The sequence below is a fragment of the Streptococcus infantis genome (assembly GCF_047463635.1).
Taxonomy (GTDB): domain Bacteria; phylum Bacillota; class Bacilli; order Lactobacillales; family Streptococcaceae; genus Streptococcus; species Streptococcus infantis_W.
Map to the genome: position 1 here is coordinate 1 of NZ_JASHDL010000017.1, position 41,214 is coordinate 41,214.

General features: G+C 39.8%; 46 protein-coding genes and 3 pseudogenes. 8 read left to right on the forward strand and 41 right to left on the reverse strand.

Features of this window, described 5'->3' with window-relative positions; all coding sequences use genetic code 11:
* A pseudogene (locus tag QM867_RS08690) lies at positions 1-111 on the forward strand (IS5/IS1182 family transposase); the annotation flags it as partial.
* A 21-nt stretch (positions 112-132) separates the two neighbouring features.
* Here the strand turns inward: QM867_RS08690 and parE are convergent.
* The 4 genes from parE to QM867_RS08710 all read right to left on the reverse strand — a co-directional run bounded on the left by parE (position 133) and on the right by QM867_RS08710 (position 4,337).
* On the reverse strand, positions 133-2,076 hold the full coding sequence (gene parE, locus QM867_RS08695; protein ID WP_371608012.1) for a DNA topoisomerase IV subunit B: 1,944 nt from the start codon (positions 2,074-2,076) through the stop codon (positions 133-135).
* Between the two features lie 127 nt (positions 2,077-2,203).
* Positions 2,204-3,046: an amino acid ABC transporter substrate-binding protein gene (locus tag QM867_RS08700; protein WP_371608011.1), complete on the reverse strand. Its 843-nt coding sequence runs from the start codon at positions 3,044-3,046 to the stop codon at positions 2,204-2,206.
* 9 nt (positions 3,047-3,055) lie between these two features.
* Complete coding sequence (locus QM867_RS08705; RefSeq protein ID WP_371608010.1) at positions 3,056-3,685, reverse strand: amino acid ABC transporter ATP-binding protein; 630 nt, start codon at positions 3,683-3,685, stop codon at positions 3,056-3,058.
* Positions 3,686-3,695: 10 nt separating this feature from the next.
* Positions 3,696-4,337, reverse strand: coding sequence for an amino acid ABC transporter permease (locus QM867_RS08710; RefSeq protein ID WP_414315582.1), 642 nt, complete (start codon positions 4,335-4,337; stop codon positions 3,696-3,698).
* Positions 4,338-4,552: 215 nt separating this feature from the next.
* Here QM867_RS08710 and plsY point away from each other — a divergent pair, with 215 nt between their 5' ends.
* Complete coding sequence (gene plsY / locus QM867_RS08715; protein WP_371608009.1) at positions 4,553-5,194, forward strand: glycerol-3-phosphate 1-O-acyltransferase PlsY; 642 nt, start codon at positions 4,553-4,555, stop codon at positions 5,192-5,194.
* A 94-nt stretch (positions 5,195-5,288) separates the two neighbouring features.
* Here plsY and QM867_RS08720 read toward each other — a convergent pair whose 3' ends face one another.
* The 10 genes from QM867_RS08720 to QM867_RS08765 all read right to left on the reverse strand — a co-directional run bounded on the left by QM867_RS08720 (position 5,289) and on the right by QM867_RS08765 (position 14,011).
* Positions 5,289-6,245, reverse strand: coding sequence for an ABC transporter permease (locus tag QM867_RS08720; protein WP_371608008.1), 957 nt, complete (start codon positions 6,243-6,245; stop codon positions 5,289-5,291).
* A 2-nt stretch (positions 6,246-6,247) separates the two neighbouring features.
* Entirely contained in the window at positions 6,248-7,306 is a 1,059-nt protein-coding gene (locus QM867_RS08725) for an ABC transporter permease (protein WP_371608007.1), read from the reverse strand.
* Entirely contained in the window at positions 7,299-8,834 is a 1,536-nt protein-coding gene (locus QM867_RS08730; RefSeq protein WP_371608006.1) for an ABC transporter ATP-binding protein, read from the reverse strand. Before QM867_RS08730 ends, QM867_RS08725 begins: the two co-directional genes overlap by 8 nt.
* Before the next feature lie 141 nt (positions 8,835-8,975).
* Complete coding sequence (locus tag QM867_RS08735; RefSeq protein WP_045763743.1) at positions 8,976-10,031, reverse strand: BMP family lipoprotein; 1,056 nt, start codon at positions 10,029-10,031, stop codon at positions 8,976-8,978.
* A 94-nt stretch (positions 10,032-10,125) separates the two neighbouring features.
* Positions 10,126-10,515: a cytidine deaminase gene (locus QM867_RS08740; protein ID WP_000246080.1), complete on the reverse strand. Its 390-nt coding sequence runs from the start codon at positions 10,513-10,515 to the stop codon at positions 10,126-10,128.
* The gene (deoC, locus tag QM867_RS08745; protein ID WP_371608005.1) at positions 10,502-11,164 is read right to left on the reverse strand and encodes a deoxyribose-phosphate aldolase; all 663 of its coding nucleotides are present in this window, start codon (positions 11,162-11,164) and stop codon (positions 10,502-10,504) included. The genes QM867_RS08740 and deoC overlap by 14 nt, the downstream gene beginning before the upstream one ends.
* A 17-nt stretch (positions 11,165-11,181) precedes the next feature.
* Positions 11,182-12,465, reverse strand: a complete 1,284-nt coding sequence (locus QM867_RS08750) for a pyrimidine-nucleoside phosphorylase (protein WP_371608004.1) — start codon at positions 12,463-12,465, stop codon at positions 11,182-11,184.
* On the reverse strand, positions 12,462-13,052 hold the full coding sequence (locus QM867_RS08755; protein ID WP_414315583.1) for a class I SAM-dependent methyltransferase: 591 nt from the start codon (positions 13,050-13,052) through the stop codon (positions 12,462-12,464). The genes QM867_RS08750 and QM867_RS08755 overlap by 4 nt, the downstream gene beginning before the upstream one ends.
* Positions 13,053-13,159: 107 nt before the next feature.
* Entirely contained in the window at positions 13,160-13,438 is a 279-nt protein-coding gene (locus QM867_RS08760; RefSeq protein ID WP_414315584.1) for a 1,4-dihydroxy-2-naphthoate prenyltransferase, read from the reverse strand.
* A 168-nt stretch (positions 13,439-13,606) separates the two neighbouring features.
* On the reverse strand, positions 13,607-14,011 hold the full coding sequence (locus tag QM867_RS08765; protein WP_414315585.1) for a hypothetical protein: 405 nt from the start codon (positions 14,009-14,011) through the stop codon (positions 13,607-13,609).
* A 202-nt stretch (positions 14,012-14,213) separates the two neighbouring features.
* Here QM867_RS08765 and coaA point away from each other — a divergent pair, with 202 nt between their 5' ends.
* The 3 genes from coaA (at position 14,214) to QM867_RS08780 (ending at position 16,013) form a co-directional block, all read left to right on the forward strand.
* Positions 14,214-15,134 (forward strand): type I pantothenate kinase, encoded by a 921-nt coding sequence (gene coaA / locus QM867_RS08770; RefSeq protein WP_414315586.1) that lies wholly within the window; start codon positions 14,214-14,216, stop codon positions 15,132-15,134.
* A 52-nt stretch (positions 15,135-15,186) separates the two neighbouring features.
* Positions 15,187-15,435 (forward strand): 30S ribosomal protein S20, encoded by a 249-nt coding sequence (rpsT, locus tag QM867_RS08775; RefSeq protein ID WP_029689628.1) that lies wholly within the window; start codon positions 15,187-15,189, stop codon positions 15,433-15,435.
* Between the two features lie 65 nt (positions 15,436-15,500).
* Complete coding sequence (locus QM867_RS08780; RefSeq protein WP_311523127.1) at positions 15,501-16,013, forward strand: DNA topology modulation protein; 513 nt, start codon at positions 15,501-15,503, stop codon at positions 16,011-16,013.
* 229 nt (positions 16,014-16,242) lie between these two features.
* On the opposite strand, the gene QM867_RS08785 is transcribed toward QM867_RS08780, so the two are convergent.
* The 11 genes from QM867_RS08785 to QM867_RS08835 all read right to left on the reverse strand — a co-directional run bounded on the left by QM867_RS08785 (position 16,243) and on the right by QM867_RS08835 (position 26,403).
* Positions 16,243-16,974 carry an NAD-dependent protein deacylase gene (locus tag QM867_RS08785; protein ID WP_414315587.1) on the reverse strand — a complete coding sequence of 244 codons (732 nt, stop codon included), beginning with the start codon at positions 16,972-16,974 and terminating at the stop codon, positions 16,243-16,245.
* A 231-nt stretch (positions 16,975-17,205) separates the two neighbouring features.
* Positions 17,206-17,916: a purine-nucleoside phosphorylase gene (deoD, locus tag QM867_RS08790; protein WP_153224822.1), complete on the reverse strand. Its 711-nt coding sequence runs from the start codon at positions 17,914-17,916 to the stop codon at positions 17,206-17,208.
* 352 nt (positions 17,917-18,268) lie between these two features.
* Positions 18,269-18,979: a type 1 glutamine amidotransferase gene (locus tag QM867_RS08795; RefSeq protein WP_414315588.1), complete on the reverse strand. Its 711-nt coding sequence runs from the start codon at positions 18,977-18,979 to the stop codon at positions 18,269-18,271.
* Complete coding sequence (locus QM867_RS08800; protein ID WP_371607997.1) at positions 18,976-20,211, reverse strand: chloride channel protein; 1,236 nt, start codon at positions 20,209-20,211, stop codon at positions 18,976-18,978. The genes QM867_RS08795 and QM867_RS08800 overlap by 4 nt, the downstream gene beginning before the upstream one ends.
* A 4-nt stretch (positions 20,212-20,215) precedes the next feature.
* Positions 20,216-21,025 carry a purine-nucleoside phosphorylase gene (locus QM867_RS08805; RefSeq protein ID WP_371607996.1) on the reverse strand — a complete coding sequence of 270 codons (810 nt, stop codon included), beginning with the start codon at positions 21,023-21,025 and terminating at the stop codon, positions 20,216-20,218.
* On the reverse strand, positions 21,022-21,582 hold the full coding sequence (locus QM867_RS08810; protein WP_315638913.1) for a DUF1697 domain-containing protein: 561 nt from the start codon (positions 21,580-21,582) through the stop codon (positions 21,022-21,024). Before QM867_RS08810 ends, QM867_RS08805 begins: the two co-directional genes overlap by 4 nt.
* A gap of 1 nt (position 21,583) precedes the next feature.
* The gene (locus QM867_RS08815) at positions 21,584-22,795 is read right to left on the reverse strand and encodes a phosphopentomutase (protein WP_371607995.1); all 1,212 of its coding nucleotides are present in this window, start codon (positions 22,793-22,795) and stop codon (positions 21,584-21,586) included.
* Between the two features lie 12 nt (positions 22,796-22,807).
* Positions 22,808-23,491: a ribose-5-phosphate isomerase RpiA gene (rpiA, locus tag QM867_RS08820; RefSeq protein ID WP_045763755.1), complete on the reverse strand. Its 684-nt coding sequence runs from the start codon at positions 23,489-23,491 to the stop codon at positions 22,808-22,810.
* A 105-nt stretch (positions 23,492-23,596) separates the two neighbouring features.
* Positions 23,597-24,526, reverse strand: coding sequence for a peptidase U32 family protein (locus tag QM867_RS08825; RefSeq protein ID WP_371607994.1), 930 nt, complete (start codon positions 24,524-24,526; stop codon positions 23,597-23,599).
* A 127-nt stretch (positions 24,527-24,653) separates the two neighbouring features.
* A complete protein-coding gene (locus tag QM867_RS08830; RefSeq protein ID WP_371607993.1) occupies positions 24,654-25,334 on the reverse strand; it encodes an ABC transporter ATP-binding protein in 681 nt (226 codons plus the stop codon).
* A 13-nt stretch (positions 25,335-25,347) separates the two neighbouring features.
* Positions 25,348-26,403, reverse strand: coding sequence for an ABC transporter permease (locus QM867_RS08835; protein WP_414315589.1), 1,056 nt, complete (start codon positions 26,401-26,403; stop codon positions 25,348-25,350).
* Between the two features lie 350 nt (positions 26,404-26,753).
* On the opposite strand from QM867_RS08835, the gene QM867_RS08840 reads away from it, so the two are divergent.
* Complete coding sequence (locus tag QM867_RS08840) at positions 26,754-27,029, forward strand: DUF3270 family protein (RefSeq protein WP_414273340.1); 276 nt, start codon at positions 26,754-26,756, stop codon at positions 27,027-27,029.
* A 110-nt stretch (positions 27,030-27,139) separates the two neighbouring features.
* On the opposite strand, the gene QM867_RS08845 is transcribed toward QM867_RS08840, so the two are convergent.
* The 16 genes and pseudogenes from QM867_RS08845 to QM867_RS08920 all read right to left on the reverse strand — a co-directional run bounded on the left by QM867_RS08845 (position 27,140) and on the right by QM867_RS08920 (position 40,287).
* Positions 27,140-28,474, reverse strand: a complete 1,335-nt coding sequence (locus QM867_RS08845) for a sensor histidine kinase (protein WP_414315590.1) — start codon at positions 28,472-28,474, stop codon at positions 27,140-27,142.
* Positions 28,467-29,138, reverse strand: a complete 672-nt coding sequence (locus QM867_RS08850) for a response regulator transcription factor (RefSeq protein WP_000590624.1) — start codon at positions 29,136-29,138, stop codon at positions 28,467-28,469. Before QM867_RS08850 ends, QM867_RS08845 begins: the two co-directional genes overlap by 8 nt.
* Positions 29,139-29,252: 114 nt before the next feature.
* Positions 29,253-31,799, reverse strand: a complete 2,547-nt coding sequence (locus QM867_RS08855; protein WP_414315600.1) for a M1 family metallopeptidase — start codon at positions 31,797-31,799, stop codon at positions 29,253-29,255.
* A gap of 122 nt (positions 31,800-31,921) precedes the next feature.
* Positions 31,922-32,361 (reverse strand): annotated as a pseudogene (locus QM867_RS08860) (ASCH domain-containing protein).
* A complete protein-coding gene (locus QM867_RS08865; protein WP_414315591.1) occupies positions 32,358-33,206 on the reverse strand; it encodes a putative PEP-binding protein in 849 nt (282 codons plus the stop codon). Before QM867_RS08865 ends, QM867_RS08860 begins: the two are co-directional and overlap by 4 nt.
* A gap of 41 nt (positions 33,207-33,247) precedes the next feature.
* Positions 33,248-33,975 (reverse strand): annotated as a pseudogene (locus QM867_RS08870) (GNAT family N-acetyltransferase).
* Positions 33,962-34,462 (reverse strand): NUDIX hydrolase, encoded by a 501-nt coding sequence (locus QM867_RS08875; protein ID WP_414315592.1) that lies wholly within the window; start codon positions 34,460-34,462, stop codon positions 33,962-33,964. The pseudogene QM867_RS08870 and the gene QM867_RS08875 overlap by 14 nt, the downstream one beginning before the upstream one ends.
* A gap of 40 nt (positions 34,463-34,502) precedes the next feature.
* Positions 34,503-35,108, reverse strand: a complete 606-nt coding sequence (locus QM867_RS08880; RefSeq protein ID WP_414315593.1) for a DUF6707 family protein — start codon at positions 35,106-35,108, stop codon at positions 34,503-34,505.
* 51 nt (positions 35,109-35,159) lie between these two features.
* On the reverse strand, positions 35,160-35,531 hold the full coding sequence (locus QM867_RS08885; protein WP_414315594.1) for an Imm51 family immunity protein: 372 nt from the start codon (positions 35,529-35,531) through the stop codon (positions 35,160-35,162).
* Positions 35,532-35,584: 53 nt separating this feature from the next.
* Positions 35,585-35,923, reverse strand: a complete 339-nt coding sequence (locus QM867_RS08890; protein WP_414315595.1) for a hypothetical protein — start codon at positions 35,921-35,923, stop codon at positions 35,585-35,587.
* Positions 35,924-35,941: 18 nt separating this feature from the next.
* The gene (locus tag QM867_RS08895; protein ID WP_414315596.1) at positions 35,942-36,361 is read right to left on the reverse strand and encodes an SMI1/KNR4 family protein; all 420 of its coding nucleotides are present in this window, start codon (positions 36,359-36,361) and stop codon (positions 35,942-35,944) included.
* 18 nt (positions 36,362-36,379) lie between these two features.
* Entirely contained in the window at positions 36,380-36,715 is a 336-nt protein-coding gene (locus tag QM867_RS08900) for a hypothetical protein (protein WP_414315597.1), read from the reverse strand.
* 36 nt (positions 36,716-36,751) lie between these two features.
* Positions 36,752-37,450, reverse strand: a complete 699-nt coding sequence (locus QM867_RS08905; RefSeq protein ID WP_414315598.1) for a 3-oxoacyl-ACP reductase — start codon at positions 37,448-37,450, stop codon at positions 36,752-36,754.
* Positions 37,443-37,679 (reverse strand): DUF2829 domain-containing protein, encoded by a 237-nt coding sequence (locus QM867_RS08910; RefSeq protein WP_033584053.1) that lies wholly within the window; start codon positions 37,677-37,679, stop codon positions 37,443-37,445. The genes QM867_RS08905 and QM867_RS08910 overlap by 8 nt, the downstream gene beginning before the upstream one ends.
* Before the next feature lie 96 nt (positions 37,680-37,775).
* Complete coding sequence (locus QM867_RS08915; RefSeq protein ID WP_315638898.1) at positions 37,776-38,921, reverse strand: site-specific integrase; 1,146 nt, start codon at positions 38,919-38,921, stop codon at positions 37,776-37,778.
* A gap of 652 nt (positions 38,922-39,573) precedes the next feature.
* Complete coding sequence (locus QM867_RS08920) at positions 39,574-40,287, reverse strand: helix-turn-helix domain-containing protein (RefSeq protein WP_315638896.1); 714 nt, start codon at positions 40,285-40,287, stop codon at positions 39,574-39,576.
* A gap of 152 nt (positions 40,288-40,439) precedes the next feature.
* On the opposite strand from QM867_RS08920, the gene QM867_RS08925 reads away from it, so the two are divergent.
* Together QM867_RS08925 and QM867_RS08930 are read left to right on the forward strand one after the other, a co-directional pair.
* The gene (locus tag QM867_RS08925) at positions 40,440-40,670 is read left to right on the forward strand and encodes a helix-turn-helix domain-containing protein (protein ID WP_000090006.1); all 231 of its coding nucleotides are present in this window, start codon (positions 40,440-40,442) and stop codon (positions 40,668-40,670) included.
* Positions 40,671-40,685: 15 nt separating this feature from the next.
* Positions 40,686-41,214: Rha family transcriptional regulator (locus tag QM867_RS08930; protein ID WP_414315599.1), on the forward strand; the 529-nt coding region annotated here is incomplete at its 3' end.

Here is a 41,214-nt window from a genome sequence, read left to right on the forward strand (position 1 = left end):
AAAGTAAAAACGTTTAAAATATTTTCAACAACCTATCGAAATCGACGCAAACGGTTTGGATTACGAATGAATTTGATTACTGGCATTATCAATCGTGAACTAGGATTCTAGTTTCGCAGGAAGTCTACTATATTAAAACACTGTTGCTTCTTCCAGCGTAAACTTGACATTGTCTTCAATCCACTTACGGCGTGGTTCGACCTTATCACCCATGAGGACATTGACGCGACGTTCTGCGCGTGCTAGGTCTTCAATCGTAACACGGATGAGGGTACGAGTTTCTGGATTCATGGTTGTTTCCCAGAGCTGGTCTGCATTCATCTCACCAAGACCTTTGTAGCGTTGGAGGGTAGCACCTTTACCAAACTGCTTACGTAGTTCTTCTAGCTCACCATCTGTCCAAGCGTAGGCCACTTCTTCTTTCTTACCTTTCCCTTTAGACATCTTGTAAAGAGGAGGAAGGGCGATATAGACATGTCCTGCCTCAACTAGTGGACGCATATAGCGGTAAAAGAAGGTTAAGAGAAGAGTTTGAATGTGGGCACCGTCAGTATCCGCATCGGTCATGATAATAATCTTGTCATAGTTAGCATCTTCAAGAGAGAAGTCTGCCCCCACACCAGCACCAATGGTATAAATCATGGTGTTGATTTCTTCATTTTTGAGGATATCCGCCATCTTGGCCTTGGCTGTATTGATAACCTTACCACGAAGAGGCAAGATAGCTTGGAACTTACGGTCACGACCTTGTTTAGCAGAACCTCCGGCAGAATCTCCCTCGACTAGATAGAGTTCATTCTTTGCAGGATTTTTAGATTGGGCTGGCGTCAATTTTCCAGAAAGCAAGCCCTTGTCCTTTTTATTTTTCTTACCATTTCGGCTCTCATCACGCGCTTTACGGGCCGCCTCACGAGCATCACGGGCCTTGATAGCTTTACGAATAAGATTTGAAGCTAATTCCCCATTTTCCATAAGGAAGAAAGTCAGTTTTTCAGCAACAATACTATCAACGATTGGACGAGCTAGTGGACTTCCTAGTTTATCCTTAGTCTGTCCTTCAAACTGAAGATGTTCTTCGGGAACTAGGATAGAAAGAACAGCCGCTAATCCTTCACGGTAATCCGAACCTTCTAGGTTTTTATCTTTTTCTTTGAGAAGGCCAGTTTTTCGCGCATAGTCATTCATGACTTTGGTAATAGCAGACTTAAGTCCTGTCTCATGCGTTCCACCATCTTTGGTACGGACGTTATTGACAAAGGACAAGATGTTATCTGAAAATCCATCATTGTACTGGAGGGCTACTTCCACTTGGAAACCGTTGTCTTCACCTTCAAAGTAAAGAACTGGCGTCAAGGTTTCCTTGTCTTCATTGAGGTAAGAAACAAAATCCTGCACACCATTCTCATAATGGAATTCAATTGCTTCGTCTGTTCGCTTATCCGTTAATGACAAGGTTACATTTTTCAGAAGAAAGGCTGACTCATTGAGACGCTCTGAAATGGTATTGTACTTGAAGTCTGTCGTAGAAAAAATACTGGCATCTGGCATGAAGGTAACTTTAGTACCTGTCTTAGACTTAGGTGCAGTCCCAACCTTTTCTAGAGTGGTAACTGGCTTGCCTCCATTTTCAAAGCGTTGTTTGTAAACAGCCCCATCACGAGTAATTTCTACCTCTAACCAACTAGAGAGGGCATTGACGACAGAAGATCCAACCCCGTGGAGACCTCCTGATGTCTTATAACCACCCTGACCGAATTTCCCTCCGGCGTGAAGGATGGTAAAGATAACCTCTACCGTTGGAATTCCCATAGCGTGCATTCCAGTCGGCATTCCACGTCCATGGTCTTGAACCGTTAAACTTCCGTCTTTATTAATGGTCACATCGATCCGGTCACCAAATCCAGACAAGGCCTCATCGACCGCATTATCGACGATTTCCCAGACTAGGTGGTGGAGACCAGCACCATCGGTCGATCCGATATACATCCCTGGACGTTTACGGACCGCATCCAACCCTTCTAGCACCTGAATGGCATCATCATTATAATTGTTAATATTGATTTCCTTTTTTGACACAAGGAACCTCCTATTCGTTCATCTTTACTATTTTACAGGTTTTCTAGGGATTTTGCAAAATTTTTCTAATTGAGCAGGTTTGAACTCAATTATTTATTCTTCAAAAAAAGAAACCAAGACGAGAGTCTCAGTTTTCTTTTCCTTTAACTTGACTTGTTGCAATATCTTCACCAAACCATTTTTGGCTAATTTCTTGGAATTTTCCATCTTGATACAATTCCACAAAAGCTTGATTCAAATTCGCTAACAAGGTCTTATCAGCTGGTCTCACTCCAACTGCAAAAGACTCGCTCTCAAAACCAGCTGAAAAAATCTCATACTGGTCTAAAATTCCTTCAGTTTCAAGATAATAATTGGCGTAAACACGGTCTATTAAGAGGGCATCAATCCGATCATTTTGCAGGTCAATCAAGGCTTCTGTAAAACTTTGATATTGGTTTGCCTTCTTATCTTTTACAATATTTTTTAAGAGTTCCGGTTGAGCTTCAAAATCTATATAACCAGAGGAACCTGCTTGGGCTCCCAAAACCTTGCCTGTCATATCAGACACTGATTGGATATTTTGCGATTTTTTAGAAACGAGAACCTGCTGATTCTCCATATAAGGAATTGTAAAAGCAACCTTTTCACGGCGTTCATCTGTTGCTGAATAGCCGTTCCAAATTGCATCAATAGTGCCGTTTTGAAGTTCTGTTTCCTTCATATCCCAATCAATGGGTTGAAACTGTACCTTGAACCCCAGTTTCTCAGAAACGGCTTGGGCTAAATCAATATCAAATCCAACATATTGCCCATTCTTTTCTTCAAAGCCCATAGGAACAAAAGTATTGTCAAATCCGATAGTAATTGTTCCTTGTTGTTGGTATTTTTCCCAATTATCTACTTTAGGATTGCTAGCTTTTTGTGTGCATCCTACAAGGAAAAAAGCCAGAAAGAATACCAAAACAAGGCTGATTTTCTTTCGATTCATAGACACCTCCTACTTAGGCTCTACTTTGAGAATCTGGTCAGCAATATTCTCTGCAAACTGGAGGTCGTGGGTCACGACAATCTGCGTCATGCCTAAGTCTCGATTTTGTAAAATCAGTTTTTCAACTTCGAGACGCAACTCTGGATCAAGGGCAGACGTTGGTTCATCATATCCAATCACTTCTGGATCTATCATCATTGCACGTGCTAAGGCAACCCGTTGCTTTTGACCACCAGATAATGAGTATGGATAAGCATCTGCGTGAGCTTCAAGCCCTAGACGAGCGAGTAAGTCAGCCGCCTTCTTCTTTGCGTCTACTTCAGACATTCCCATAGTCTTAATAGGTGACAAGATCAAGTTCTCCATAACGGATAAGTGAGGAAAAAGCTGAAAATCTTGAAAAACAAAACCTAACAAGTGACGCTTCTCAAGTTCATCCAATGGTAGGGATGCTCCATTATAAAAGATCTCTCCTGAATCAATAGTTTCAAGTCCAGCTAACATTCTGAGCAAGGTTGTCTTTCCACCACCAGAAGGACCAACGATAGCCAAAATCTGCTTTTCAGGAATTGTTAAACTGAAATTGGATAAAATTTCTTTTTTTCCAAATTTTTTGCTGATATTTCTTAACTCTAACATGGAAAACCTCCTATCTATAGTAGCTGAACTTCTTCTCAAGTTTCTTAGCTAGAATTGTAACGATACCAATCATAAGCAGATAAATAGCTCCTGCTAGAAACATTGGAATCAAGCTAGCGTCACGATTGGCCGCAGTTCGACTAGCTAGGATTAAATCTGAAATACCGAGTGCATAGACCAGAGAAGTATCCTTAACCAAACTCATAACCTCGTTAAATACACTTGGTAAGACAATCTTGGTCACCTGTGGCAAAATGATATAACGAACGGTATCAATAGGATTAAATTTCAAAACCTTAGCTGCTTCGTATTGCCCCTGAGGAATCGTTGCAATTCCTCCACGGAAAATTTCAGCAAAGTAGGCTGCATAATTAAGCGTGAAGGCAATAATCGCAGCAGGCACCCGGTCGAGTCGAATTCCGATACTTGGTAGGACATAATAAATAAAAATTAGTTGCAAGAGCAAGGGTGTCCCGCGCATCACCCAGATATAGATATCAATCATGTAATGGAGGGGTTTCCAATAGACCTGTAAGCAAAAGGCAACCAAAATGCCTAAAGGGATTGAAAAAAGTAAGACCAGTGCAAAAACTTGTAAGGTCATTGTCGCACCGCTCAATAAACTTGGTAATATCTCGAATAAGTAAGACATACTCCACCTCCTAAAAATAATTGTTCTCATTATAGCATAAATAAACACAAAATCAAGGAATTTCAGAAACTTTCATGAATTTTTAAAACTTTAGCCTTAATTTCCGAATAATAGTGCTCATGAGAAAAATTTTCTACTTACATAAAGAATCAGATGTCACAAAATGAGAAAAGATTCCTTTCCGTTTCTCTCCTATTTCATGGTATAATAGAAGCATGATGACAATAGTATTATTAATTTTAGCTTATTTATTGGGTTCTATCCCTTCAGGACTTTGGATTGGACTAGCCTTCTTTAAGATAAATATACGTGAACATGGTTCTGGCAATACTGGAACAACCAATACCTTCCGTATTTTAGGTAAGAAAGCGGGTATGGCAACCTTCGTGATTGACTTTTTCAAAGGAACCATCGCAACCCTACTTCCCCTTATCTTCCATGTACAAGGAATCTCTCCTCTAATTTTTGGTCTCTTAGCCGTAATCGGGCATACTTTCCCAATTTTTGCAGGATTTAAGGGAGGTAAAGCTGTCGCAACCAGTGCTGGAGTTATTTTCGGATTTGCTCCTCTATTTTGCCTCTATCTAGCAGTAGTCTTCTTCGGAACCCTTTATCTAGGCAGCATGATTTCTCTCTCTAGTGTTACTGCTGCTCTCGCTGCTGTACTTGGGGTGATTCTCTTTCCACTTATCGGTTTCCTACTTCCAAGTTACGATTTATTATTCGTAGCGATTATCCTAGCTCTCGCAGGTTTAATTATTATCCGCCACAAAGATAATATCAATCGTATTCGTAATAAAACAGAAAATCTTGTTCCTTGGGGACTAAATCTTACCCATCAAAACCCTAAAAAATAGAGCAGATGATGGAACAAAAAAATGAAGTTTTCGCCAGAGTTTCATTTCAAATACTAAAAAACGAGGTCGGGATTTTTCCCAACCTCGTTTGTGTTTATTTAGATTTGATATAGTTGATACCATCCGCCTTCGGTGCAACTGCTTTACCAAAGAAGGTTGCTAGAACGACAATGGTCAAGAGATATGGTGCAATTTGCAAGTAAACGGCTGGAACTCCTTGCAAGAAAGGAAGTTGAGAACCGATAACTGCTAAACTTTGTGATAGTCCAAAGAAGAGACTTGAAAGCATAGCACCAACAGGATTCCATTTACCGAAGATCATAGCAGCAAGTGCGATAAATCCAGGTCCAACGATGGTTGTAACTGAGAAGTTAACGGAAATTGACTGAGCGTAGATAGCTCCACCGATTCCTCCAAGGAAACCTGAAATCACAACTCCAAGATATCTCATCTTGTAGACATTAATCCCCAAAGTATCTGCTGCTTGTGGGTGTTCACCAACTGAACGAAGACGAAGTCCAAAGCGAGTCTTAAAGAGGATAAACCAAGCTAAGAATGAGAAGGCAATTGCTAGGTAACCAAGTAAACTTGTTGACTTGAAGAAGATATCTCCGATAACTGGGATATTAGCCAAAAGAGGGAAATCAAAACGTCCAAATGTTTGCGTTAAATTATCCGTTTGTCCCTTGTTATAAAGCACCTTCACCAAGAAAACCGCCAAGGCTGGAGCCATCAAGTTAAGTACGGTACCACTGACAACATGGTCAGCACGAAAATGAACTGTAGCTACTGCGTGAATCAGTGAAAAGATAGCTCCGACTAATCCACCAACTAGAAGAGCCAACCAAGGAGTTAATGCTCCCAAATCTTGTGCAAATTCAAGGTTAAAAACAACTCCAGAGAAGGCACCCATGACCATGATTCCTTCAAGTCCAACGTTAACAACTCCACCACGTTCAGAGAAAACGCCTCCGATACTTGTGAAAATAAGTGGTGCTGAGTAAATCAACATTGAAGAAACCATAAGGGTTAGCATTGTTGTAATCGACATCCTTATTTACCTCCTTTAAGTTGTTTTCTTGGTTTGACAAAGCGTTCGATGATGTAGTGAACGCTGACAAAGAAGATAATTGAGGCTGTAACGATACTTACAAGCTCAGATGGCACTTGTGCAGCATTCATACCAGGTGCTCCAACTTGAAGTACTCCGAACAAGAAGGCCGCAAAAAGAATTCCAATTGGTGAGTTTGCAGCGAGTAGACTAACCGCCATTCCGTTAAAGCCGATCGCTAATGATGAACCCTGAACATAAACGTTTTGGAAGGTTCCAAGTCCTTCTACTGCTCCACCTAGACCTGCAAGGGCACCTGAGATAATCATTGATAGGATGATGGTGCGTTTAGCTGAAATACCTGCATATTCAGACGCATTTGGGTTCAAACCAACTGCACGAATTTCAAAACCTAGAGTTGTCTTTTTAAGCAAGAACCAGATAACTCCGACTGCAATGATAGCAAAGAAAATACCGATGTTCATACGAGAATTTCCTGTTAGTTCAGCAAGCCATGGTGTCTGATAAGTTGCATTGGCACTAACACGAATGGATGAGTCAGTACTTTGCATAATTTCTTTAGGGAAGTGGTGGATAAAGGCATTTCCCACATAAAGAACAATGTAGTTCATCATGATGGTAACAATAACCTCAGATGTTCCAAGATAAGCTCTAAGAACACCTGGAATCGCACCAACAATTCCCCCTGCAACTAGCGCAATGATAATGGTTGCGAGAATCAGCAAAGGACGTGGCATATCAGGATGAGTCAGGGCAAACCAGCCACTAAGAACCCAACCCGCGAGGGCTTGCCCAGGAAGCCCAACGTTAAAGAAGCCAGCACGACTTGCAACTGCAAACCCTAGAGCGATCAAGACTAACGGACCCATAGCACGGAAAATTTCACCAATACCACGAACACTACCAAAGGCTGTATAGAACAATTCTTCATAGCCCCAGATGGCATCATAGCCAAAAATCCACATAACGATGGCTCCAAGCAAGATTCCAAGGAAAACAGAAATCAAGGGAACCGAAATTTGTTGTAATTTTTTAGACATCACTCTTCTCCTTTTCCAAGTTACCACCAGCCATCAAGACACCAAGCTCTTGCTTGTTGGTTGTTTCTGGTGTCACAATCCCTTGAATCTTACCATCGTGGATAACGGCAATTCTGTCAGAGACATTTAAAATCTCATCCAACTCAAAGCTGACTACAAGGACAGCCTTACCATTATCACGTGCTTCAATCAAGCGTTTGTGAATGTACTCAATGGCACCGACATCCAGACCACGAGTTGGTTGGCTGACGATAAGGAGATCAGGATTTCGATCAATCTCCCGAGCGATGATTGCTTTTTGTTGATTTCCTCCAGAAAGGGCAGAAGCTGGAACAATCTCACTAGCAGCACGAACATCAAACTCCTGCATCAATTTTTTTGCATAGTCAAGGATATTCGTATAATTTAAAATTCCCTTCTTGCTAAGAGGTTCTTTATAGTAGGTTTGAAGAGCGATATTTTCAGAAATCATCATTTCCAAGACCAAACCATCACGGTGACGGTCTTCCGGAACGTGACCAACGCTCAGTTCAGTAATTTGACGTGGATGCAATCCTACAATGGACTGGCCTTTCAATTCCACACTACCAGACTCAATCTTACGAAGTCCTGTGATAGCTTGGATCAATTCAGACTGACCATTTCCATCAATTCCGGCAATTCCGACAATCTCACCAGCTCGAACATCGAGTGAAAGATTTTTAACAGCAGGAACGCCACGGTTTTCATGAACAACCAAGTCTTTGATGGAAAGAACGACTTCTTTAGGTTGTGGTGCTTGCTTCTCAGTTTTGAAGGAAACAGAACGTCCCACCATCATCTCAGCCAAGTCAGCGTTAGTCGCACCCGCAATTTCAACTGTTTCGATTGATTTACCACGACGGATAACTGTAACGCGGTCAGAAACTGCACGAATTTCATCCAACTTGTGGGTAATCAAGATAATTGATTTGCCTTCTTTGACCAAGTTCTTCATGATAGCCATCAACTCATCGATTTCTGATGGTGTTAAAACGGCAGTCGGTTCGTCAAAGATAAGAATATCGGCACCACGATAAAGTGTCTTCAAAATTTCAACACGTTGTTGAGCCCCAACAGAGATATCTGCTACTTTGGCAGAAGGATCTACAGCTAGTCCATAACGCTCTGATAATTCAAGAATTTCTCGACTTGCTCGAGCAATATCTAGAACTCCATTTTTGGTTAATTCGCTTCCCAAAATGATATTTTCAGCAACAGTGAAAGCCTCTACCAACATAAAGTGCTGGTGAACCATCCCAATTCCTAGGCTAGCTGCTTTTGATGGCGAGTCTAGTTTTACAACTTGACCGTTAACCACAATTTCACCACTAGTTGGTTCTAGAAGCCCTGCAAGCATGTTCATAAGAGTGGACTTACCAGCTCCATTTTCTCCTAAAAGTGCATGAATTTCACCTTTACGAAGTTCAAGGTTAATCTTGTCGTTAGCGACAAATTCACCAAAAACTTTGGTAATTTCACGCATCTCAATGACATTTTCGTGTGCCATGTACTCTTCCTTTCAGAGTTTTATTTTATTTCAATAAAACCTGCTAAAGAAACTTAGCAAGCTCTATTGAGACAAAACAATTTGTCTCAATTCTTAAAGAAGCGGCCACAGGCCGCTCCCCTAAGAAATGACTTTCATCCATTATTTTTCAGGAACTTTTACACTTCCATCAAGGATTTTAGCTTTTGCATCTTCAACAGCTTTTTTACCTTCTTCAGAAAGGTTAGTTGTTACTAGATCAACCCCTTTATCCTTCAATGAGTAAACGATCACTTGACCGCCAGGGAATTCACCTTTTTCAGTTTTGTTTGCAATATCTTGAACTGTTGTTCCGACTTGTTTCAAAGTAGAAGCAAGCACGAAGTTTGATTCTTTACCATCTTTAGAAGTGTATTTACCTTCTTCAACTTGGTCACGGTCTACACCGATAACCCAAACTTTTTCGCCTTCGTTTTTGCTTTCATTCAAAGATTTAGCTTCTGAGAAGACACCTGCACCAGTACCACCAGCTGCTTGGTAGATTACGTCTGCACCTGCAGCGTATTGAGCTGCAGCGATTGTTTTACCTTTAGCGGCATCACCAAATGAACCAGCGTAGTCTACTTGTACTTTGATAGATGGGTCAACTGACTCAACACCAGCTTTGAAACCAGCTGCGAAACGAGAAATAACTTCAGATTCCATACCACCTACAAAACCAACTTGTTTTGTTTTAGTAGTTTTAGCTGCTGCTACACCTGCAAGGTAAGCTGCTTCATTATCAGCAAATGTTACACTTGCTACGTTCTTTTGATCTTTAATCACATCATCAATCAAAACATAGTTCAAGTCTGCATGTTCTTTCGCTGCTTCTTCAACCGCATTGTGAAGGGCAAAACCAACACCATAAATCAAGTTGTAGCTTCCTGCTGCTTGGTTCAAGTTGTTAGCGTAGTCAGCTTCACTTGTTGATTGGAAGTATGTGTAGCCTTTATCTTTTGCAAGATTGTGCTCTTTACCCCAAGCTTGAAGACCTTCCCAAGCTGATTGGTTGAATGATTTATCATCAACACCACCAGTATCTGTAACGATAGCTGCTTTAGTCTTCAAATCAGAAGATGAAGATGCTGCGTTACGAGAAGAGCGATTACCACATGCAGCAAGTCCAAATGCTGCTACTGCAACTAGACCAAGGCCTAGCCATTGTTTCTTGTTCATTACTGAACCTCCTAAATAAGATGCGCAACGAAGTTGCAAGTATGGATTGATTGGCCACAAGGACCCTTGTCACTCAGGGAGTGACGCAGACTAACTAATGCAAGTCTGTAAATGAGTATGGAAGTAATTCCCCGACCGTCATCTCGACCGTCGATTTATCTTTGGCAACTAAAGTCACCTTTAGATCTTGTTCAAAAAATTCGACCATAACTTGGCGACAAGCTCCGCAAGGAGAAATAGGTTTCTCAGTTTGACCGTAAACAATCAGTTCTGAAAACTCACGTTGTCCTTCGGAGATAGCTTTAAAGATTGCTGTTCTCTCACCACAGTTGGTCAAGGGGTAGCTAGCATTTTCAATATTGCATCCTGTATATACACTTCCGTCCTTGGCAACCAAAACGGCACCAATCGGAAAATGTGAATAAGGAACATAGGCATTTTTACTAGTCTCAATCGCTAAATCAATCAACTCAGTAGTCGCCATCTGCTAACTCTCCTTTTAAGATTGCTACACCAGAAGATGTTCCGATACGAGTAGCTCCTGCTTCAACAAAGGCTACAGCATCTGCATAAGAACGAGCCCCTCCTGCTGCTTTGACTCCCATGTCTGGACCAACAGTCTGACGCATTAATTTAACATCCGGTAGGGTTGCACCACCTGTTGAGAAGCCTGTTGACGTCTTGACAAAGTCTGCTCCTGCTTTCTGAGCTAGCTGACAAGCTAGAACTTTTTCTTCATCAGTCAACAAACAAGCCTCGATAATAACCTTAACCAGTTTGTCTCCGCTTGCTTCAACAACAGCTCGAATATCTGACTCAACTAAATCAGCATTCCCAGACTTGAGTGCTCCAACATTGATAACCATATCAATCTCATCAGCACCATTTTGGATAGCTTCTTTGGTTTCGAAGGCTTTAACAGCAGATGTTGTGGATCCAAGAGGGAAGCCTACAACCGTACAAACCTTAACATCAGTATTTTCTAGACCAGCTTTTGCATGAGAAACCCAGCAAGGATTAACACAAACACTGGCAAAATCGTACTCTCTTGCTTCAGATAGCAAACGATCAATTTGTTCCTCTGTTGCATCTTGTTTTAAAAGCGTATGATCAATGTATTTATTTAATTTCATTTCGGTTTTTCCTTAAATTAGGAGATGATTTCGATAATTTCACGCGATTTTATCACTTCATCACTTATTTTAATTTTAACATATTTTTGGAAATCTGTAACTAGTTCCGGAGAAATTTTGCCATTTGTATATACTTTTGCAACAATTTCACCCTTTCTGACAAAGTCTCCAACTTTCTTCTCAAAGACAATCCCCGTCTCATAGTCAAGGGCGTCTGTTTTCACTGCACGACCAGCACCCAATCTCATGGCAAAAAGACCAAACTCCATGGCTGGAAGTTCTGCGATAATACCATCCTCCTGAGCAGGAATATCAACTACATGCTCAACCTTTACTGGACGATAGAGGTCTTCTAAATCTCCACCCTGAGCTACAACCATCTCTTCGAATTTCTGGAGCGCCTTACCATTTTCAAGATGTTGCCTTACTTCCTCAACAGTTTTTTCAACATTAGCTAAAGATAGCATAATCTGAGCTAACTCGCAGATAAAATGACTAATATCTTCACGTCCCTTACCTTGAAGAATTTCTAGTGCTTCTAGTATTTCCAAGCGGTTTCCAATGGCACGTCCCAAGGGTTGACTCATGTCCGTAATGACTGCTACTGTCTTACGACCTACAGCCTTTCCAAGATTTACCATAGTTTGAGCCAATTCACGGGCCTCGTCCACTGTTTTCATGAAGGCACCTTCACCAACAGTAACGTCAAGTAAGATGGCGTCAGCTCCAGCTGCAATCTTTTTACTCATGACTGAGCTAGCAATCAAGGGAATAGTATCAACCGTTGCCGTCACATCACGAAGGGCATAGAGCAATTTATCAGCCTTAACCAGTTGATCGGACTGGCCAATGACTGAGACACCAATATCCTGAACTTGTTTGATAAATCCATCCTGATTTCGTTCAATCTGAAAACCTTTGATGGATTCTAGCTTATCAATGGTCCCACCAGTATGACCCAGACCTCTACCACTCATCTTAGCAACTGGAACACCAAAACTAGCTACCAAGGGTGCTAGGATTAAAGTTACCTTATCACCAACTCCACCAGTAGAGTGTTTATCCACCTTAATGCCTTCGATTGGCGATAAATTAAATTCCTGACCTGTCTTAACCATGTTCATAGTCAAGTCAGAAATCTCATCTATAGTCATTCCCTGAAAATATACTGCCATAGCAAAAGCGGCCATCTGGTAGTCAGGAACAGTTCCTGCCACATAACCTTCAATCAACCATTGAATCTCACTGGAGCTTAGTTCTTGGCCGTTTCTTTTTTTCTGGATTAGATCTACTGCTCTCATTCTTTCACACTTCTAAGGATATAATATCCCTTATCTTTCTTTACAACCTCACAATTGCCGAAAACTTCTTCCATCTTACTTTTGGCACTAGGAGCTCCTTGTTTTTTCTGGATGACGATCGTCAAATCTCCACCATCTACTAAAAAGTCTATACTTTTCTCGATGATTTCGTGGACTACTTGCTTGCCTGCACGTATAGGAGGATTGGAAATGACATGGTCAAATTGTCCTTCTACCTGCTCATAAATATTAGACTGGAAGATAGTCGATTGAACCTTGTTTTTTACTGCATTTTGCTGGGCTAAATCCAGGGCACGATTATTGATATCCACCATCGTTGCTTGGGCACCATATGCTTTAACCAAAGACAAACCTATCGGACCATAGCCACAACCAACATCAAGAATTTTTTCACCTTTTTCAATATCTAAACATCTTAACAACAACTGACTTCCAAAGTCAATCATTTTTTTACTAAAGACACCAGCATCTGTCAAAAAGGTCATCTTTTGCCCAAGTAGCTCAACTCTAAGCTCATGAACATCATGGGCTGCATCTGGATTTTCTGCATAATACATTTTACTCATGACACTATTTTACCATAAAAATAAGTTATTTGTAAATCGTTTACAAAGATAGCAAGCCCTTAAATCACATTGTATTTTCTCAAAAATAATATAAATTCGGATTAACATTAGGGACCTAGTAAAAAGCTCCCAACTGCCATGGTAATCGGAAAAGCAAAAATGCAAGCAAGACCAAAAAAGAAGAGCCAGCACTTTCTTTTAAAGAAAGCTAGCACAAGGTAGCCAAGACCTATGAGGGGCAACAAAATAAAAAGAACAAATGTGGTCCAGTTATATGAGCGAAGTCCGATAAAAAAGGAAAAATTAATCCAGTTTGGTGATAACCATAAAACAACTACAAATAGATTGATCAAAACCAGCATTTTTTCTCTTAATCTAGCTTTCATCTTAGCACCTCCTTTATAGGTTCCCCCCTTATATTTTAACAAAGAAAGCGCTTTTTCTCAATCTCTATCAATTATTGGAAACGAATGACAAGTCATTGGGAGCTACTAGGTATCACAGTCAGGATAAAACAACAAATTTATTGTCTATAATCAGATTCATTTTGATTACTATTGCTTTACCTTCAAATACTTAATTACCAACAGGATTCCCAACAAGATGTTTAGATAAAAGCCCAACTGATAAGTTTGTGTCAGGATTTCCAAACTTGTCCACAGGCGTATCAAATCTTCTATTGACATGCGAAATAAATAACCCTCTGTAGCAATCCACAAAATCAAAAATAGATAACTACCAGCAGCAAGGAATTTTGTCCAACCTTTCCTTAACAACCATGCAATGAGGAGTGAACAAATGAAAATAGTTGTTACAATGGCATAATCCATTAAAAATGTAAAACCATAATAAATTTCCACAAAACGTCTACCATTATCCACATTGACTCCTTTTATAAAAGGTAAAGCAAAACTTAAAATAAAACAGAGTTCCAATATGTAACTTTTTAAGATTTTCATAGTACACCTCCTATTGAGTTTTGAACTAAAAAGCCCCCTTTATTAGCTGATAAAATCAGGAGAAATCAGCTCCTACTTCATCAATAAATTGTTCATTCTCTATCTACTTATAGTATATACTACTGACTTATCACATTCAAGAAACCGCTTTATTTTTTTAGTTTTTTATGGTATGATAGACAAAATATCTAGGGGAAAACAAATGACCAACGAATTTTTACATTTTGAAAGGATAAACCGCGAAACTTGGCAATCCTTGCATCGCAAAACAACTCCTCCCTTGACCGAGGAAGAGTTAGATTCTATTAAGAGTTTCAATGACCAGATTAGCCTTCAAGACGTTACAGATATCTATCTGCCACTGGCACATCTGATTCAGATTTACAAACGTTCCAAAGAAGACCTTGCCTTCTCAAAAGGCATTTTCCTTCAAAGAGAGAGCAAAAAACAGCCCTTTATTATTGGAGTTTCAGGAAGTGTCGCTGTCGGTAAATCAACTACTAGTCGGCTCTTGCAAATTTTGCTGTCTCGTATCCTTCCTGGAGCAAGTGTTGAACTAGTGACTACAGATGGTTTTTTATACTCAAATAGTGTCTTAATTGAGCAAGATATCCTTAACCGCAAGGGTTTTCCTGAGAGCTACGATATGGAAGCTTTGCTTAATTTTCTAGACCAACTCAAAAATGGGCAGGATGTTGATATACCTGTTTATTCCCATGAAATCTATGATATTGTCCCTGGTCAAAAACAACGAGTAGTAGCCGCTGATTTTGTCATTGTTGAGGGAATCAATGTGTTCCAAAATCCACATAATGCCCGTCTCTATATTACTGATTTCTTTGACTTTTCAATCTATGTCGATGCCGCTGTCGAAGACATTGAAAGTTGGTATTTGGATCGATTCTTAAAACTCCTTAGCTTTGCTCAAGATGATCCAGGCAACTATTACTATCGTTTCACTCAACTTCCTCTTAGTGAAGTCAAGGATTTTGCTCACCAAGTTTGGACCAGTATCAACCTCACCAATCTCCAAAATTACATTGAACCGACACGAAATCGAGCCGAGGTCATTCTCCATAAATCTAAAAATCACGAAATTGATGAAATTTACTTAAAAAAATAATTTTCCCTTGTCAAAACGTAAGTTTTCAGATATAATGGTATAGTTAGTAAAAATGGAGGTAAGAACATTGGCAAACATTAAATCAGCTATCAAACGCGCTGAATTAAACGTTAAACAAAACGAAAAGAACTCAGCTCAAAAATCAGCTATGCGTACTGCTATCAAAGCTTTTGAAGCAAACCCATCTGAAGAACTTTACCGTGCTGCCAGCTCAGCTATCGATAAAGCAGAAACTAAAGGTTTGATCCACAAAAACAAAGCTAGCCGTGATAAAGCACGTCTTGCAGCTAAACTTGGTTAATCTTTAACTGCATACAAAATGAGCTCTTCGGAGCTTTTTTTGTACACTTTTTTCTGGAGGTCATTATGAAAATAGCCATTATCGGATATTCAGGATCAGGTAAATCTACTCTTGCTGAAAAACTATCTAAGCACTACTCCATCCCAAAACTTCACATGGACACACTTCAATTTCAGCCAGGCTGGGTAGACAGTGACCGCGATTGGATGCTTAAGGAAATGGAGACTTTCCTTACCAAACACAAAGATTGGGTCATTGATGGCAACTACTCTTGGTGTTGCTATGAGGAAAGAATGGAGCAAGCTGACCAGATTATCTTTTTAAATTTCTCGGCTTGGACTTGTTTGCTAAGAGCCTTTAAGCGCTATTTAAAATATAGAGGCAAAGTTAGAGAAAGTATGGCAGCAGGATGCCCCGAGCAATTCAACTGGGAATTTATCCGTTGGATTCTCTGGGATGGACGAACAAAAAATGCAAAGGAAAGATACCAACACTTAAACAATACTTACGGAGAAAAGATGCGCATTCTCCATTCTCAAGCAGAGATTGATTGTTTTTTGCGATCTTTAAAAAAGTAAACAATATAGTAGCATTTCATTAAAATCAGCATGTACTGATTGACTAAAAAAGGAAGATTTTCATCCAGAAAATCTTCCTTTTTTCCTTTTATTCAACAATTAAAAATAACTCGAGCAATTTATAAATCAACAATAATATTCCCCTAGAAATGAAGAGAATCGTGTTCATAGTTTCTGAGTTCGTGATACAAAAAACTGAAGGAAGTATAGTCCTACTTCTTTCAGTTTTTTATTGTCTCAATTTAGAAAATACTTCTCCGATCTTACCTTCGATAACTAAATCAGCTTGGCTATCTTGAGGGGTGCTGGACTTGTTGATAACGACAAGATTTGACCCTGAAAAATAATTGATGAGGCTAGCTGCAGGATAAACGACTAAGGAAGTTCCACCAATGATCAATAAATCTGCTTGCTGAATGACTCGGGCTGCTCGACTAAAAACATCCATATCCAGAGGTTCCTCATAAAGGGTTACGTCAGGTTTGACCACTTTACCACAATATAAACAATGAGGAACTGGACCTTCAAGTGCCAAAAAATCATCCAAATCATAAAAGTGATGACAGCCCAAACAGTAATTACGATCTGCACTACCATGCAGTTTCAAAACTTTTTCAGAACCCGCCATTTCATGGAGACTATCGATATTTTGCGTCACAATCGCCTTTAATTTACCAGTCTTTTCCAAAAATGCTAGATAAATATGTGCTAAATTTGGCTTGGCATCTGGATAGACGAGATACTTTTTGTAGAAATCAAAAAAATCCTCTGGATAGCGTTCAAACATGGTGCGTGAAACCAGTTGCTCGGCAGTAAAATGGCTCCCCAACTTAAGACTATAAACACCATCAGAACTTCGAAAATCAGGAATATTAGACTCTGTTGAAACCCCTGCACCACCGAAAAAGACAATTCTTTGACTTTTATCTATCAGTTTCTGTAATTGTTCAATCTTATCCATTTCACCCCTCCTTAAGTTTTTTGTTCTAAAAAAGTTGAAAGCCTTGACTTCTTGTCAACTTGGCTTCCAACTTTATTTGATTATGATTAAGATATTAAACTGACTAGTCTAGGTCCTTTGACATAATTTGACTTTCTTCAAAGTCCTTATTCTCATCTATTTATAGGATTGAAGCAATGAACATGCTTATCATTTTGAGAACAAGAGTAATCACATGAATGGAATCTAACTTTAGTCTGCAATCAAGGTTTCTAGACCAACTTTCATCATATCTGTGAAAGTATTTTGGCGCTCTTCTGCAGTTGTATCTTCATCTGGATTAACCAAACTATCTGAAATAGTCATGATAGCAAGAGCATCAACATGGTGTTGAGCAGCAAGATAGTACAGCGCAGCTGCTTCCATTTCTACAGCCTTGACTCCCCATTTACCAAGTTCGATATTTTTTTCAAAGTAGTTTGAGTAGAAAACATCTGAAGACAAGACATTACCAACGTGAGTGGTCATACCAAGATCTTTGGCAATATGATAGGCTTTATCAAGTAAATCAAAGCTAGAGATTTGTGGAAAATCATATTGAGGCCAGTCATTGCGGATGATGTTTGAGTTGGTTGCAGCTGCTTGTGCCAAAACTAATTCACGAACATGAACATCCTCATTCAAAGAACCAGCAGTTCCGACACGGATCAATTTTTTCACACCGTAATCGACAATCAATTCACGCGCATAGATGGAGATTGATGGCATTCCCATCCCTGTTCCCATGACAGATACACGATGGCCCTTGTAAGTCCCAGTGTAACCAAACATGTTACGGACTTCGTTAAAGCAAACAGCATCTTCTAAAAAGTTCTCAGCGATAAATTTCGCACGAAGAGGATCTCCAGGAAGAAGAATTTTATCAGCAATTTCACCCTGCTTAGCAGCAATATGGATAGACATAGTTTATGATACAAAGAGCGACCAGAAAGCGACTGAAAATTAGGAATCTGACGAGAAATCCTGATTTCACAGTCAGATTATCTATTTTCCGAGCTTTCCGCTCGTGTTCAAATCTGAACACACGCTCTACCTTTCTTTTTTGATATACAAGACAGGCGACAGAGAACAAAGTAAAAATAGGAAACTGGCGACGCATTGTAAATGCTAGACAGTTTATCTTTTTTACACAGTTCTCCGCCCGTATTCAGTTCAGCGAATACAGTTAACCCATCCTTTCTTTTTTAATTGAGTAATTAGAAAAGCTTTCCGCTCGTGTTCAAATCTGAACACATGCTCTACCTTTCTATTATTTTTAATTTGTTAATGAATCCAAAAATGCATAGAGTTTTGCATTCATTTCTTGATAATCATATGCACGAATAGCTTCAGGCTTTTGAACATAAGTCAAATTCTTGCTTTGTTCTTCCAAAACTTCTTCACCATCCGCAGCAATTAAGAGCTCTACTGCTTCTGGATCAAATTCCAAATGAGCTTGGAAGGCATAGTGTTTAGGACTAAAGCGAATAATCTGACGTGGACAGCCTTGACTGGTCGCAAGGACGATAGCATCCTCTGTTAATCCCGGCATATCTCCATGCCAGTGACCAGTATTTAAAGTTTGTCCAAAAACTTTGACATGATTGTCTTTTAATCCAGCTTCAGTTAGCGTTATTGGAAAAACACCAATCTCACGCTCTGGACTATGTTCATACTCTGCGCCATAAGCAACAGATAGGAGTTGAGCACCAAGACAGACACCAACAATATAACGATCTGCCTTCATAGCCTTTTGAATCATCTCAATCTCTTCCTGAGGATCGTAGTATGGAAAAGTTTCCCGATCTTCATCTGGCGATTGAGGTCCTCCCATTACGATCAAAAAGTCGATCTCATCCACTGTCTCTGGTAAGGCTTCATTCTCATAGACTTTGGTCGTGGTCACTTGATGGCCACGCTCCTGCGCCCATTTTAGATAAGCGCCCGGCACTTCAAAGGTTTCATGCAGTACAAAATGTACCTTCATCGTTTCTTCTCCCATCTCTTTCGAATCACGTAAGACAGACTAGCTGCAAGTACAAGCGGAATTGTCAAACTCCAAGTTTGGCCTGTAAATCCAAGGCTCAGGGCAATAGCTGCCAGAGGAGCTTTTAAGGACGTCCCTAAAAAGACGGTCGCTCCTAGTAACATCCCTAAAGCAGGATCCAGATGAATACCAACTACAGTCAAAAGCAAGGTCACTAGATAGCCAGATCCAATCCCTAAGGCAAATGATGGTGTCAAAGTTCCCCCATACGCACCATTGCGCAAGAGGAGATAAACCAGAAGCCCCTTCACTGCAAGAGCCAGTGGAAGATAAGGAATCGACTGACTAGACAAGAGGACTTGCGCTAGTACCTGGCCATTCCCCATAAAGATAGGGAAAAAGGCTACTAGGCTCCCCAGCACTAGAAAGGCTAGAGGAAGAGCCCAAAGAATCGTCCCAGCCTTCCGCCGTTTGTGACTAGCCCGCTTGGCGAGGAAAGCAAAGACCAGAGCCAAGGGAGTAACCAAGAAAGCAATCACAATAGCCTGGAAGAAACTGCTAGCCGACCATGAGACTGCGGACAGGTGATAAATAGCCTCCTGACCAATGATGGACTGAGCGACCCAGGTGGCTAGATAAGTGCTGGTCAAAACCAGTAGAAGGTTCTGCCAACTGTAGGCGAGTCCTAAGGTCTCAAAGACGAACAAGCTACTGGCAAAGGGAACTTGATAGACCGCAGCTAAACCAGCTCCAGCACCACAGGCAATCAAGACTTTTCGCTCTTTGAGGGCTAGAGAAAAACCTTTCGCCAAGCGATCAGCTAGAAGAGCCCCGACCTCACGTGGTGCTCCTTCTTTTCCGACCGATGCACCTGCTCCGACAATCGCAACCTGCATACCTGCATGAAGGAGGTGGGCTAAGAGCGCTGGTTCCCTGTCTCCAGCTAAGTCAATTTGCTGGCGAATAGACAGAATCTTATAACGCTTTTGCAAGATATACCAAAAACCAGCTGCCAAGCACCCAGTCACACATAAGACCAAAAATCTACGGAGACCTCCAGCTTCTTGAAATTGCTGGAGTAAATCCGACTCATCTTGGCCAAAAGCCAGCCCTTGCACCCCTTCTAGTAGATAATGACAGGCAATTCCGACCAGACCCGTCCCTATTCCTAATGATAAAGTGGCTAGAAGCACTCTCAGTCCATAGGGCATACTTTGGAGTCGTACTCTCATAGTCTTACAATTCTGCAAGAATAGCTTTAAGCAATCCTTTAAAGTCTCCTTTGACACGTTCGGTAACTTCTACCACTTCTTCGTGGTTGAGTTCTTCTTGGAAACCAGCAGCAAAGTTGGTGATACATGAAATACCAAGAACCTTCAAGCCAGAGTGTGCTGCAACGATAACTTCAGGAACAGTGGACATACCAACCGCATCTGCACCAAGTGTCTTATATGCACGGATTTCAGCTGGAGTTTCATACGTTGGACCAGTTACACCGATATAAACACCATCATCAAGTTTAACACCAAGTTTTTCAGCAACTGCATGAGCTGTAGCACGATAGTCTGGAGTATAGGCTTTTGACATGTCTGGGAATCGTGGACCGAAGTCATCCAAGTTTTCACCGATTAGAGGGTTTTGGCCTGTCATATTGATGTGGTCAGTGATAGCCATCAAAGTACCAGGACCAAAGCCGATACCACCAGCAGCATTGGTAACAATCACACCTTCACAGCCTAAAACTTTCATAACACGAACTGGGAAAGTAACGACTTCAAGAGGATTTCCTTCGTAGAAGTGGAAACGTCCTTGAAGGGCCAAGACTTTACGTCCTGCAAGTTCACCGTACACCAATTTTCCAGCGTGTCCAACAACAGTCGAACGTCCCCAGTTTGGAATCTCAGCATAGTCTACCACAACTGGATTTTCGATTTCTTCAGCAAGTTCTCCAAGTCCTGATCCAAGAATCAAGCCAAACTCTGGTGCTTTTACTCCCTTTTCTTTTAAGAAAGCAGCTGTTTCATTGATTTTTGCTAATAATGTCATTGTCTGTCTCCTTCATAATCTTTTAAAAATTGACCGATTTTGTCAAAGGTTTTTGCATTTCGAATAGTAATATTACGATAGAAAGGCATCTTAAGCAGGTACTTGTGATAGGCTGTTTTGCTATAGGTTTCTTCTGAGAATTTGCCCCAGAAGATTCCCAGTTTCCCGAAATGAAGCACTTCATCTACCAGTTCCATACTTTCGACTTTCTCGATAACTTGCTTGATATCCAGTCCCTCAGTATAAAAGAGAACATCCTTTCGAGCTATTTCTTGGAACCACCATTCCGGAAGAGTTCTAAGCTCCTCTTCGTAATCTTCTTGACTTAACAAGGAAAAATGTTGAATAAATGGATAATGTTCTTTAAAGAAATCCTGTAGCCTCTCAACCAACTGAGTTCTAGGCATGCTAGTATCAAAGAAAATATTGCCACTATTGATGTAGGTTTCAACATTTTCTAATCCCAACTCTGTCAATTCTTGACGAAGCTGGGCCATGACCACCTTATGTTTCCCACCGACATTGATCCCTCTAACCAGTAATGCCAAGCGAGTCATCTTAAACCAATTTATCTAAGAAGCTTTCACCAATCATAGCCTTATCTACGCCAAAGTTATCAGCGATTGTCGCAGAAATATCTGCAAAATGACCGATTGGTAGGTGTCCATTTCCTTTTAGTGATGGGCTACAGACCAAAAGTGGAATGTATTCACGAGTATGGTCTGTACCTGCATAAGTAGGGTCATTACCATGATCTGCAGTAATCATGAGTAGATCATCTTCTCTCATAGCAGCGATAAGCTCAGGCAAACGTTGATCAAACTCATGCAAGCAATCGCGGTAACCATGTGGATCACGGCGGTGACCGTAAAGTGCATCAAAGTCGACCAAGTTAGTGAATGAGAATCCTTTTTCAAACTCAGCAAGGCCCATTGTTGTCAAAAGCGTATCAATTCCATGGCTATTAGACTTATTGTGGCCCATATCATGGTTCACCCCAGCACCATTAAAGATATCGCTAATCTTACCTACTGAGTAAGTATCAATACCTGCTTCGTTAAGTTTGTCCAAAACTGTTGGAGCAAATGGTGATACAGCCAAGTCACGACGATTTGCAGTACGTGTGAAGTTTCCAGGCTCACCAACATAAGGACGAGCGATAATACGTCCAAGAAGAGCTGGACGCTCTAAAGTAATCGAACGAGCGTATTCACAGATACGGTAGAGTTCATCCAAAGGAATAATGTCTTCGTGAGCAGCAATTTGAAGAACCGGGTCAGCTGATGTATAGATGAGCAACTCGCCTGTTTCCATTTGGCGTGGTCCAAAATCATCGATAACAGCAGTTCCTGAGTAAGGTTTATTTGCTTCACGGATTACTTTACGACCTGAGAATTCTTCAATCTTTGTAAGGATTTCTTCTGGGAATCCATTCCAGAAAGTATCGAAAGGTTCAGTGATATTGAGGCCCATGATTTCCCAGTGACCTGTCATGGTGTCTTTACCTAATGACACTTCCTCAAGTTTAGTGTAGTAACCACTAGGATTTGCTTCTGCGGGAACCGTTTTAAGGGCTGTCTCACGCTCGATGTTCCCAAGACCAATCTTAGCCATGTTAGGAACATTCAAACCAACAGATTTTGAAATATGCCCAAGTGTATCAGATGCTCCATCTGGAACCCCTGCATTGACGAAGTTATTAGCATCTGGTGCTGCACCGATTCCTACAGAATCGAGCACTACCAAATGAATACGTTTAAATTTTGACATCGTTTGCCTCCTTTATTTCCCTTTTGTTGAAGTTAAAACCTGAACGCCAGCTTGCCCTGCTACAATCACTTTATCAACCATTTGATTAAATAAACCGTGCTCAACAATACCGACCTGAAGATCCAGTTGATGACCAAAAGCAATCGGATCTTCAATAACACCTAAATCAAGATCAATGATGAAATTTTTCATATCCGTCACAAAGCGTTGGCCATCTTTTTCACGAAAACTTGGCTTGTAACCAGCTTTTTCAAAACGACGGAAAACCTGTTCTGCTCCGTATTGGACAACTTCGACAGGTAGTTTGAAAGCGCCCAGTTTCTCAACCATTTTGCTCTCATCTACCACCCAGATATACTGTTTGGTTGGTGTCGCAACTACTTTTTCCATTAGAAGCGCACCACCGCCTCCTTTGATACCATTAAACTGGCGATCTACCTCATCGGCTCCATCAACAGTCACATCAACCTCATCCACCTCATCAATCGACTTAAGTGGGATATTTAATCCTTGTGCCTGTTTTGTTGTTACACTCGAGGTCGTTACGGCTGTAATTTGAAGTCCTTCTTCTTTAATTCTACGTCCGATCTCCTCTACGAAATAATAGGCAGTCGAGCCTGTTCCAAGTCCTACAACCATTCCGTCGGTTACGAACTCAGCAGCCTTGATGCCTGCTATTTTTTTCAGATTTTCCACTTAAACACCTCCAAACAAAAAGCTACTTTTATTATAACATGAATACGCTTTAAATTCATCCTTGCACTAGAAAAACCCGAACATTTTATTTCGGGTTTTTGATTCTTATTTAACCATGTCAGGATCGTAGTCATAAAATCCTGTGTCAAGGAAACGATTTTTTGGATGGAGTTTACGGACTTGCTCATCCAACAAGAAGGCTTGGTCATGCGTAAAGCTTCCCTCTTGAATCAAGCTACGGGCTTGGATGAAGAGTTTTGCAATCTCAACAAAATCTTGACCTGGAGTATAAAGTCCCTCTAGTTTCCAATGAGTGAAACCATGCTCTACCAACTCTGGCAATTTGGTCATCAAATCAAGGTCGTTGTTGGCAAAAATGTGAGTTCCATGATTATCCTCAAAAATAGAGTAATGACTCTCTGGGTCACTCGGTTCTGCAAGGAACAAATCACGTTGACGGGTTTTTTCATCATCAATCTGAGTAAAATTATAGTAATTCTGCAAGAGTGGACGCTTAGAGTGGTGGATGACACTAGCACCGTAAACCAAAACTTCAGCAGGAATTTCTAAAATTTCAGGCATTTTGAAAAGTTCTGCAGATGGGATTTCACGCGCCAAAACTGCTTCTGACGCTCTTGCTTTTTGTCCCCAGAAATTAATCTGACGACTACTTGTGACCATGGTTGAGGCATCGTAAATCGTTTTGAAAGAATATTTATCACGGTTAACCACATAAAAGACACCTGCGTCCCCAACTGTGATATAGTCCGTTTTGATTTCTTCTAAAAAGTCCAAGAAGGGCTTGATACGGTCCATCATGTCTTGGTGCATAAGAGCATTGACCGCAACGATTAATTCCTTACCGGCATCATGAACAATTTTTGCGATTTCACGCAATTCTTCATGACTAAAGGTAGTTGGCAAACGAAGACCAAAATCTTTCTCACCAACATAGATGCGGTCAACTCCCGCCTCTAGTAATTCTTTTACTTGTTCAATGCTTTCAGCAGTTGCTGTAATAATAATCTTTTCCATAAGAAAAATTATACCACATTTCTGAAAAATCAGCTATGGGCAATCTATTTTTTAAGAAAAGTTATACTCTTCACTTTTAGAAACATAAAAAGTGAACTACCTTTACTAGAGTTCACTTTATATTCTTTTATGCTTGTATTTCTTCAACAAGGTGACCATCATTCATGATAAAGACACGATCGACCTTATCGAGAAGTCTGGTGTCATGCGTAATCATCACTACTCCTCTTCCCTGCTCATGTGCAATTGAAGCAAGCATATCCGTTACTTGGTAAGCTCTTTGGGTATCAAGACTAGCCGTTGGTTCGTCAGCAAGAACGATGCTAGGATTGTTATAGAGTGCTCTGGCAATTGCTGCTCGTTGACGTTCTCCCCCAGATAAGGCCTTGGGATAATAATTTTGAACTTTGTTCAGGTCCAACAAATCAAATAACTCTTGGCGGTCACTTTTCGAAGATTTGTCTTTATCTAGTCGATCAATTAGGTCTAATTGTTCCTTAACAGTTAAAAAAGGAATCAGGTTTGAAGCCTGTAATATAAAACCAAATTCCTTAAACCGAAGATCTGTTTTCTCTTTTTCAGTCAAATTACCCGTTTCTGTTCCCTTTACTAAAATCTTCCCACCTGAAGGCTCCTGCAACTGCCCTAAGGTGGTCAAAAAGGTTGTTTTACCAGATCCAGAAGGACCAACTATGGCAACAAATTCACCTGCATTTAGTTGAAAGTTCGTCTCGTGTAGTGCAATGACTTTCATATTTCCTTCTCCATAGCTTTTCGTCACTTGCTTCATTTCTATCAATGGTGTCATGTAGGTCTCCTTATCATTCTGCAATAGCCGTTATTGGATCAACCTTGAGCAAACGAGGGAGAGAAATCACTCCTCCAAGTAATGCCATCAAGCAAATTCCCAAACTCAATCCTAAATATGCTAACCAACTTGGATAGAAAACGAAGGTTGCAGGTAGAACAAGAATGACACCTACAATCGCCAATAAGGCTAGACCGATCCCAAAACCTGCCAGCAATATAATTTGACAAAAAAGCGACCAAACAATAGTTTTAACCTGAATTCCTTGAGCTCTCATAATCCCATAGAGGCCTAGTTTTTGAATAGTAATAATATAAATAAAAATCCCAACAATCAGACCTGTAATGACAATCATAGCTAGAATCATTCCTGAGAATACATTGACTTGAGGGGTATAGCCAGGAATTTTCGAAATCATTTTTTGAATAGAAATCTGCTTCAAACCATCGCCAGTCACTTCTACATCATTTTGCAATACCAATGCAGAGATCGAACGATTGGCTTTTGTTGTTCCTTGTAAATTCCAATACGTTGTTAAACTTGTAAAGATAACAGGTTCCGTGAAAAATTTATTTTCTCTGGTCAAACCTACAATCTTAAAACTTGTCTCACTTCCGTTGAGTTGAATAGCGTCCCCGAGTTTGATGCCGTAATTTTCAAAAGACTGATCCACTACCACTTCTTGGTCATTTTCTGGGTAACGCCCTTCAATCAAGGTTGGCGAGATAAAACTGTCCCACTCTTGACCAAAAATAGAGACATTCATCTTGTCACTACTATCGACATGGTTTGTCACCGCAAACATGTAGCTTAGAGGAACAGCATCCCCAGACACTTTATCTTTGTAGTCTTTTTCTGGTATAAAGGATGCAGTCAAATTATCATTTGCATAATCGGATAGCACAACTCCTGTTGCTTGCCAATTATCAATAGCAGCCCTGTTATTTCGAACAAGCCCAAGAGCCAAACTGGTCATAAAAAAGACCATAAAAGCAATGAGAAAAATGGTTGTTAGAATTAAACTGTAACGCAGTTTATTCTGTAAAATTTCTTTGATTGCAAGATACACTGCAATTCTCCTTTAACTTTTCTGGAAGTGGCAAATGCTCACTCAGTATCAAAAATAAAAGACAGAAAAATCTGTCTTTCATGCAAATCTTTTCATTCATCCTACAAAGTGGTTCTAAATCTACGGAAACAACCAGCAATTGCTACTTATATTTATTTCGCTTCCTCATTACAAAAACTTGAACAGGCAAGATATTTTGAGTTGTTCACCCATCCTATCACCTTTGTGGAAGAGTGTCAAGAAAATTGTTTCATCATATGAAAACAGACTTTATTCTTTTTGTAACCTTACTGTAATAATTTTTTTCTTGAAAAATGGTAAAATGAGAGAGTACTGTTAAGGAGAGAATCATGCCCGTAAGAAAATATCAATCGTATGAGTTTGAAGAAGAGGAAACTCAAACAACGCTATACCAAGACTATGTTCCAGAAACAACTTCCGTTGCTAGTTTGAAGGAAGTTCTTTTCTTTGTAAACATTGCTTGTTTTTGCGTCTTTTTAGCCTTGTTTAGCTTTATCTTTTTATCCCTCAAGTTCAATACAGTCTTAGCTTTTAGCCTAGCAATTGCCTTGAGTTTAGCGGCATCAAACTTTCAACGTTCAATGATTAAGAAGAAATTTTATTAGATTCAAAAGGTCGGGATTTTTATCCCGACCTATTTTTTATAGGATAGCTAAAAGGCTGCGACTAGAAAAGCGATACTTGGTCTACCACTTTCTAAGTCACAGCCTTTTTTTTATTTATTTTTACGCTTGGATGGTGTTTGGATGGCGATTTTTACTTCAAAAATCGTACCATGTGGTTTGTTATCCTTAACACTAATGGTTCCTTTTAAGGCATCGACAATCTGCTTTGCTAAGGATAAACCTAGCCCAAAGCCACCTTTTTGGCGAGTACGAGCTTTGTCAACTCGATAAAAGCGATCAAAAATTTTCTTTTTATCTGCTGCAGAAATACCAATTCCATCATCAGCTACTGACAAATAGAGATTACGCTCCGTCGTAGCAATGACAAAATGAATACCTCCTTCTTCTTCTGTGTACTTGACAGCATTGTCAAACAAGATAGTCATCAGTTGCTTAAGAAGAAGCTTGTCTGTTATGATGGTCCGATGAATACGATTTTCAAAATGAAAAACGCGGTTATTTTCAGATGCGATCATCTCATAGTTGGTAAAAGTTGTGTTAAAGAAGTCTGGCTCTACCTCTCCTAATTCCGGTTTAATGCCGTCATCACGACGAGCTAAATTAAGGAGATTAGTCGTTAAAAAGCGCATATTACGAACTTCTTCTAGACTGGAAGCAATACTCTCACTTGACTCCATAATAGTTGCCTCAGGTTTTCTGAAAAGAGTTTCTAGACGATTTTGCAGAACAGCTAATGGAGTTCGTAGCTCATGACTGGCATTTTCCACAAAACTCTGTTGCTTTTGCATGCTTTCAAGTAAAGGTTTAACACTGACACGCGCAAGATAAAGGCTGGCAATAATGGATAAAATCCAGAAGCTAGCCATGACTACCACGATTAATTGCTCATGATTTTGACTAATTTGCTCTATCTGACTGGTATTTATCAAAACCGCTGCATACTTAATATTGGTCGAGACAGATTCAATATTCATCTCAGTCAGAATCACTCGGTAAATCTCGTCCTGACCGTAACTATTCTGAACATGAAGTTGTCGAATATGATTCAAATCCTTTTTATTAAAAGTAATCTTATCAAGACCTAAAAAGCGGTTGCCAGTCACTAATTGATTCAAATTTGAATCCAACAAAATCACTTCCGTATTGGAACTGACCGTTGGTTTTTTATCCGTTGATGGAGGAACGGATTGACTATTGAGATCTTTGACTTCATCTGTTGCTCGATTGACAGCCAACTGGATGACATCTTGAGGATTGCCACTGAGAGACAGAAGCTTCTCATCAACTGAGGTATAAAGACTCGAGTGCATAACCTGCAAGATAATCAAAGTCATAGCGGAGAAAATCAGAGTAAATACTCCAAAGTTACGGATAAAATAACTGAAATCCTCCGCATACCAATTCTTTTTAAATTTATTAAACATGTTTTAAAATATACCCAACACTACGCAAGGTTTGGAGGTTTTCAGCAAAGACTGATCCCTTTAATTTCTTACGAACTTTTGATACGTAAACCTCTACGACAGAGATAGTTGTATCACTATCGAATCCCCATAAACGGTCAAAAATCTGGGTTTTGGGTAAGATAACATTTTGATTTTGGAGGAAATAAACCAAGAGATCAAATTCTTTACCTAATAGTTCAACAACAGTATCATTAACTCTAACCTCATTGGTAGATAGATTTACAGTCAAATCACCATAAGAAAGAGTATTTTCGTTGAACTTACCAGAACGTTTAAGCAGGGCCTGAATACGCATCTTGAGTTCTTCTAGGTAGAATGGTTTTGTTAGATAATCATCTGCCCCAAGCTCAAATCCATGACCTTTGTCATCGAGACTTTCCTTGGCTGTCATGATCAGAACAGGAGTCGAAATACCTTTTTCACGCAATTCTTTCAAGACTTGGAATCCATTTTTTTCAGGTAACATCAAGTCCAATAAAATCAAGTCATAAACACCACTTTCAGCCTCATAAAGACCTTCTTCTCCATCAAAAACCTGCATGACATCCGCAAAATCATCCAGAAAGTCAAAGACTGAATTTGACAGGCCTAGGTCATCTTCCACTAATAGAATCTTGATCATCAAAAATTCCTCCTTATTATACCTATTATAGCAAAAATATCTTAAAAAAAACTCAACTTCCCTTGTTTTTCCAATAGAAAGTTGAGTTTTTGTAATCTAGTTAGACTAGAATCCTTAAGCTTTGCTATATTGAGCAACAGCTGCTTCAACTGCCGCTTTTTCACGCTTGATCAATTCAACGCGTGCTGCGATTTCCTTGATGCCCATACCGATGTTACGGCTAAGGGCAAGGTCAGAAAGTTGTGGCTCAAAGAAGGCCTTGTATTCTGTCAAGCGTTGCTCTGTCTTAAATACATGGGCAGGCAGAATAACAAAGCTATCAAAGCTCATATCTCCACCAAGAGCAGCCTTAATCCAAGCCCAGTTTTCACGCGCCCAAGACCACGCTGTTTCCTGGGTTGCTTGATGACCTAAGAACTGATAATACCATGCAGACAAATCTTGAGGTTTCACCACAAATTTATCCTTCCAAGAAGCAATCAAGGTTTGGATATTATCCGCATCTGTACTGTAGGCAAGAGCAGCTGCCAATTGGCGTTTAAAGGCGGCATCTGTGGCATGAGTATAAAGATCGAGATAAGTTGCGACCAATTCCTTAGTCTCATGGTGTTTCATTTCATTGATGAGAACTTGTGAACGAATAGCTGCTGGAAGTCCTGAAAGATTATCCTTGTGGGCTTCGAAAATTTGGCTAGCAACTTGACTGGCTTCCTCGTCATTTGAACGAATCATCATGGAAATTGTCAATTGACGAACCAATTCATCTTCATCAGATTCACCCTCTTTAGCTTCAAAGCCAAGACGGTCATAGTTGTAACGAGCCAGTTTAGCAATAAGGGCTTTAAAGGCTTTTTCTGCCTCTGTTCCTTCATCGATAAAGCGATCAAGCGCTCCGATAACTTGTGAAACTGCTGAAACAACGAGATAAGATTCTTCTTGTGCTAATTGATCCACTACTGGAAGCAAGTCTGCATAAGAAATGTGCCCTGCTTCAGCAAGCAAACGACGTTCTTGGACGATTTGAAGTTTACTTGTGTTATCAAGTTCTACTAGGTCTGCAAGCACAGCATCAAGTAATTGACCTTGATAGTCTGTAATGTAGTGGGCTGTATTTTCAGTGTTGAAACGAAGTGCTCCTTCATTTTCAGCAAGAAGTGCTGCATAGCCAGGAATTTCGATACTTTCAGTTTCGAGAGTATCTGGTACTCCTTTCCAGTTGCTGTTAAGTGGCACTACCCAAAGTCGGTTTTTATCTTCGTGTTCACCGATGAAGAATTGTTTTTGTGAAATCTTCAAAACATCATTTTCAACTGTGGCAGTAAGGACTGGATAACCAGGTTGCTCCAACCAAGAATCCATGAAGGCTGCTACATCACGACCAGATGCTTGTCCGAGAGCATTCCAAAGGTCACGACCAATCGTATTTCCGTATTGGTGTTTTTCAAAGTAAGCATGCAAACCTTTGGCAAAATCAGCATCCCCTAACCAACGACGAAGCATGTGCATGAGGCGACTTCCTTTGGCATAGACGATAGCTCCATCAAAGAGAGTATTGATTTCATCTGGGTGTTTGACTTCAACGTGAACAGATTGAACGCCATCCGTCGCATCGCGTTCAAGAGCCAGAGGTACTCCACCTGTTTGGAAATCTTCAAAGATATTCCAACTTGGCTCGATGGCATCCACACAGACGTATTCCATCATATTCGCGAAGCTTTCATTGAGCCAGAGGTCATCCCACCACTTCATAGTTACAAGGTTACCAAACCATTGGTGAGCAAGTTCGTGAGCAATGACAAGAGCTACCTGTTGACGGCTGGCAAAGGTTGAGTTTTCATCAACAACCAAGTAAACTTCACGGTAAGTTACCAGACCCCAGTTTTCCATAGCACCAGCTGAGAAGTCAGGAAGGGCGATGTGAAGAGACTGAGGAATTGGATACTTGACTCCGTAGTAATCTTCGTAAAACTCGATTGAGCGAACAGCGATGTCTAATGAGAAATCAAGATTTGAAAGTGGATGGGCCTTGGTTGAGTAAACACCTACCAAAGTACCATTTTTAGTTTTAGCAGTTACCCCTTGCAAATCACCAGCAACGAAAGCTAGCAAGTATGAGGACATACGTGGAGTTGTCTCAAATTTCCAGATGCCAGTTTCCTTACGGTTTTCAACGTTAATCTCAGGCATGTTTGACAAGGCAATTTCGCCTGCTGCTTGGTCAAAACGAAGAGCTAGGTCAAAGGTTGCTTTGGCTTCTGGCTCATCCACACATGGGAAGGCTTCACGGGCAAAGTGGCTCTCAAACTGAGTAGACAAGACTTCCTTCTTAACTCCATCAACTGTGTAGTAAGATGGGTAAATCCCTGTCATGTTATCTGTGATCTTACCTGAAAAAGCGATGACCAAATCAACTGAACCTGCTTCTGTAAGTTCGATATGAAGAGCTTCGTTTTCATTATCAACTGTAAATGGACGAGCTTGACCTGCTACTTCAACAGAAGCAATTTCTAAGTCCTTTTGGTGAAGGGAAATTCGGTCACTTTTAGCTTGACCAGTAATGGTTACTTTTCCTGAAAACGTCTTAGTCTCACGACTCAAGTCTAAAAATAAATCATAATGTTCAGGAACAAATTGTTTAATATAATGTTCTACTGCTTGCATCATTTTCTCCTATTCTATATTTCTGAGCAAATGCTCTAGTTCAAACATACCTATTTTATCATATTTTAAGTCAGAAAAAAGCTTTGGACAGTGATTTCCAAAACTTTCTTCCTACTAGCAGTCTAGAGAGGGTAGACCTTGCGAAATTCTTCCAAAACAATCTTGCTGTCAGGTGTAAAATCCAGACCTGCTTCTCCTAACCAGTCTTTGAAAAAATCTTCATGAACCTGACCCAATAGGCTAAAGATTTGTCTCCCTCACCTTCCTTGTGGGCATGGTCGGCTGAAACCTGATGGAAAGGCTGAACGGAAACCTTTGTAATTTCAATAATGCAGATAGCTTGATCCTTACTGTCTAAAATAACATCAAAGGTCCCTTCTTGGGGAAGGAGTTCGTCCTCTACTGCGTAAAGGTCGTAAGCTGAGGCGGTTGCCGTCTTTTCACCTTTTAAAACCAAGTCTGCCAAGAGATCGGCTTCCACTCCAAAAGCCCAGGCGTCGATTTCATCTCCGATCAAGGGATTGATTTTCTTGTAGGTATTCCACATTTCTTGAGGTGTCATAGGTTGCTCCTTTGTATGTTTTTACTTTCTTCTTTTACACGTTTGAGATGATCTGGATGGTCAATCTCTAAATTAAAAATCTCCGGAATAGAACTGTAGTGGATAATGCACTCAATCCCCATCTGATTCATTTTTTGTATGAAAGAAGGATTCAGATAGCCTGCCACGGCGAAATCTATCTTTTTCGTCCTTGCTTTATCCTGCATCTGTCTCAGCATTTCTAACATTATTGGACTTTCCATATCGTGCCATTGACTATTTCTCACAGTGGCAAAAATAAATGAAGTCAAATCATTCATTCCAATTACAATCTTTGAAATACCAGTTTCCAGTATCCTGTCCAAGTCAAAATAAGCTGACGGTAATTCAATCATTGTTCCAATTTTTCCAGTGAAACCATGCTGACGCAATACTCTAATAGCTTGTTTTAACTGTTCAGCATCATTGACAAAAGGAAAAATAACAGACAGATTGGGATTAGTTTGATAAACTTCTGTAACGACATGTGCCTCAGCCTGAAATTCATCTGGACATGCCAGTAAACGCCTAGTACCTCTATATCCAAATAATGGGTGGCGTTCGTCAAAATACTCTTTAGTCCCGTCTAGACTATTTGCTTCTGCATTTGTTAACTCTGAAAAGCGATACCAGACCTCTTCATCTGAGTATAAATGGCAAATAGTGTCTAGATAATCTTTTACAAATTGCTGACAATTTGGTAATAGTATGTTTTGGTTTATTTCTCTCAACAAGTATTCCCCACGAATCATACCGATATGGTGAAATAGTTGAGGATAAACTTTTTCAACAATTTGTTCTCCACTAAGAGCCAGTTGATTTTGCATGTCCATTCACCTCGTCTTAAAAGATACAATATCAGATATCATTATATGACGCTTTCATCTAGTTCAAAAGCTTCATAAGGTTCAACTAACTCATATCCTAAAAATTCTGCTACTTTTTTGGAAGCCTCGTTATGAGCATCCCAAAGAGGAAACATATCTCTATTTAAACTCTCTAGAATCATTGCAGCACCAAGCTTTTTAGCAAATCCATTTCCTTGTTCGTTTGGTCTAGTTGCAACTTCCACTTCAACTGCTCCACGGTAAACTAACCCTGAGGAAATCCCAGCAATCAGTTCTTTATTTTTAAGAACCACAAAGCCAAATCCTCCTTTTAAAGAAAAATCCTGATAGGACTCAAAATCTCCCTTTAAATCTTGTGACCATTCTTCCTCAGAAAGGCAGTTATAAATACGATTATCAATAGGTACAATATTGTAACCTTCCTCTATATGACTAACTAGATCATTAGAAATTCAACTTGAAAATTTGCCTTATCCTTAAAAGAATAGCGAGTAAAAGAAATTAACCCAACTTGCCGATGCAGAAAATCTTGCCACTTAGTGTCTTCTGATATAATAATCTTATAATCTAAACCATATTGCCTAACAAAATCTTCCCAAAATCTGGAATTCAACTCCCCTGCTAGGTATAGAAAATTCCCAATATCATAAAAACTTGTTGTCCCATCACTGTTTCGGTATACAGTTCCAATTTGAGATTTAAGACCATAGAGAACCATATTTTTCTTCCATGTTTTAAATAGTTCCATTATCCCCCATCTTTACCTTCCAATTTCTATATCTTGTCAGTTCTAATTCAGGAAATCCTTGTAACTCCGCCTTCACCTTCAATACTAAGGGTGAGGCATTTTCTTCGGTAATCTGCTCAATAGGAAGCCAAATTGCATTTGCTGAATCGTTACTTCCATCAAGAACTTCATGAGGAAGGGATTTTTGAGAACGTTCTAAATCAAGTACGATATCATAAAAGGCCATGATATGATGTACTGCGAAGTCTTGCCCTTCTTCTTGAACCAGTACATCATAAATCCTAGGATTGCAATAACGGATAAGCGTATAGCCCGTCTCTTCCAAAACTTCTCTCTTGAGGGTTTCTGTCAACCCCTCACCGATTTCCTGACTACCACCCGGTAAATCAAAACGATGCTGATAAGGCCCTCTCATTTTCTCAATGCAAAGCAATTTCCCATTCTCATAGCAAATGCCATAGACACCAAAGTGTTTTTTTATTTCCATATTCTACTCTTTCTAAAAGTCCAAGATCAATAACTTACCCTTATCCCTTAAAAGGAAAGAGGCTATAGATTTCATGCTCCTTAATATACTTCTTTAGTATTTCCATATTCTCTTTGATTTTTGCCTGGATATCTATCTCTTCACACGTTGACTCAACAATAAAGAGGTGAATCTTCAATAGATCTGTCAAGTATAGCAAACGGCGTTCCATTTCCGATTCAGGACTTGAAGCTTGCTCGATTTTTGCAAGCTTTTGCTCCAAGCTATCACCATTCAAAAATCTCTGATGAACTCTCCTTCTTATTTTTTGAGTTGATTCCTCCCCTTGTTCTAATGGAGATAAAAGGAGTTTTTTATAGACGAGTACCTGATTTTCTTTTTCTCTTTCCAGATAGGCCAATAAAACTAGAGAGCTATCAACAAAGGTCCAAGTGTTATAATTCCCTTCAAATGGAACTTGTATGATACGATCTAATAATTCCTTAGCCATTTCCTCTTGACCATCCAGATAAAGTAAATAGGCCAGATGATTCAGTGATTCGAGATAACTAACTTGGGTCTTCTTATTCTTTTTTAATATTTTATCTAAATAGGGATGTAGGTCTGGATGATTTTCCACTAGCTCAACTACTTCTGATAGCTTCATCTGAAACCCTTTCTATTCTTTTTTAAAAAAATTTAAAGAGATTTTAGTCAATTAATCCAACTCTGCTCTACTGAACAAGTCTTTCATAGATTCGATATCATCACAAAATTCTTTAAATCCTAAAGCAAATTTAGCCAAGGCGTCCACCTTGGAAGAATAGGCACAAAACATACTTCCTTCAGGATCAAAGTCAATAGCATCGCTTAATTCAGGCATTTTTTCCTCCAAAAATACCAAAGCCAAGGATGCCCAATCGTAGCCATTTCCTTCAAATCCCTCCTCTTCTCGAGTATCAAACACTTCCTGTCTGTATTCTCCATCTGGGTAATAAATAAACGACCCGCGAACATTTTTAGGATCCTCATCATATACAAGCAGGCTAAAAGGGGCAATTTTTTCATTTATGTTTTCGTAATCTATCATTTCTTAACTCCTTTTTTTATTATCAATGGAACTGCAACATTCTAGCTTTGTAACTAGGGTTCAAAGGGTATAAAACTATCATGCTGATGGTAATATTTCAAAGCCTCGACCAAGTCTTTGTGACTTACATCTGGCTTTTCCTCAAGTGCAACCGAAAGAACGTCAATCAACTGCTCTCCATAGTAGACTAGCTGGAGATCTTGCTCCACTACATCAGCAGGATAAATATCACGGTCTTCCACGACATCCGGATAATTTGATACCCAATAGAGCCTATCTAGTGCCAGTTCTCCATCCTCCTTGCCATAGAGGCAAAAATCATCTGATACCAACTTGTCCATGCGTACCTGCTCGATGATCTGCTCTAGTGAAAGTTCTTGGTATTTCCGCATCCCTTCTCCTTTTTAGTCTCACTCTTCAACAAAAGAATTCAAAAAATCCTCAAAAGATGGCCACTGACCATACACCTCAGCTGTTTCTTCTAGAACATAGAAATACACCTTGCCAAAGTTCTCTTCCCTTAGTGAAAGAGCATAATTGCCAGATCCAGGATCATAGGCAAAATGGAGAAGATCTGCGCCCTTAAATCCCTCAGGCACAGCCTCATCGTCAAACCATGTAAGAGACTTCTTCATCTCCTCAAGTGAATTAAAGGAATTGAAAGGAAATAAATGACGGTCATCGTGAACACCCCTTACTTGGGGCTGACCACCGTTGTGCTTGAGATAAAAGCCCAACATAGTTTTTGGCAATTTCTTCCCAAGAATCTCCTCAAATTGTAAAAAATCTTCTTTTGAAATCGGTGAATCTGCATCTAGCACTCTAAACATGATTTCTCCCTCCCAGTTTTACAACTCTTCCTCTAAACTCTTATCAATAAAGTCATAGACGTTTGCAGCAACTTTTTGCATGTCTAAGGAGCCTAAAGCACCCAAGTCATTTTCATAAATGCAATCATCAGCATTTTTCTTGATAAAGTAGGCCAAATCTCCTTCCTGTCCAATCATAAAGTAATCTGACTCTACTTCCTCAATCTGATAAGTTTCATTACGCTCTTTTAGATCCTCCTTGGCATACAAACAGATACCAGTATCTCCAATTTCATAGGGGTCAATCTCTTCCCACTCTGTTAAAAACTGATAGTAGAGATTGGGCAAGACAAATCCAAACTCATCTCTTTTCATAGCTTACCTCCACATATTTATAGAATAGCAACTATGCTACTTCAAGCTCCAACCACCATCAATAGTCAGAATCTGTCCCTGCATAGCACTCGCTTTTCCGCTTGCTAAAAAGAGGCTGACTTCAGCTATTTCACTTGGCTCAATCCAGCGTTTGATAGGTGTTTCACTGGCTACCCAGTCTGCCAGACCACCTGGTTCAAAATCAGCTGCGGTCATACCCGTCTTGACTGCACCAGGAGCAATCCCAAAGACCTGGATACCAGCTTCTGCATAGTCTAGAGCTAATTGCTTGGTAAAACCAGCCAAGGCATGCTTAGACGAGGTATAGGCGTGACCACCCCCGCCTGCTAGATTTGAAGCAATGGAACACATATTGATGATGATCCCTTTTTTATTCTCTAGCATTTGCGTAAGATAATGTCGCGTCAGCTCTACTGGTGTCACATAGTTGATTTCAAAAATTTCTTGGATTTCCTGAGCAGATTGTTCTAGTAAAGGTTTGTAGTCATCCAAAACTCCAGCTGTATTGCAGAGAACATCCACCTGAGGGCACCAGTCAAAAATTGGTTCTAAGTCAAGTGTTAAATCACGTTGTAGAAAGCAAAAGTCACCTTGTAAGGCAGGCTTTTCACCCTGATCTACTCCAAAAACCTGATAACCTTTTTCTAAAAAGAGTCGAGCTTGAGCCAGACCAATCCCTGAACTAACGCCCGTAACTAAGACACGTTTAGTCATGGACTTCAACCCAATCCGTCGCTAGGATATCACATGGTGTCGGACTCCACATGGAAAAACCTTCCCCTTCTCCAGATACGTTGATGAGGAAATAGGGTGTCACTTCAAGAGCGACGCCATTTTGTTCAATGGTATCAAAGAGCTGGACATAATTTTCAGCTCCACCCCAGCCAGTACGTACATATTTCTTTTTCGCCTTTAGTCCAGGCAAGATTTCTTCGAATGTCATGTTTTTCTCCTTTTTTGTCTATAAACGTTGATTTAATAGGCTTTTTAGTCAGCCTATGAGTTTTAAAAATATAAATTTGTTCACCTTTTTGTGGACTTACAAGCTATTCATGGCTTTTTCAAAATATGAAACCGCCTCTTTTTCTTTATCTGCAGATAGGTGGCTGTATATATCCATGGTCATAGCTAAAGTAGCATGACCTAAACGGTATTGTAATTCTTTATAGCTGATACCAGCATTTAGCAATAAACTAGCGTGAGTATGGCGGAAAGCGTGGAAAGTAAAGCGAGGAATAGAAATCTCGGCACACCGTCGATCTAAAGCCTCTTGTCTGGTTGCCAGGTTCTGGTACTCTCTCGTAGGTGTTGCAAACACCACAGACGAAGCACGCGCCCCAGACTGCAAATATAATTGGCGTTGCCTATTCTTGTATAGACGTAGCATGTTGACTGTTTTCTTGTCTATGCTGATTGTCCTAACTCCTGCTTTGCTTTTTGGTGTACCTATTAGCTTTAAAAATCTATTGTAGTTCTTGCTTATGCTGACGGTTCCATTCTCTAAGTCAATATCAGACCATTCCAGGGCTACTACTTCTCCGAAACGGCACCCAGTAGCAAGTAAGACACTATACAGAACAAAATCAAGATAATAACTGTATTTCTTAAACGCTAGTTTTTCCATGTGGAGCAACAGAGCCTTTAAATCGTCTGAAGCTATGAACTTGATTGCTGTATTCTCACGTTTAGGCTGTTTAGGAAGAATAATGTCTCTAGCTGGATTAAATGGCAAGAGCTGGAGAGATACCCCATACTGTAAGACACGCCTATTTATTGAATGAACCACTGCATAATGGACTATCTGAGTAGATAAATCGTTGATAAAGCTTTGTATATAGCTAACAGATAACTTGGCCAGTCTCAGACTACCAAAGACAGGTATAAGGTGATTATAGAGCATTTGCTTAGTTGCTACAAAAGTCTGAGGCTTTACTGTTAGCTGATAACTATCTAGCCATAGATCAGCTAACTCCTGATAATTCTTTACAGGTACTACTTTTGTCACAGTACAACCGTTCGATATAAAATCATCTTGCGCGTGCTTTGCTTTCTGCTTGACCTCTTTCCTTGTCCTACCCGTTACACTTGTTTTGGCTTTCTTTCCTGTTACCTGGTCAATTCCTAGATATACATTAGTACGATAGACTTTACTACCGTCTTTTTTTATAACTTCAGTTATTTTCATGATGATAAACCTTTCTAAAATACATCAGCAGGCAAGCTATTATTAAAAAGGTTTTAGATTGTGGTTTAAATCATGCTAGGGCTTCACAGATTGCCCCACATTCGATTTTAAAGAGTCAGGCGGTAAATAATACCAGAGTAGGAAATAAGGCGGATATGGGGCTATTATGGGCTTGTTTATAGTAAACAGGCCTGTATTTAAAGTTTTTTCAAAATCTGAGTTTATCTTTTGGGTTTTGTTGACATCAACAAAATTGGCAACCACGGTTTTTCCGGAGTCTTCACAGGCTATTTTGCTTTGTCTATAACTTGGTTAAAGTTACGCCACTCCATATATTCTAGAATGGTTTGTAATTCTCTGGCGTACCAAGATTTTACTCCGTAAAATTGGTAGATATAGAGCTTATACGGGTAAATGTTGGAAAAAAGTCGGATTTTCAAGAATACTGGAAAAAAACAATTTTCTTCATTTTCTGAGTCCCTAAAAAGCGATGGGGTAAACAATTCCAAACCCGTTTCTATTAGTTCTTAATAGTTGGAAAACTAACATTTCTAACACCCTAAAAAGTGGCAAGGTTTAGACAAGGTCAGCGGACTTGCTGAAGTACGAGAAAGTACGTGCTTCAGGATTGTTGGATATTGTGGCGCGTGGGTTAGTCTATACCCCAAAGTAACGCAAAATCATCTAGATTTTCTTTATCTTTCTCAGCTTCTTGAAGAGCTAAAGACTTAATTTCTTCAAATAGATTTTCAAACTTTTTATATAATTTGTTGTAATATTCTTGGTTGAATTCCTTATCTTCAAAAACTATGTAGAATTCACTACTTGTTTTTTGAAATACAATATCTAGCCAGAATAGGATATTACTTGTCTTTAGCGCAAGGGCATTTAAAACTTCATAGTTGTCTTTGGGATTGTATTCATTTAATGATTCAGTGATAGTAGTGAGAAACTCTTCAGGACTGATTGGGAAATTTTTACTCTTTGCTAGTTCAATTATTTCCTTGTCCCTTTTCTCTCTCTCTTTTACTTTCTGAAAAATTTTATCTTTTGAAACATTTTTTACGAGGTATTTTTCTTCGTCTAATTGTTTATCTAACATATATAAAAATTCTTTGTAAACATCTTTGTCAGAAAAGCGAGGGTCAAGATCAGATTTTTTCACTCCCAAATAATCAGCAAGTTTTTGAAGATTGCCAGATGTTGGCATTGATCTACCTTTTACATAACCAGTTATTGTACTTTTAGGAATTTCTAAAGCATTATGCAGGTCTATCTGTCTGATACCTTTTTCTTTCATAACACGGTTAAGATTATTAGAGAAATATTCTCTATTCTTTAAATCCTGAGGGCTATTTTTTGCCATTGTTAAAAACTCCCTTACTTTAATTCTACAACCTGATTATAACACAAAAAAGACAAAGTACGAAAAAAATAAAATTTTTCAACAACAGCGTTGACAAAGTACGAAAAAAATAGTACCATGATTTTATCAATCTTGAAAGGAGCTATAAGAATATGGCACAATGGACGCTAAGAGCGTGTCGAGTAAATGCAGGTTTTACTTTGCGCCAAGTGGCTAAGAAGGTCAACAAGAATTTTCAGACTATCTCAAAGTACGAAAAAGATAGTACGCTAATCCCTTTTGAGCTACTTAAAGAGTTATCGGAATTGTATCAGGTAAAACTGGACGATATTTTTTTAGGAGATAGTACGAAAAAAATAGAACTAAATCAAAAGGAAATCTAAGAAAGGAGTGAACCAATGGAACTAGTCTACATGGACGGCAAGAAAGAACCGTATACACTGAGTAGTATCGTAGCAGAGTGTGCAGAAGTTAAGCACAGACATTTGAAGATTTTGCTGAATAAGCATCGAGAGGACTTTGAGAGCTTCGGAAAGGTGCAATTTAAAATTTCACCTTCAGAGAGTGGGCAAAATGTACGGGACTATATTTTGAATGAGCAACAAGCAACCTTGCTGATCACTTACTTACGAAATACAGAACCTGTAAAAGAGTTTAAGAAGAACCTAGTCAAAGCTTTCTTTGAAATGCGTGATGAACTTTCTAAGTTCCGTATGCAGAGGGCGCTAGAAAAGCCAAAAAGAAAAACCTTGCATGACAGTATTGAGAACTGGGAACAAGCACCCAAGCACGCGCATAGCACCATGAACAACCTGATACTGAAGGCAGTGACCGACAGGAACGCTAAGCAGTTAAGGGAAGAACGTGGGGGCTATAATGGCATCGATAGCTTGACCAGTGACGAGCTAGAGCAATACCAGGCATTTG

Coding starts and splice junctions, on each gene's coding strand:
- QM867_RS08700 (WP_371608011.1), bottom strand. CDS start 3,046: ATGAATCGAAAGAAAATCAGCCTTGTTTTGGTATTCTTTCTGGCTTTT.
- QM867_RS08705 (WP_371608010.1), bottom strand. CDS start 3,685: ATGTTAGAGTTAAGAAATATCAGCAAAAAATTTGGAAAAAAAGAAATT.
- QM867_RS08710 (WP_414315582.1), bottom strand. CDS start 4,337: ATGTCTTACTTATTCGAGATATTACCAAGTTTATTGAGCGGTGCGACA.
- plsY (WP_371608009.1), top strand. CDS start 4,553: ATGATGACAATAGTATTATTAATTTTAGCTTATTTATTGGGTTCTATC.
- QM867_RS08720 (WP_371608008.1), bottom strand. CDS start 6,245: ATGTCGATTACAACAATGCTAACCCTTATGGTTTCTTCAATGTTGATT.
- QM867_RS08725 (WP_371608007.1), bottom strand. CDS start 7,306: ATGTCTAAAAAATTACAACAAATTTCGGTTCCCTTGATTTCTGTTTTC.
- QM867_RS08730 (WP_371608006.1), bottom strand. CDS start 8,834: ATGGCACACGAAAATGTCATTGAGATGCGTGAAATTACCAAAGTTTTT.
- QM867_RS08735 (WP_045763743.1), bottom strand. CDS start 10,031: ATGAACAAGAAACAATGGCTAGGCCTTGGTCTAGTTGCAGTAGCAGCA.
- QM867_RS08740 (WP_000246080.1), bottom strand. CDS start 10,515: ATGGCGACTACTGAGTTGATTGATTTAGCGATTGAGACTAGTAAAAAT.
- deoC (WP_371608005.1), bottom strand. CDS start 11,164: ATGAAATTAAATAAATACATTGATCATACGCTTTTAAAACAAGATGCA.
- QM867_RS08750 (WP_371608004.1), bottom strand. CDS start 12,465: ATGAGAGCAGTAGATCTAATCCAGAAAAAAAGAAACGGCCAAGAACTA.
- QM867_RS08755 (WP_414315583.1), bottom strand. CDS start 13,052: ATGAGTAAAATGTATTATGCAGAAAATCCAGATGCAGCCCATGATGTT.
- QM867_RS08760 (WP_414315584.1), bottom strand. CDS start 13,438: ATGAAAGCTAGATTAAGAGAAAAAATGCTGGTTTTGATCAATCTATTT.
- QM867_RS08765 (WP_414315585.1), bottom strand. CDS start 14,011: ATGAAAATCTTAAAAAGTTACATATTGGAACTCTGTTTTATTTTAAGT.
- coaA (WP_414315586.1), top strand. CDS start 14,214: ATGACCAACGAATTTTTACATTTTGAAAGGATAAACCGCGAAACTTGG.
- rpsT (WP_029689628.1), top strand. CDS start 15,187: ATGGAGGTAAGAACATTGGCAAACATTAAATCAGCTATCAAACGCGCT.
- QM867_RS08780 (WP_311523127.1), top strand. CDS start 15,501: ATGAAAATAGCCATTATCGGATATTCAGGATCAGGTAAATCTACTCTT.
- QM867_RS08785 (WP_414315587.1), bottom strand. CDS start 16,974: ATGGATAAGATTGAACAATTACAGAAACTGATAGATAAAAGTCAAAGA.
- deoD (WP_153224822.1), bottom strand. CDS start 17,916: ATGTCTATCCATATTGCTGCTAAGCAGGGTGAAATTGCTGATAAAATT.
- QM867_RS08795 (WP_414315588.1), bottom strand. CDS start 18,979: ATGAAGGTACATTTTGTACTGCATGAAACCTTTGAAGTGCCGGGCGCT.
- QM867_RS08800 (WP_371607997.1), bottom strand. CDS start 20,211: ATGAGAGTACGACTCCAAAGTATGCCCTATGGACTGAGAGTGCTTCTA.
- QM867_RS08805 (WP_371607996.1), bottom strand. CDS start 21,025: ATGACATTATTAGCAAAAATCAATGAAACAGCTGCTTTCTTAAAAGAA.
- QM867_RS08810 (WP_315638913.1), bottom strand. CDS start 21,582: ATGACTCGCTTGGCATTACTGGTTAGAGGGATCAATGTCGGTGGGAAA.
- QM867_RS08815 (WP_371607995.1), bottom strand. CDS start 22,795: ATGTCAAAATTTAAACGTATTCATTTGGTAGTGCTCGATTCTGTAGGA.
- QM867_RS08825 (WP_371607994.1), bottom strand. CDS start 24,526: ATGGAAAAGATTATTATTACAGCAACTGCTGAAAGCATTGAACAAGTA.
- QM867_RS08830 (WP_371607993.1), bottom strand. CDS start 25,334: ATGACACCATTGATAGAAATGAAGCAAGTGACGAAAAGCTATGGAGAA.
- QM867_RS08840 (WP_414273340.1), top strand. CDS start 26,754: ATGCCCGTAAGAAAATATCAATCGTATGAGTTTGAAGAAGAGGAAACT.
- QM867_RS08845 (WP_414315590.1), bottom strand. CDS start 28,474: ATGTTTAATAAATTTAAAAAGAATTGGTATGCGGAGGATTTCAGTTAT.
- QM867_RS08850 (WP_000590624.1), bottom strand. CDS start 29,138: ATGATCAAGATTCTATTAGTGGAAGATGACCTAGGCCTGTCAAATTCA.
- QM867_RS08855 (WP_414315600.1), bottom strand. CDS start 31,799: ATGCAAGCAGTAGAACATTATATTAAACAATTTGTTCCTGAACATTAT.
- QM867_RS08865 (WP_414315591.1), bottom strand. CDS start 33,206: ATGCAAAATCAACTGGCTCTTAGTGGAGAACAAATTGTTGAAAAAGTT.
- QM867_RS08875 (WP_414315592.1), bottom strand. CDS start 34,462: ATGGAAATAAAAAAACACTTTGGTGTCTATGGCATTTGCTATGAGAAT.
- QM867_RS08880 (WP_414315593.1), bottom strand. CDS start 35,108: ATGAAGCTATCAGAAGTAGTTGAGCTAGTGGAAAATCATCCAGACCTA.
- QM867_RS08885 (WP_414315594.1), bottom strand. CDS start 35,531: ATGATAGATTACGAAAACATAAATGAAAAAATTGCCCCTTTTAGCCTG.
- QM867_RS08890 (WP_414315595.1), bottom strand. CDS start 35,923: ATGCGGAAATACCAAGAACTTTCACTAGAGCAGATCATCGAGCAGGTA.
- QM867_RS08895 (WP_414315596.1), bottom strand. CDS start 36,361: ATGTTTAGAGTGCTAGATGCAGATTCACCGATTTCAAAAGAAGATTTT.
- QM867_RS08900 (WP_414315597.1), bottom strand. CDS start 36,715: ATGAAAAGAGATGAGTTTGGATTTGTCTTGCCCAATCTCTACTATCAG.
- QM867_RS08905 (WP_414315598.1), bottom strand. CDS start 37,450: ATGACTAAACGTGTCTTAGTTACGGGCGTTAGTTCAGGGATTGGTCTG.
- QM867_RS08910 (WP_033584053.1), bottom strand. CDS start 37,679: ATGACATTCGAAGAAATCTTGCCTGGACTAAAGGCGAAAAAGAAATAT.
- QM867_RS08915 (WP_315638898.1), bottom strand. CDS start 38,921: ATGAAAATAACTGAAGTTATAAAAAAAGACGGTAGTAAAGTCTATCGT.
- QM867_RS08920 (WP_315638896.1), bottom strand. CDS start 40,287: ATGGCAAAAAATAGCCCTCAGGATTTAAAGAATAGAGAATATTTCTCT.
- QM867_RS08925 (WP_000090006.1), top strand. CDS start 40,440: ATGGCACAATGGACGCTAAGAGCGTGTCGAGTAAATGCAGGTTTTACT.